At 65.4% G+C, this 54,513-nt stretch carries 61 protein-coding genes and 1 tRNA gene (2 of these 62 only partly in view); 30 read left to right on the top strand and 32 right to left on the bottom strand.

All coding sequences use genetic code 11. The annotated features are described in order from the left end of the window. A protein-coding gene (locus H1343_RS08125) for an FAD-dependent monooxygenase (RefSeq protein WP_185985366.1) crosses the window boundary here: on the bottom strand, positions 1-405 show its beginning. The gene continues 702 nt to the left of window position 1, outside the view; 405 of the gene's 1,107 nt are visible here — the first part of the coding sequence; its start codon is at positions 403-405; the stop codon falls past the left edge of the window. 52 nt (positions 406-457) lie between these two features. Beyond that, on the bottom strand, positions 458-703 hold the full coding sequence (locus tag H1343_RS08130) for a zinc-finger domain-containing protein (protein ID WP_185985367.1): 246 nt from the start codon (positions 701-703) through the stop codon (positions 458-460). Between the two features lie 135 nt (positions 704-838). Between H1343_RS08130 and H1343_RS08135 the strand changes: the two genes are divergently transcribed. The 3 genes from H1343_RS08135 to H1343_RS08145 all read left to right on the top strand — a co-directional run bounded on the left by H1343_RS08135 (position 839) and on the right by H1343_RS08145 (position 2,841). Beyond that, entirely contained in the window at positions 839-1,600 is a 762-nt protein-coding gene (locus H1343_RS08135; RefSeq protein ID WP_185985368.1) for an alpha/beta fold hydrolase, read from the top strand. Positions 1,601-1,711: 111 nt separating this feature from the next. Continuing rightward, positions 1,712-2,533 (top strand): serine O-acetyltransferase, encoded by an 822-nt coding sequence (gene cysE / locus H1343_RS08140; protein WP_185985369.1) that lies wholly within the window; start codon positions 1,712-1,714, stop codon positions 2,531-2,533. Between the two features lie 98 nt (positions 2,534-2,631). After that, on the top strand, positions 2,632-2,841 hold the full coding sequence (locus H1343_RS08145; protein ID WP_185985370.1) for a DUF3126 family protein: 210 nt from the start codon (positions 2,632-2,634) through the stop codon (positions 2,839-2,841). Positions 2,842-2,922: 81 nt separating this feature from the next. On the opposite strand, the gene H1343_RS08150 is transcribed toward H1343_RS08145, so the two are convergent. Both H1343_RS08150 and H1343_RS08155 read right to left on the bottom strand, forming a co-directional pair. Next, positions 2,923-3,519 (bottom strand): transglutaminase-like cysteine peptidase, encoded by a 597-nt coding sequence (locus H1343_RS08150; RefSeq protein WP_425484645.1) that lies wholly within the window; start codon positions 3,517-3,519, stop codon positions 2,923-2,925. Between the two features lie 447 nt (positions 3,520-3,966). Continuing rightward, positions 3,967-4,578, bottom strand: coding sequence for a PilZ domain-containing protein (locus H1343_RS08155; RefSeq protein ID WP_185985371.1), 612 nt, complete (start codon positions 4,576-4,578; stop codon positions 3,967-3,969). Positions 4,579-4,726: 148 nt separating this feature from the next. Between H1343_RS08155 and H1343_RS08160 the strand changes: the two genes are divergently transcribed. Together H1343_RS08160 and H1343_RS08165 are read left to right on the top strand one after the other, a co-directional pair. Then, positions 4,727-5,488: a rhomboid family intramembrane serine protease gene (locus H1343_RS08160; protein ID WP_185985372.1), complete on the top strand. Its 762-nt coding sequence runs from the start codon at positions 4,727-4,729 to the stop codon at positions 5,486-5,488. A gap of 77 nt (positions 5,489-5,565) precedes the next feature. Beyond that, positions 5,566-5,997 (top strand): CBS domain-containing protein, encoded by a 432-nt coding sequence (locus tag H1343_RS08165; RefSeq protein ID WP_185985373.1) that lies wholly within the window; start codon positions 5,566-5,568, stop codon positions 5,995-5,997. Here H1343_RS08165 and H1343_RS08170 read toward each other — a convergent pair whose 3' ends face one another. Genes H1343_RS08170 through folE form a run of 3 tightly spaced genes read right to left on the bottom strand, consistent with a single transcriptional unit; the run spans position 5,998 to position 8,078 of the window. Further along, on the bottom strand, positions 5,998-6,975 hold the full coding sequence (locus H1343_RS08170) for a patatin-like phospholipase family protein (RefSeq protein WP_185985374.1): 978 nt from the start codon (positions 6,973-6,975) through the stop codon (positions 5,998-6,000). 49 nt (positions 6,976-7,024) lie between these two features. Then, positions 7,025-7,471, bottom strand: a complete 447-nt coding sequence (gene hisI / locus H1343_RS08175) for a phosphoribosyl-AMP cyclohydrolase (protein WP_185985375.1) — start codon at positions 7,469-7,471, stop codon at positions 7,025-7,027. Between the two features lies 1 nt (position 7,472). Next, positions 7,473-8,078 (bottom strand): GTP cyclohydrolase I FolE, encoded by a 606-nt coding sequence (gene folE / locus H1343_RS08180; RefSeq protein WP_185985376.1) that lies wholly within the window; start codon positions 8,076-8,078, stop codon positions 7,473-7,475. A 120-nt stretch (positions 8,079-8,198) separates the two neighbouring features. Here folE and H1343_RS08185 point away from each other — a divergent pair, with 120 nt between their 5' ends. The 4 genes from H1343_RS08185 (at position 8,199) to H1343_RS08200 (ending at position 11,934) form a co-directional block, all read left to right on the top strand. After that, entirely contained in the window at positions 8,199-8,642 is a 444-nt protein-coding gene (locus H1343_RS08185; RefSeq protein ID WP_185985377.1) for an iron-sulfur cluster assembly scaffold protein, read from the top strand. Then, a complete protein-coding gene (gene yidD / locus H1343_RS08190; RefSeq protein ID WP_185985378.1) occupies positions 8,639-8,908 on the top strand; it encodes a membrane protein insertion efficiency factor YidD in 270 nt (89 codons plus the stop codon). The genes H1343_RS08185 and yidD overlap by 4 nt, the downstream gene beginning before the upstream one ends. A 131-nt stretch (positions 8,909-9,039) precedes the next feature. Beyond that, entirely contained in the window at positions 9,040-11,034 is a 1,995-nt protein-coding gene (gene thrS, locus H1343_RS08195; RefSeq protein WP_185985379.1) for a threonine--tRNA ligase, read from the top strand. A gap of 27 nt (positions 11,035-11,061) precedes the next feature. Beyond that, on the top strand, positions 11,062-11,934 hold the full coding sequence (locus H1343_RS08200; RefSeq protein ID WP_185985380.1) for a glucosamine kinase nucleotide-binding domain-containing protein: 873 nt from the start codon (positions 11,062-11,064) through the stop codon (positions 11,932-11,934). Here H1343_RS08200 and H1343_RS08205 read toward each other — a convergent pair. Then, positions 11,928-13,475 (bottom strand): undecaprenyl-phosphate glucose phosphotransferase, encoded by a 1,548-nt coding sequence (locus tag H1343_RS08205; RefSeq protein ID WP_246333473.1) that lies wholly within the window; start codon positions 13,473-13,475, stop codon positions 11,928-11,930. The two genes, H1343_RS08200 and H1343_RS08205, sit on opposite strands and share 7 nt — an antisense overlap. Positions 13,476-13,577: 102 nt before the next feature. Beyond that, positions 13,578-14,081, bottom strand: a complete 504-nt coding sequence (locus H1343_RS08210; protein WP_185985562.1) for a polysaccharide biosynthesis/export family protein — start codon at positions 14,079-14,081, stop codon at positions 13,578-13,580. Positions 14,082-14,275: 194 nt separating this feature from the next. Between H1343_RS08210 and H1343_RS08215 the strand changes: the two genes are divergently transcribed. After that, a complete protein-coding gene (locus H1343_RS08215) occupies positions 14,276-15,439 on the top strand; it encodes a YveK family protein (protein ID WP_185982461.1) in 1,164 nt (387 codons plus the stop codon). Between the two features lie 17 nt (positions 15,440-15,456). Here the strand turns inward: H1343_RS08215 and H1343_RS08220 are convergent, their stop codons facing one another. Then, positions 15,457-15,666 (bottom strand): DUF2842 domain-containing protein, encoded by a 210-nt coding sequence (locus H1343_RS08220; RefSeq protein ID WP_185982462.1) that lies wholly within the window; start codon positions 15,664-15,666, stop codon positions 15,457-15,459. 176 nt (positions 15,667-15,842) lie between these two features. Between H1343_RS08220 and H1343_RS08225 the strand changes: the two genes are divergently transcribed. Beyond that, positions 15,843-16,934 carry a COX15/CtaA family protein gene (locus H1343_RS08225; RefSeq protein ID WP_185982463.1) on the top strand — a complete coding sequence of 364 codons (1,092 nt, stop codon included), beginning with the start codon at positions 15,843-15,845 and terminating at the stop codon, positions 16,932-16,934. A gap of 52 nt (positions 16,935-16,986) precedes the next feature. Here the strand turns inward: H1343_RS08225 and argC are convergent, their stop codons facing one another. The 6 genes from argC to H1343_RS08255 form a co-directional block, all read right to left on the bottom strand. Beyond that, the gene (gene argC, locus H1343_RS08230) at positions 16,987-17,907 is read right to left on the bottom strand and encodes an N-acetyl-gamma-glutamyl-phosphate reductase (protein ID WP_185982464.1); all 921 of its coding nucleotides are present in this window, start codon (positions 17,905-17,907) and stop codon (positions 16,987-16,989) included. After that, complete coding sequence (gene speB, locus H1343_RS08235) at positions 17,904-18,938, bottom strand: agmatinase (RefSeq protein ID WP_185982465.1); 1,035 nt, start codon at positions 18,936-18,938, stop codon at positions 17,904-17,906. The genes argC and speB overlap by 4 nt, the downstream gene beginning before the upstream one ends. A gap of 37 nt (positions 18,939-18,975) precedes the next feature. Then, the gene (locus tag H1343_RS08240; RefSeq protein ID WP_185982466.1) at positions 18,976-19,959 is read right to left on the bottom strand and encodes a magnesium transporter CorA family protein; all 984 of its coding nucleotides are present in this window, start codon (positions 19,957-19,959) and stop codon (positions 18,976-18,978) included. A 138-nt stretch (positions 19,960-20,097) separates the two neighbouring features. Continuing rightward, positions 20,098-20,571, bottom strand: a complete 474-nt coding sequence (rpsI, locus tag H1343_RS08245; protein WP_185982467.1) for a 30S ribosomal protein S9 — start codon at positions 20,569-20,571, stop codon at positions 20,098-20,100. Beyond that, positions 20,571-21,035 (bottom strand): 50S ribosomal protein L13, encoded by a 465-nt coding sequence (gene rplM / locus H1343_RS08250; RefSeq protein ID WP_185982468.1) that lies wholly within the window; start codon positions 21,033-21,035, stop codon positions 20,571-20,573. The genes rpsI and rplM overlap by 1 nt, the downstream gene beginning before the upstream one ends. A 493-nt stretch (positions 21,036-21,528) precedes the next feature. Next, on the bottom strand, positions 21,529-22,554 hold the full coding sequence (locus tag H1343_RS08255) for an SOUL family heme-binding protein (protein ID WP_185982469.1): 1,026 nt from the start codon (positions 22,552-22,554) through the stop codon (positions 21,529-21,531). Between the two features lie 318 nt (positions 22,555-22,872). Between H1343_RS08255 and H1343_RS08260 the strand changes: the two genes are divergently transcribed. Continuing rightward, positions 22,873-23,664 (top strand): polyphosphate kinase 2 family protein, encoded by a 792-nt coding sequence (locus H1343_RS08260; protein ID WP_246332876.1) that lies wholly within the window; start codon positions 22,873-22,875, stop codon positions 23,662-23,664. Positions 23,665-23,673: 9 nt separating this feature from the next. Here the strand turns inward: H1343_RS08260 and H1343_RS08265 are convergent, their stop codons facing one another. From H1343_RS08265 to H1343_RS08280, 4 genes are read right to left on the bottom strand one after another with little or no spacing between them, the layout of a single operon-like run. Further along, on the bottom strand, positions 23,674-24,216 hold the full coding sequence (locus H1343_RS08265) for a winged helix DNA-binding protein (RefSeq protein ID WP_185982471.1): 543 nt from the start codon (positions 24,214-24,216) through the stop codon (positions 23,674-23,676). Continuing rightward, positions 24,186-25,490, bottom strand: coding sequence for a TRAP transporter large permease (locus H1343_RS08270; RefSeq protein ID WP_185982472.1), 1,305 nt, complete (start codon positions 25,488-25,490; stop codon positions 24,186-24,188). Before H1343_RS08270 ends, H1343_RS08265 begins: the two co-directional genes overlap by 31 nt. Beyond that, positions 25,490-26,050, bottom strand: a complete 561-nt coding sequence (locus H1343_RS08275; RefSeq protein WP_185982473.1) for a TRAP transporter small permease — start codon at positions 26,048-26,050, stop codon at positions 25,490-25,492. Before H1343_RS08275 ends, H1343_RS08270 begins: the two co-directional genes overlap by 1 nt. A 60-nt stretch (positions 26,051-26,110) precedes the next feature. Beyond that, positions 26,111-27,094 carry a TRAP transporter substrate-binding protein gene (locus H1343_RS08280; RefSeq protein WP_246332877.1) on the bottom strand — a complete coding sequence of 328 codons (984 nt, stop codon included), beginning with the start codon at positions 27,092-27,094 and terminating at the stop codon, positions 26,111-26,113. Between the two features lie 166 nt (positions 27,095-27,260). On the opposite strand from H1343_RS08280, the gene H1343_RS08285 reads away from it, so the two are divergent. Continuing rightward, entirely contained in the window at positions 27,261-30,908 is a 3,648-nt protein-coding gene (locus H1343_RS08285) for a hydantoinase B/oxoprolinase family protein (protein ID WP_185982474.1), read from the top strand. 33 nt (positions 30,909-30,941) lie between these two features. Here the strand turns inward: H1343_RS08285 and H1343_RS08290 are convergent, their stop codons facing one another. The 4 genes from H1343_RS08290 to lipB all read right to left on the bottom strand — a co-directional run bounded on the left by H1343_RS08290 (position 30,942) and on the right by lipB (position 33,832). Further along, positions 30,942-31,724: a molybdopterin-dependent oxidoreductase gene (locus H1343_RS08290; protein WP_210270015.1), complete on the bottom strand. Its 783-nt coding sequence runs from the start codon at positions 31,722-31,724 to the stop codon at positions 30,942-30,944. After that, entirely contained in the window at positions 31,721-32,548 is an 828-nt protein-coding gene (locus H1343_RS16875; RefSeq protein ID WP_210270016.1) for a cytochrome b/b6 domain-containing protein, read from the bottom strand. Before H1343_RS16875 ends, H1343_RS08290 begins: the two co-directional genes overlap by 4 nt. 103 nt (positions 32,549-32,651) lie before the next feature. Next, positions 32,652-33,098 carry a YaiI/YqxD family protein gene (locus tag H1343_RS08295; RefSeq protein WP_185982476.1) on the bottom strand — a complete coding sequence of 149 codons (447 nt, stop codon included), beginning with the start codon at positions 33,096-33,098 and terminating at the stop codon, positions 32,652-32,654. Further along, a complete protein-coding gene (gene lipB / locus H1343_RS08300; RefSeq protein ID WP_185982477.1) occupies positions 33,095-33,832 on the bottom strand; it encodes a lipoyl(octanoyl) transferase LipB in 738 nt (245 codons plus the stop codon). The genes H1343_RS08295 and lipB overlap by 4 nt, the downstream gene beginning before the upstream one ends. A 165-nt stretch (positions 33,833-33,997) precedes the next feature. Between lipB and H1343_RS08305 the strand changes: the two genes are divergently transcribed. From H1343_RS08305 to H1343_RS08315, 3 genes are all read left to right on the top strand, one after another. Continuing rightward, positions 33,998-34,082, top strand: a tRNA-Leu gene (locus H1343_RS08305). 151 nt (positions 34,083-34,233) lie between these two features. Further along, a complete protein-coding gene (gene mgtE, locus H1343_RS08310; protein WP_185982478.1) occupies positions 34,234-35,661 on the top strand; it encodes a magnesium transporter in 1,428 nt (475 codons plus the stop codon). A gap of 66 nt (positions 35,662-35,727) precedes the next feature. Next, positions 35,728-36,120: a MerR family transcriptional regulator gene (locus tag H1343_RS08315; protein ID WP_185982479.1), complete on the top strand. Its 393-nt coding sequence runs from the start codon at positions 35,728-35,730 to the stop codon at positions 36,118-36,120. Between the two features lie 12 nt (positions 36,121-36,132). Here H1343_RS08315 and H1343_RS08320 read toward each other — a convergent pair whose 3' ends face one another. After that, positions 36,133-37,116 carry a heparan-alpha-glucosaminide N-acetyltransferase gene (locus H1343_RS08320; RefSeq protein WP_185982480.1) on the bottom strand — a complete coding sequence of 328 codons (984 nt, stop codon included), beginning with the start codon at positions 37,114-37,116 and terminating at the stop codon, positions 36,133-36,135. A 113-nt stretch (positions 37,117-37,229) separates the two neighbouring features. On the opposite strand from H1343_RS08320, the gene H1343_RS08325 reads away from it, so the two are divergent. Continuing rightward, positions 37,230-38,060, top strand: a complete 831-nt coding sequence (locus H1343_RS08325; protein ID WP_185982481.1) for an aldo/keto reductase — start codon at positions 37,230-37,232, stop codon at positions 38,058-38,060. Between the two features lie 83 nt (positions 38,061-38,143). After that, a complete protein-coding gene (locus H1343_RS08330; protein ID WP_185982482.1) occupies positions 38,144-38,935 on the top strand; it encodes a YdcF family protein in 792 nt (263 codons plus the stop codon). Here H1343_RS08330 and H1343_RS08335 read toward each other — a convergent pair. Continuing rightward, positions 38,927-39,151 carry a DUF3253 domain-containing protein gene (locus H1343_RS08335; protein WP_425484576.1) on the bottom strand — a complete coding sequence of 75 codons (225 nt, stop codon included), beginning with the start codon at positions 39,149-39,151 and terminating at the stop codon, positions 38,927-38,929. The genes H1343_RS08330 and H1343_RS08335 overlap by 9 nt on opposite strands. A 35-nt stretch (positions 39,152-39,186) precedes the next feature. Beyond that, the gene (locus tag H1343_RS08340) at positions 39,187-39,891 is read right to left on the bottom strand and encodes a DUF599 domain-containing protein (protein WP_185982484.1); all 705 of its coding nucleotides are present in this window, start codon (positions 39,889-39,891) and stop codon (positions 39,187-39,189) included. A gap of 116 nt (positions 39,892-40,007) precedes the next feature. Here H1343_RS08340 and H1343_RS08345 point away from each other — a divergent pair, with 116 nt between their 5' ends. The 3 genes from H1343_RS08345 to H1343_RS08355 all read left to right on the top strand — a co-directional run bounded on the left by H1343_RS08345 (position 40,008) and on the right by H1343_RS08355 (position 41,929). Beyond that, entirely contained in the window at positions 40,008-40,445 is a 438-nt protein-coding gene (locus H1343_RS08345) for a DUF1489 family protein (protein ID WP_185982485.1), read from the top strand. A 75-nt stretch (positions 40,446-40,520) separates the two neighbouring features. Continuing rightward, positions 40,521-41,237, top strand: a complete 717-nt coding sequence (locus tag H1343_RS08350; RefSeq protein ID WP_185982486.1) for a vWA domain-containing protein — start codon at positions 40,521-40,523, stop codon at positions 41,235-41,237. Beyond that, positions 41,234-41,929, top strand: a complete 696-nt coding sequence (locus tag H1343_RS08355) for a DnaJ domain-containing protein (protein ID WP_185982487.1) — start codon at positions 41,234-41,236, stop codon at positions 41,927-41,929. The genes H1343_RS08350 and H1343_RS08355 overlap by 4 nt, the downstream gene beginning before the upstream one ends. 128 nt (positions 41,930-42,057) lie before the next feature. Here the strand turns inward: H1343_RS08355 and H1343_RS08360 are convergent, their stop codons facing one another. Then, on the bottom strand, positions 42,058-43,635 hold the full coding sequence (locus H1343_RS08360; protein ID WP_246332878.1) for a D-alanyl-D-alanine carboxypeptidase: 1,578 nt from the start codon (positions 43,633-43,635) through the stop codon (positions 42,058-42,060). 325 nt (positions 43,636-43,960) lie between these two features. Here H1343_RS08360 and H1343_RS08365 point away from each other — a divergent pair, with 325 nt between their 5' ends. The 8 genes from H1343_RS08365 to H1343_RS08400 all read left to right on the top strand — a co-directional run bounded on the left by H1343_RS08365 (position 43,961) and on the right by H1343_RS08400 (position 50,769). Beyond that, on the top strand, positions 43,961-44,317 hold the full coding sequence (locus H1343_RS08365) for a phasin family protein (protein ID WP_185982488.1): 357 nt from the start codon (positions 43,961-43,963) through the stop codon (positions 44,315-44,317). A 173-nt stretch (positions 44,318-44,490) separates the two neighbouring features. Further along, on the top strand, positions 44,491-44,862 hold the full coding sequence (gene clpS / locus H1343_RS08370; protein WP_185982489.1) for an ATP-dependent Clp protease adapter ClpS: 372 nt from the start codon (positions 44,491-44,493) through the stop codon (positions 44,860-44,862). A gap of 8 nt (positions 44,863-44,870) precedes the next feature. Further along, complete coding sequence (gene clpA / locus H1343_RS08375; protein WP_185982490.1) at positions 44,871-47,357, top strand: ATP-dependent Clp protease ATP-binding subunit ClpA; 2,487 nt, start codon at positions 44,871-44,873, stop codon at positions 47,355-47,357. A 105-nt stretch (positions 47,358-47,462) separates the two neighbouring features. After that, entirely contained in the window at positions 47,463-48,203 is a 741-nt protein-coding gene (locus H1343_RS08380; RefSeq protein WP_185982491.1) for an AzlC family ABC transporter permease, read from the top strand. After that, positions 48,200-48,565, top strand: coding sequence for an AzlD domain-containing protein (locus H1343_RS08385; RefSeq protein ID WP_343048864.1), 366 nt, complete (start codon positions 48,200-48,202; stop codon positions 48,563-48,565). The genes H1343_RS08380 and H1343_RS08385 overlap by 4 nt, the downstream gene beginning before the upstream one ends. Before the next feature lie 28 nt (positions 48,566-48,593). Then, positions 48,594-49,229, top strand: coding sequence for a CDP-alcohol phosphatidyltransferase family protein (locus H1343_RS08390; protein WP_185982492.1), 636 nt, complete (start codon positions 48,594-48,596; stop codon positions 49,227-49,229). Next, positions 49,226-49,834, top strand: coding sequence for a lysophospholipid acyltransferase family protein (locus H1343_RS08395; RefSeq protein ID WP_185982493.1), 609 nt, complete (start codon positions 49,226-49,228; stop codon positions 49,832-49,834). The genes H1343_RS08390 and H1343_RS08395 overlap by 4 nt, the downstream gene beginning before the upstream one ends. Beyond that, positions 49,831-50,769 carry a phosphatidate cytidylyltransferase gene (locus H1343_RS08400; protein WP_185982494.1) on the top strand — a complete coding sequence of 313 codons (939 nt, stop codon included), beginning with the start codon at positions 49,831-49,833 and terminating at the stop codon, positions 50,767-50,769. Before H1343_RS08395 ends, H1343_RS08400 begins: the two co-directional genes overlap by 4 nt. Positions 50,770-50,773: 4 nt before the next feature. Here H1343_RS08400 and H1343_RS08405 read toward each other — a convergent pair whose 3' ends face one another. From H1343_RS08405 to H1343_RS08420, 4 genes are all read right to left on the bottom strand, one after another. Next, positions 50,774-51,190, bottom strand: a complete 417-nt coding sequence (locus H1343_RS08405) for an HIT family protein (RefSeq protein ID WP_185982495.1) — start codon at positions 51,188-51,190, stop codon at positions 50,774-50,776. Positions 51,191-51,207: 17 nt separating this feature from the next. Continuing rightward, positions 51,208-52,374 (bottom strand): GNAT family N-acetyltransferase, encoded by a 1,167-nt coding sequence (locus tag H1343_RS08410; RefSeq protein WP_185985566.1) that lies wholly within the window; start codon positions 52,372-52,374, stop codon positions 51,208-51,210. A gap of 77 nt (positions 52,375-52,451) precedes the next feature. Next, on the bottom strand, positions 52,452-53,183 hold the full coding sequence (locus H1343_RS08415; protein WP_185982496.1) for a glycerophosphodiester phosphodiesterase family protein: 732 nt from the start codon (positions 53,181-53,183) through the stop codon (positions 52,452-52,454). Between the two features lie 11 nt (positions 53,184-53,194). Further along, entirely contained in the window at positions 53,195-53,662 is a 468-nt protein-coding gene (locus tag H1343_RS08420; RefSeq protein WP_185982497.1) for a RidA family protein, read from the bottom strand. Between the two features lie 72 nt (positions 53,663-53,734). Between H1343_RS08420 and H1343_RS08425 the strand changes: the two genes are divergently transcribed. Continuing rightward, positions 53,735-54,513: the 5' portion of an EipB family protein gene (locus tag H1343_RS08425; RefSeq protein ID WP_185982498.1), read on the top strand. It continues 19 nt past the right edge of the window; only the first 779 of its 798 coding nucleotides appear in the window; the start codon lies at positions 53,735-53,737; its stop codon lies off the right edge, out of view.

The raw sequence follows: 54,513 nt of genomic DNA on the forward strand, positions 1-54,513 counted from the left end.
GGAAAGACAGGCCACCACTTCGTTCGTACCCGGCGTCAGGCCCTCCAGCGCCACGTCAAGGCGCAGCGCGATGAGAGGCTCTGCCTCGACGGCTTTCATCAGCGCGCCCTGCAGGGCGGCCCGGTGCAGAACGAGGTAGCCCATGCCGTCATCGGCCGTGACGGGTACTTCGGCAATCTGCCTGCCTGTTCGCCCGTCGCGCAGCGTCACGCGGTCGGCCGCGACGGCCTGCTCGCGCAGCGCCGCCAGGACACCGACCCGATCAAGGACACGCAGCGCATTGGGGGACAACTGAATACCCGCGCCGGTCTCTTCGAGCTTCGATGCGCGCTCGACGATCTCGACCTCGAAACCGGCACGCACAAGGCTGAGCGCGGCACAGAGCCCGGCGATGCCGGCCCCCACGACGAGGATGGGGCCGCGTTTGCTTGTCATCGCACCTGGTCCGCCGCGGCCCTCAAGCCGCTCGATCGAGGAAGATGCAGCCGGCCGGGATCGTCTCGTCGGCGGCGAGAGAGCGGTTCAGGCGGTACAGCGTGGAACAGTAGGGGCAGACCTTCTCCGCATCGTCGCCGAGGTCCAGGAACACGTGCGGGTGGTCGAACGGCGGATTGGCTCCGACGCACATGAACTCGGTGACGCCGATCTCGATCAGCGGATGACCGGCGTCGTTCTGGAAATGGGGGGTGCTCGTAGCGGCCATGCGGACCGTCTCCATCGCAGTGTTCTCGAAAGGCCGCGGCACGATAGAGGCGCGCGGCACGGAAGAACAGGGTGGTTCCTATGCCGCCATTTGCGCTAAAGCACGGCCGACGACAAGGACCGAGATCACGCGACAATGCCGACTTTCGAGACAGAGGGCTTCGAACTCTTCTATATGGACGAAGGGCCACGCGATGGCCCGCCGATCCTTCTCGTTCATGGTTTCGCGTCCAATATCATGGTCAACTGGGTCGATCCGGGCTGGTTTTCGACGCTGACCGGCGCCGGCTACCGCGTTCTCGCCTTCGATCATCGCGGCCACGGCCGCTCCGATAAGCCCCATGATAGCGCGCTCTATACCCCGCAAGCGATGGCGCGCGACGCCTTCGCGCTTCTCGACCATGCCGGCGTTCAGCAGGCCGTGTTCTTCGGCTACTCGATGGGCGCGCGTGTCAGCGCCTTCGCTGCGCTGGCAAGGCCCGAGCGCGTGCCGGCGCTCATTTTAGGCGGCCTCGGCATGGGGCTGGTCGAGGGCGTCGGCGATTGGGACCCGATCGCCGAGGCTCTTCTGGCATCCTCGATCGATGATGTGAGCGACGAGCGGGGACGCATGTTCCGGAACTTCGCCGATCGCACCAACAGCGATCGCGAGGCGCTGGCCGCCTGCATCAAGCATTCGCGGGACGAACTGAGCGAGGAGGAGATCGCGCAGATCGACCAGCCGGTTCTCGTCGGCGTTGGCACCAAAGACGAGATCGCCGGCTCGGCCGAGGGGCTGGCGGCGCTTCTGCCGCACGGCAGGGCCTTTGCCATCGATCGCCGCGATCATATGCTGGCGGTCGGCGACCGGTCCTTCAAGGCCGCGGTTCTGGCATTCCTCGCCGAGGTTGACGGCTGAACTTGCGGCAGAGCGGGTTTCGCCCCGCCTGACGCGCATTATCTGAGAACTTATCCGCCACCGGGCAACGAGGCCCGCGTCGGCGAGTACGCAGGAACGAGGAACTTCTCCATGACCGTTCTCGGGCGGACCAACAGCGAGCGGCTCGAAAGCGTCGATCCGATCTGGCAATCGCTGCGCGAAGAAGCGCAGGCCGCTGCCGACAGGGAGCCGGCGCTCAGTGGCTTCCTCTATTCCACGATCCTGCATCATCCGTCGCTGGAGGACGCGGTGATCCACAGGATCGCTCAGCGTCTCGACCATGGAGACATCCCGGCCGCGCTGATCGAACAGAGTTTCTCGCAGATGCAGGAAGCGACCGACGATTGGGGTGCGATCCTGCGCACCGATCTCCAGGCCGTCTTCGACCGCGACCCGGCCTGCGAGCGATTCATCGAGCCTCTGCTCTACTTCAAGGGCTTCCACGCCATTCAGACGCACCGGCTGGCGCATTGGCTCTGGAGCGCGGGGCGTCGCGATTTCGCGCTGTACCTTCAGTCGCGCTCGTCCTCGGTCTTTCAGACGGACATTCACCCCGCCGCCCGCATGGGCCGTGGCATCTTTCTGGATCACGCGACGGGGCTTGTCGTCGGCGTGACGGCGACGATCGGCGACAACGTATCCATCCTGCAGGACGTGACGCTCGGCGGCACCGGCAAGGAATTCGGCGACCGGCATCCGAAGATCTCGGATGGCGTCCTCATCGGGGCCGGCGCGAAGATTCTCGGCAACATCCGTGTGGGACGTTGCTCAAAGGTGGCATCCGGCTCCGTCGTCCTGCACGAGGTTCCGGCCAACTCGACCGTCGCGGGCATCCCGGCCAAGATCATCGGGTCTTCCGGCTGCGAGGAGCCGGCTCGTGCGATGGACCAGTGTTTCGGGCGCGACGACTGACCGCGACGTCTTTTTCGGCGCGGCCTCCTGCGTCTCGGCGCTTCCATAATGGCGCTGGGCGCTCTAGCTACGCCCCCACGACCAACCAGGAGATTCCCGTGAAGGGCGACGAAATCCGCAAGCTCGAGACCTATCTCAAGACGACCCTGAAGAGCGCCGATGTCGAGGTGCGTGCAATGCCGCGCAAGAACGACACGGCGGAGGTCTACCTGTCTGGAGATTTCGCCGGGCTGATCTCGAAGGACACCGACGAGGGCGAACTGTCCTACCACTTCACGATGACGATCCTCGACATCGACCTCGAATAGCTGGTTCCACTTTCGATCATGCAACGAGAAAGGCCGGCGCTTTGGCGCCGGCCTTTCTCGTTTCAGCTAGACTAGCGTCTCTCAGCGCACGCTACCCACCAGGACATCCCGATCGTCGGCGATCCCGACCCACTGACCCCAATGGGCCTCGGCCTGGCGCTTCAGGAAGCGATACGGCGTGTCCTGCCAATCGAGGACGCGGTCCTCCAGGTTGTCGAGCACGAAGTCCCCACGATCGGTGCGCACGGTCAGGACGGCATGGCCGTCACCGTTCGGCTGACGGACGACGGTGATCAGGAGCGCGGAGCGCGGCAGGCCCGAGCGCTCCAGCATATACTGCTTGAGTAGCGCGTAGTCCTCGCAGTCGCCTTCGGTGGTGGGATAGGACCAGAGCTCGGGGACGCCATGCATTTCCATGTCGGTGCGCGGGAAGATGGCGACGTTCACGGCGTTGTTGATCTCGACGATCGTCTGCCAGGTGGCATCACTCATGCGCACAACGCCGACGGCGTCGTTCGACGTGCACTGGTCGGCGTAGGTCTTGCAGAACTCGTAGTGGCCGATCGGCTGCGAGGTCGCGCCGAGCGTCGGCATCTGCGCCTGGGCCGCGACGGCGGAAAAGCCCATCGCCGCTACCACTGCTGCTGCCCGCACCGCCTGAAAGATCATGTCGCGCATTGCCGTGTCCCCTTTGACGGGATCGACAATGGCAGGCGCGTTTTACCTCAAATCCAAGTCGGGAAGCGCAATTTTCATCGAATAATCTCCGGCCTGTTCACGCTCTATCCTTGCAATCATACGGCCGTGATCGGTTGAATTCGAACGGCTGCATTAGCATATCGTCAACCATGCGAGGGCTGCGATTCACGTTGCTTTCCGGGCATCACGCCGAGGTTGCTAGGGCTCGGGGCCATTCGTTAACGCGAGAGGGTATGTCGGAGCCCGGCGCGTTAACCAAGAGGCGCTCTCTTGGATTCGGGCGGATCCGAGCGACCGCCACACAGGTTAACGAGGCGCGAGAATCGGGTTAACGCGACGCTGGGAAAGTGCCCTTCGCTGCCGTCGACCTCGTGAAATTTTTTCGAGAATTTTTTCATGCGGCGCCGAGAATGGGCGCCGAACGGGTCAGTCTGTCCGGCTGGCGAGGGCTTCCCCGTCGCCGACGCGGGCGAATTCGACCGCAATCCCGTCTTCGAGATGGCGCACCACGCGGCCGAGCGTCGTGCCGAGCATGATGCGCGTGCCGATGGCCGGCCGAACCTGGCACGAAACCGCCGCGCCCGAGAGCGAGAGATCGATGATCGTCGCACGGTAGCGGCGCTCGTCCTCGAGGGCGAGTTCCACGACCGGGTTGCGCGGCGCCATGCGCTCGTGTCGGCGATCCTCGGGCAGATTCAACTCGTGGCGGTTGGCGAGCCAGGTCAGCTGGGCGGCGAGCTTCTCGCGCTTGCGGTCGGAGGCTCTTACCGTGGCGGCAAAGCCGCCGGCGAAGAGACGCGATACGGCCGCCTCGATCCGCCCAACGTGATCGACGTAGAGTATCACCCGCTCCCCGACGCGCGGCGAGACGGGCGAGAGGGCTGCCAGATCGCCCGGAGACATGTTTTCAATGCGGCAAGGGTACTCGGCGCGGTTCTCCAGCATGAAGCGACCGAGGAGATCGACGTTCACGCGCTGGAAATGGCGACGTTCGTCGAAGGCTGCCGGTCGGTCGAGGAGCGTTTCGCTGGCCTGCATGGGTGTCGTCTGGTCGCCCGCAAGGCCAGGATGGCCGGTGGACAAATCGTAACCGGGGAAGATTAACGTTCGGTGTGCGGTGCGAGAGCATGGTGGTACGGCGGGCTTCCTGCGATACATCCCCAGAATTGCCGAGGACTGCTGCCGCATGGAAAACCGCGCCGAAACCTACCGACAGCCGCCGCGCGCCCAGCAGCCCGCCTTCAACGCGCCGACCGTCATCGTCGTCTCGATCGCGGTTCTCGCGGCATTGCATCTGTTGCGAACGCAGTTTCTCGGGCGCGAGGCGAACATAGACGTCCTTCTCAATTTCTCTTTCATCTCGGAGTGCTACAGCGCGCCGCCTGTCGACGTGTGCGCACTTCGCATACCCGGCACGGGGTTCTGGTCGCCGCTGTCGCACGCCTTTCTCCACGCGGACTGGATGCATCTGGCTGCCAACTGCCTGTGGCTTCTGGCCTTCGGTACGCCCGTCGCGCGGCGGCTCGGGCTCGCGCCGTTCCTGATCTTCATGGCGATCGGAGCCATCGCCGGGGCGGGCCTCTTCTACCTCTTCAACCCGACGCTTCTTGCGCCGATGATCGGGGCGTCCGGTGTCGTGTCGGCATTGATGGGGGGCGCTGCGCGCTTCGCGCTCGGCGCTCCGGGGCGCATCGGACGCAGGGACGTCGCCTACGCGCCGCGCCTGTCTATCGCAGAAGCGCTCGCGGATCGCACGGTCATCATCTTCGTCGCCGTGTTCTTCCTCACCAATATCGCGCTCGGCTCGGGCTTCGGCGGCATCGCGATCGCCTGGGAGGCGCATCTGGGCGGCTTCGCCTTCGGCTTCCTCTGCTTCGGGGCGTTCGATCGCGGGGCACCGCGTCGTCCGCGCTTCGAGGATGGGGGCTTGCCGCCGCGCGCCGCCTGACACACCATCACTCACGGCGTCGTCAGCGATTGACCGCACTGCGGGGCCGGACAGGGAAAAGGACGGGAGGCAGGTCGATGACGATCCGGCACATATTGGAGGCGAAGGGCAGGGACGTCTTCACAACGACCGCGGACACGCCGATGGAGACGGTGGCCGCGCTTCTGGTGCAGCAGAAAATCGGTGCGATCGTGGTCACCGACGATCAGGGCGGCGTTGCAGGCATCGTGTCGGAGCGAGACGTGGTGCGGCTGGTCGTTTCCGAAGGCGCGGCCGGGCTTTCGATGCCCGTCTTCGAGCGCATGACGCGCGAAGTCGTCAAAGGCGAAGAGGACATGAGCCTCGACGAGGCGATGGAACTCATGACGCGCGGGCGGTTTCGCCACCTCCCGATTTGCCAGGGCAAACACCTCGTTGGCATCATCTCGATCGGCGATGCGGTGAAGCGGCGGCTGGAGCAGGTCCAGCAGGAGGCCGAGGAGATGCGCACCTATATCCACACCGCCTGATCAGCGGCGCATGGCCGCTTCCTGAAGGCGGTTGATTTCCTCGATCCGGTGCATCGTCTCCGCGTAGCCGAGTGCGATCGTTTCCTCGGCGCGGAAGAATTCCGACAAGCCGATTTCACGTACGCGCGGCTGAAGCGTCATGTCCGGGGGATCGCCTGCCAGACGTGAGCGGGAAATCCGCTCCTGAACGATATTGAAGGCGTCGACCATCGAGCGGCCGATGCCGACCTTCTCGTGCCGGACGCGCGGATCGCGCGTCGCGCCGTCATCCTCCTCGTCTTCATCGTGGTGGACGGGCCCGTCCTCGGCTGCCTTGAGGCGCAGGACGGCGGCGCGGCCGAAGAGATCGTAGTTCAGATTGACCGCGACGACGAGTGGCGCCTCGTAGGCTCGGCACACGGAGACGGGCACCGGGTTGACCAACGCCCCGTCGATGAGCCGTCGCCCGTTGCACTGGACGGGGAGGAACACGCCGGGCAGTGCGTAGGAAGCGCGCATGGCCAGCACCATCGATCCGCTGTCGATCCAGACTTCGTGGCCTTTGCGCGCCTCGGTGGCGATGCAGACGAAAGGCCGGTCGAGACCCTCGATCGTCTTGTCCTTCAAGACGTTGAGCAACCGCCGGTTCAGCCGCATCCCCCCGATGAGGCCCGCACCCGTCATGGAGAAGTCGAGAAGCCGCAGGATGCCGCGGCGCGTCAGCGAGCGGGCGAAATCCTCCAGTTCGTCGAGCCGCCCCGCGAGGTAGCAGCCGCCGACGAGCGCCCCGATCGACGTTCCGGCGATCATGGAGACGGGCACGCCGGCCTCGTCGAGAGCGCGCAGGACTCCGATATGGGCCCAGCCACGCGCGGCCCCGCCTCCGAGCGCCAACGCGATACCGGGGCGATGATGAACGTTCCGCCTTGTCGCGGACGCGGACGCGGCTTCGGCCTGCCTGACGGTGGGCCTGGAAAGGCGATGAACCAGATCCAGCATGTCGTTCAACTCCTACGCGACCCTTTTGCGTCGAAGTCCGACAATACAATTAGGACGTTGCGGAGGAGGTATCGCATGTGTGGCCGCTGTCCATATCGACCACGAGCCGCGCGCTCCCATTTTCCCCGACGATACGCCGATAGAAGCAACTGCCGCGCCCGGTGTGGCAGGTGTCCTCGGGCTTGGCGACATCCACCTTCAGCCAGATCGCGTCCTGATCGCAATCGATGCGCATCTCCACCACGCTCTGCAGCGCTCCGGAGGTTTCTCCCTTCTTCCAGAGCGTCTTGCGCGAACGACTCCAGTAGTGGGCAATCCCGCTTTCGATGGTGAGGCGCAGCGCCTCGTCATTCATGTGCGCGACCATCAGGAGCCCGCCGGCGCGCGCATCGGTGACGACGGCCGTCACCAGGCCCTGCGCATCGAAGCGCGGGGACAGGGTCGAGCCTTCCTCCAGCGCGGCTTTCGCAGCGGAAGGATTTGGAAAGCCGGACACCTCAGGGCCGTCCCAACAGCGCGTGGAAGCGCATGCGCTCGCTCGCATCGTCACCGAAGACGCCGCGATAGGCGGTTGTGATGGTCATCGCACCCTTCTTATGAACGCCGCGCATCGACATGCATAGATGCTCAGCCTCGATCAGCACGGCGACGCCCCGGGCGTCGAGCGCGCCGGCCATCGCGTCGGCGATCTCCTGTGTCATCGCTTCCTGCGTGCGCAGGCGCCTTGCGAAGACATCGACGAGACGGCCGATCTTCGAGAGCCCCACGACATGCCCGTTCGGCAGATACGCGATATGGGCGCGACCGATCACAGGCACCATGTGGTGTTCGCAGTGGGAGCTGAACTCGATGTCGCGCACCAGCACGATATCGTCGTAACCGGCCACCTCCTCGAAGGTGCGCGACAGGATCTGCTCGGCATTCTGGCCATAGCCGGAGAACATCTCGTCATAGGCCCGCACGACGCGCGCGGGCGTCTCGCGCAGGCCCTCGCGATGCGGATCCTCGCCGATATAGCGAAGCAACGTCTCGACGGCGGCTTCGGCTTCGGTGCGGGTCGGACGCCGCGTGGCATCCGCGAGACGAGCAATGGTCGTGGCCATGGGGGACCTTTCGCAACAGGGCGCCGGGCGACTTTCGCGCGCGCTCCGGCGTGCCTATATATCGCGTTCGGACGAGGGGCTGTTTAGAGGGCCGCCCGTCGAATTGGAAGCGACACCGCCATGATCGACGACGTCTACAACACGCGCATCCTCGACCTTGCAGGCAATATCCCGCGTATCGGACGACTGGAAGCGCCGGATGCGACGGCCACGGCCCACTCCAAGCTGTGCGGCTCGACCGTTACGATCGACCTGAAGGTAAAAGACTGCAAGGTGGTCGATTTCGCCCATGACGTGCGCGCCTGCGCGCTCGGGCAGGCGTCGTCTTCGATCATGGCGGCCAACATCATCGGTGCGGACGCGCAGGAGCTTCGCACGGTGCGCGCGCAGATGCTGGCGATGCTAAAGGAGAACGGCCCGCCGCCGCAGGGCCGCTTCGCGGACCTGAAGTTCCTCGAGCCGGTGCGCGACTACAAGGCGCGCCATGCGTCCACCATGCTGACCTTCGACGCCGTGGTGGATGCGCTCGACCAGATCGAGCGCCGGCAGAGCGTGGCCGCTTGAGAAGGGCGGGCCGCAACTATGTGGGTCTGTGGCCGAAGACGCCCGGCCGTCTTCTCGGCATCGGCGCCGTCCGGCTCTACCAGTTGACGCTGTCGCCGCTCGTCGGCGGCCATTGTCGGCATGTGCCGACCTGCTCGGAATACGCCTACGAGGCCGTCGCGGTCCACGGCCTGCTCAAGGGCGCCGTGCTCGCGGGCCGGCGGGTGGCGCGTTGCGGGCCCTTCGGCAAGGCCGGACACGACCCGGTTCCCCCACGTACGCCCTGAGCGCGAGCGCCACTTGCGCTGACGTTCGGCAATGGTAGAACGCGCCCCTGCGCGGGCCGAAGGCTGCCTTGCGCCCTCGATCGAAAAAGCTTCCCCGCATGGTAGGCGGGAGTGAGCGGAAAGGACAAACGATGATCGACCTTCGCTTCCCCGACGAATCCGTCCGCTCCTACGAGGCCGAGGCCACCGGCGCCGAGATTGCCGCTGGCATCTCTAAGTCGCTCGCCAAGAAGGCGGTCGCCTACGCGCTCGACGGCGAGCTGCGCGATCTGTCCGATCCGGTCGGGCGCTCCGGCTCGATCGAGATCGTCACGCGCGACGATCCGCGCGCCCTGGAGCTGATCCGCCACGACGCCGCGCACGTCATGGCAGAGGCCGTGCAGGAGCTCTGGCCGGGAACGCAGGTGACGATCGGCCCGGTCATCGAGAACGGCTTCTACTACGACTTCGCTCGCGACACGCCCTTCACGCCCGACGACCTGCCGGTCATCGAGAAAAAGATGGCGGAGATCGTGCGCCGCAACGCGCCCTTCCGGAAAGAAGTCTGGACGCGTGACAAGGCCCGCTCGGTCTTCGAGGCGAAGGGCGAGGCCTACAAGGTCGAGCTTCTGGACGCGATCCCCGAGGGCGACGATGTCAAGATCTACAGCCAGGGTGACTGGTTCGACCTGTGCCGCGGGCCGCACATGGCCTCCACGGGGCAGGTGGGCGAAGCCTTCAAGCTGATGAAGGTGGCCGGCGCCTACTGGCGCGGCGATTCCAACAATCCGATGCTGACGCGCATCTACGGGACGGCCTGGCAGACGCCGGAGCAGCTCAAGGCCTATGTCCACATGCTGGAAGAGGCCGAGAAGCGCGACCATCGCCGCCTCGGCCGCGAGATGGACCTGTTCCATTTCCAGGAGGAAGGACCGGGTGTCGTATTCTGGCACGCCGGTGGCTGGCGCATGTTCCAGCAGCTCGTCTCCTACATGCGTCGACGGCTCGACGGAGTCTACGACGAGGTGAACGCGCCGCAGATCCTGGACAAGAGCCTGTGGGAGACCTCCGGGCACTGGGGCTGGTATCAGGAGAACATGTTCGCGGTGAAGTCGGCGCACGCCTTCACGCATCCCGACGACGAGGAAGCCGATCACCGCGTCTTCGCCATCAAGCCGATGAACTGCCCCGGGCATGTGCAGATCTTCAAGCACGGTCTGAAGAGTTATCGCGATCTTCCTATTCGGTATGCAGAATTCGGTACGGTCCATCGCTACGAGCCGTCCGGCGCCCTGCACGGTCTGATGCGCGTGCGCGGCTTCACCCAGGACGACGCTCACGTCTTCTGCACTGAAGACCAGATGGCCGCGGAGTGCCTGCGCATCAACGAGCTTATCCTCTCGACATACGCCGATTTCGGTTTCGAGGAGATCACAATCAAGCTCTCTACGCGCCCCGACAAGCGCGTCGGCTCCGACGAGAGCTGGGACCATGCGGAAGAGATCATGCGCGGGGTGCTGGAGGAGATCGAACGCCGGTCGAACGGCAAGATCAAGACGGGCACCCTGCCGGGCGAAGGTGCGTTCTACGGCCCAAAGTTCGAATACACGCTGCGTGACGCTATCGGACGCGAATGGCAGTGCGGCACGACGCAGGTGGACTTCAACCTGCCAGAGCGCTTCGGCGCCTTCTATATCGACAAGGAGTCCGACAAGAAGACGCCCGTCATGATCCACCGCGCCATCTGCGGCTCGATGGAGCGGTTTCTCGGCATACTGATCGAGAATTTCGCCGGCCACATGCCCCTGTGGTTCGCGCCGGTGCAGGTCGTGGTCGCGACGATCACCTCCGATGCCGACGACTACGCCACCGAAGTCGCCGCTTCGCTGAAGCGCGCGGGGCTGCAGGTCGAGACCGATCTTCGCAACGAGAAGATCAACTACAAGGTTCGCGAGCATTCGCTGGCCAAGGTCCCCGTTATCCTCGTTTGCGGCAAGCGCGAGGGGGAAGAGCGCACGGTCAACATGCGCCGCCTCGGCTCGCGCGACGGGCAGTCGCTCGGTCTGGAGGAGGCCGTGGCGCTTCTGGCCGAAGAGGCCGTGCCGCCGGACCTTCGCCGTGCGCGAGCGGACCAGGCCTCGGCCTGAGGTGGCTCGGCGTCCGGGAGAAGCGACATGACCGTGGACCCTCTGCTCGTCGGCGTCGATGGCGGCGGGACGAATTGCCGGGCGCGGATCGTCACCATCGGTGGCGATCCCGTGGGTGAGGCCAAGGGCGGCAGCGCCAATATCTTCACCGATCTCGAAGGCGCGTGCGCGACGATCGTCGCCACCGTGCGCGAAGCGTTGGAGGCGGGCGGCCTGAATGAAGGCGATCTTGCGCGGTGCCATGCCGGGCTCGGTCTGGCCGGCGCCAACATCCCCGATGTCGGGCGGCGGTTTGCCGAAATCGCCATGCCCTTCGCGGCCTGCCGTTTGGCGAGCGATGCCATCACCGGGTGCCTCGGGGCCCATGACGGCGCCGATGGCGGTATCGCGATCCTGGGCACCGGGGCGGCTTATGTCTCGCAAGTGGGCGGGACGTTCTCTGTCTTCGGCGGATGGGGCACTACGGTTTCCGATCAGGGCAGCGGGGCCGATGTCGGACGCGCGGCGCTTCGCGCGACCTTGCTTGCCCATGACGGCGTCTTCGAGGGTAGCGAGTTCACGGAGGCGGTTCTCGCTCGCTTCGATGGCGATCCCTCGCGGCTGGCGGGCTATGCCGGCACCGCTCGTGCTCGTGACTTCGGCATCTTCGCGCCGCTCGTCTTCGATGCGGCCGAGGCTGGCGACGTTGTGGCGGGGCGAATCGTCACCGAAGCCTTCGTGGTGGTGGAGGCCTCTCTCCGCAGGCTTGAGGCGCTGGGTGCCGGGCGCATCGCGCTTCTCGGCGGCGCGGCGGAGCGCTATCGCCGGCTGATGCCAAGAGACCTTGCGGCCCTCCTCGTTCAGCCGAAGGGCAGCGCGCTCGACGGCGCGCTGATCCTCGCCCGACAGACGGTTCAGTAGGCGCCTTCTCTTTTGAAGAGGCTGATGGGAGTGATCGCGAGGATATAGAGGTCGAGGAAGATCGACCAGTTCTCGATGTAGTGCAGATCGTATTCGAAGCGCTTCTTCAGCTTTGCCGGATCGTCGATCTCGCCGCGCCATCCGTTGACCTGCGCCCAGCCCGTGATTCCGGGCTTCACCTTATGGCGACCGAAATATCCGTCCACGATCTCGACGAAGGCCTCGTTCATGCTGGACTTGGCATAGACGGCATGTGGCCGGGGGCCTACGAGCGAGAGTTCCCCGCGCACCACGTTGATGAGCTGCGGAAGTTCGTCGATGGAGGTTCGGCGAATGAACTTTCCGACGCGCGTGACGCGCTTGTCGCCCTTCGTCACGATCCGGCTGGCCGTCGGATCGGCCATCGCGTGATGCAGCGAGCGAAACTTGATGACGTCGATTTCCTGATTATTGAAGCCGTGCCGCTTCTGGCGGAAGAAGATGGGGCCCGGGCTGTCCAGCTTGATGGCGATGGCCGTCGCGATCATCAGCGGCGATAGCGCCACGAGCGCCAGGATTGCGATCAGGACGTCGAAGCCGCGCTTGGCGATCCAGTCCCATTCCGCCAGCGGCTTGTCGACGACGTCAATGAACGGGACGGTACCAACATAGGAATAAGTACGCGGGCGGAAGGCGAGGTCGGAGGACTGCGTCGAGAGGCGAATATCAAGCGGCAGCACCCATAGATCCTTCAGCATCTTCTGGATGCGTTGCTCGGCCGATAGCGGCAGCGTCACGATCAGCATGTCGATGCGGGCGATGCGGGCGAACTGGACGAGCTGGCGCACGCTGCCGAGCTTGGGGTAGCCGGCGACGAGCGGCGGCGAGCGTGCATCGTCGCGGTCGTCGAAGATGCCGCAGATTCGGATGTCGCTGTCGCGCTGCGCTTCGAGGGCACGGATCAGCTTTTCGGCCGCGGTGCCGCCGCCCACGAGCACGGCGCGGCGCTCCATGAAGCCGTTGCGCGCCCAGTGCCGAAGCCGGGCGCCGAGGATCACCCGGCATACGAAGAGGACGGAGAAGCCTATTGCGAACCAGGCGGCCAGCCAGATCCGCGAATAATCGTCCTGAAGTCGCGCGAAGAAGAGGACCAGTGCGAGCGCGCCGACGGCGCCGACCATGCCGCCTGTCAGCGCGCCTGTCTGGCGCAGGCGCGAGCGAAGGTTGAGGAGATTGTAGCCGCCGAATACCGAGATCAGGAAGGTGGCGCTCGCCGCCGCCACGAGGCTGGAAAAGAAATAGCGTACAAAGAAGGGCCACGAGTGCCCGACATAGAGGAAGTAGAGCGTCATCCCGACGGCGAAGAGGATGCAGAACTCGCTGGCCCGGTAGATGCCGACGAGGAGGCGAGGGGAGATGATGCTACGCTTCAGCTGCTCGGCAACGCGCAGGGCGGCGGGGTCAAGGCCGCCGTTCCCGCTGTCCCGCTTCTGGAAGATCGGGACGACGGCGGCCGTCTCGTCCTGCCCGCCTTGCGGACCCTTCGGGCCGTTCGTGGTCATCGCCTGTCCCGTCTCACTCCACCGCCCGGCATAATCGAGGCGGTTCGTTGCGTTTCACTTAGCGCGACGGGGAGGGGCGGTCAGACCGAACAGCCCGCAGGCTCAGAAAAGGCGCTCGCGCACATAGATCGTATCGCCGGGCACGATCGGATCGGAAGTCAGGACGCGGCCGGTAATCACCTGGCCGGCGACCTGGCGGGTGATGTCGACGCTCTTCTGGTTGGCGCGCGAGGAGAAGCCGCCCGCGACCGCAATGGCGTTCTGTACAGTCATGCCCGGCACATAGGAATACTGGCCGCCCGTCTGCACCTCGCCCATGATGAAGAAGGGGCGATACTGCTCGACTTCGACCGAGACGTCCGGATCCCGTAGGAAGCCTTGCCGCAACTGACCGGCGACGGCGGCCTGGAGCTCACGCGTCGTCTTGCCACGGGCGGGCACGGTGCCGACGAGCGGCAGCGAAAGATAGCCCGCCTGGTCCACCGAATAGCTGTTGGTGATGCCTTCCTCCTCGAAGACTGTCACGCGCACGCGATCGCCGGTGTCGAGATGGTAAGGCCCGCTCAGTCCCTCGTGGAAGGCCTGCGGTACCGGCTCGTAACTCATGCAGCCCGAAACGACGCAGGAAGCGAGCAAGGCCACGATGGAAAATCGTAAAGTCTTTGCTGTCACGTTCTTGGCCGATCGTCTTGCGAGGGACACGCTGTGGTATACCGTCGTTAAGGTTAAGCGGCGGTAAAGCACGCCCGATTCTGTCGCTCAGACGGAGGCGGGAATGGAAGGCACAGAACTGTGAGCAGGTGGACATGACGCGGCGGGCGGGAGGCGAGAGGGCGCGCAGGCGCGGTGGTGCTGCGTGGTTCATCGTCGCCAGCGGCCTGACCTTCGCAGTCGCCGCCGGGTTGGCGGCTTCGCTCATTGAGCCCCGGTACGAGGCGAAAGCGGTGGTTGAGTTCGTGGAGACCGCGGACGCGCAGGCCGCAGCCGAGCGCCTCGGTGCGGACGGCCCGGCGCAGGCGGCGTGGCGCCGGCTCGAGGGTGCCATCGAGAACCCGTCGATCCTGGCCGAGGGCAGCGGGGCAGCGCCTTTCGAGGCGCTGAACGCGAGCGTTTCCGGTTCGCGGCTCGAAATCTCAGTTCGAGCGGAAGATCCGCAGGTCGCGCAGCGCGTGGCGGACGAGGCGGCGCTGGCCGCACGGAACGCGGGTGGTGCCGTCCGCGCACTGACCGTTGCAGGCGAGGGACGGCGCCTGGCCTCGCCCATCCCGGCCGCCGCCTTCTTCGCCGGAATCCTCGGTCTTGTGGTCGGTGCGCTCGCCGTGATGCTGTCGCGTCTTGTAGCCCGCCGCCTCGAGCGCTTCTCTTCGCCCAAGCCGAAAGCGCGCCCGCAGCGCACGGTCGCGCGCGCCGCCTCGCCGCGCGAGAGCATCTCACCGCATACGCGCCGGATGCCCGCCACCGCGCCCGCTGCAGTCCGGCCCGCCGACGCCCCGGTCGATCGCGCCCAGACGGAGATGACGATTGCCGAGCCGGAACGGGTAACGCTCGCCGATCTTGCAGCCGTTCTTCGCTCGACGCCCGTCTCGCGGCTTCTCGTCGCGGCCGTCGTCGGACGAGATGGAGCGGAAGGCGCCAGCAGCCGGCTCGCACGGATGCTGGCCGCAGAGGGCGCGCCGGTGCTGCTCGTCGCGCCGCACGCGCCGGCCGCCGCGCAGGAGGTCCGCATCACCCATGCCGCGCCCGACACCTTTCCGGACGGTGCCTCTCTTGAGGCCGTGCGGCAGACGTTCGAGCACATCATCGTGGACTGCACGACCCATAGCGCGGAGGAAATCGTGGCGCTGGCCGACGAGGAGTGCGCTGTGGTGTTGAGCTGCGCGGACGCAAATGAGCAGGCAGTTTCCGCCCGGATGCGTGAACTCGGCGATGCCGGGCTCGAAAGCGTCATTCTCGTGCGCGACTGAACGCCGCGCGAGCGGCTTCAACGCTTGGGTTCGCGCTCCATCCAGCGGATCAGCATCATCGCCGGCAGCACCCATAGGAGGCCGCTCAGCGCGAAATAGAGAAGGTGGACGAGGCCTCCCGCATCCGCGAGATAGGTCGTCGCGATGGCTGTCGCCAGAACCGCGTAGATCACGACGATCAGGACGAGGACGACCGTTCCCACGAGCTTCTTGATCCTGACCGGCATCACCCGCAAACCTCTCGTATTCGTTTGCCCGCACCGCTCCCATGCGGCGAGCGGCGCCTTGCAGTCGGCGCCATTTGCGTTCACATGACGCGCGAGAAGCGCCTGCGCAAGCCTTTGGTGCCAGACCTTTTTGCCGAAGAACGGGGCGGGGCGCTGCCCGCCCGAGGACGAGAGCCATGACGACCCTGCCGCTGATCGGCATCGAGCGCGAGCCCGCGCTGAGCGCCAACGACATTGAAAACAGGCGCCTGATCCGCCGCTGGCTTTATGTAGTCGCCGCGATGATCTTCGCGATAGTGCTCGTGGGCGGAGCGACGCGGCTTGTCGAGGCTGGTCTTTCGATCACCGAGTGGAAGCCGATCCACGGCATCATCCCGCCGCTCTCGGCGCAGGAATGGCAGGAGGAGTTCGACCTCTACCGCCAGATTCCGCAGTACCAGCTCATCAATCGCGGCATGAGCCTGGACGAGTTCAAGGTCATCTTCTGGTGGGAGTGGGCGCACCGCTTCCTGGCGCGCGCCGTCGGCTTCGTCTTCGCGATCCCCCTCGCTTTCTTCTGGCTGACGGGCCGCGTGGAAAGCCGGCTGAAGCCGCGCCTTCTGGCGCTTCTGGCGCTTGGCGGCCTGCAGGGCGCCGTCGGCTGGTGGATGGTCGCCTCGGGGCTCGTCGAACGCACCGACGTCAGCCAGTACCGGCTTGCCATCCACCTGACGCTCGCTTGCATCATCTTCGCGGCCGTCGTCTGGGTGGCGCGCGGTCTGGTCACCCGGCCGCGCGAAGCACCGCCGACACGCTGGTCGGCGATGGCGGGCGGGGCCATCGTCCTGCTGGCGCTCGTACAGATCTATCTCGGCGGTCTCGTTGCCGGCCTCAATGCCGGGCTCACCTTCAACACTTGGCCGCTGATGGACGGGCAATGGGTGCCGGACAACCTCCTGCGCATGTCGCCAGTGTGGGTGAACTTCTTCGAAAACGTTATGACCGTTCAGTTCGTCCACCGCACCGGCGCCTACGTGCTTCTAGCTGTGGTGGCCCTGCATGCCGCGATGGCCTACGCGATCGCGCCGGGCACGAAGCATGCGAAGGGCGCAGGAATCCTTTTGATCCTCGTGCTGGTGCAGGCGGTGATCGGCATCGCGACGCTTCTGATGGCGGTGCCGATCGATCTGGCCCTCATGCATCAGGGCGGAGCGATCGTCGTGCTGGCGGCAGCCGTTGCCCACGCACGCGCGCTCGTCGGCTCCTACGCGCCGCCTTCGAACGCCTGACGCCGAAAGATTTGCGGCCTCCCGAAAACCACTGAAGGATTTCGGGGTCGCCTCAGGCTGCGAGCATCAAGTCCATGTTCTGGACGGCAGCGCCGGAGGCACCCTTGCCGAGATTGTCGAGCAGGGCAACGAGGTTGATCCGCCCACCGACCTTGGACCCGAAGACGAAGAGCTTCATCCGGTCGGTGCCGGCGAGCTGCGTCGGGTCGAGGCGCTTGAGGGCAGTGGTCTCGTCCGACGACGCCACCTCGACCACATCCTGCCCCGCATAGTGGGCCTGAAGGGCGGCCCGCAGGTCGTCGGCCGAAACGTCATCGAGTTGCAGCGGCACCTGCACGATCATGCCTTGCGCGAAACGCCCGACCGACGGAGCAAAGATCGGCTCACGCGTGAGAAGGCCGTGAACCTGCATTTCGGGGAGATGCTTGTGCGAGAGGTCGAGCCCGTAAAGGAAATGCGGCGCGGCGATGTGATCCTCGCGGCCTGCGTCCTCCATTTGCGCAATCATCTGCTTGCCGCCGCCCGAATAACCGGACACTGCGTTGACCGAGACCGGGTAGCTTTCCGGCAGCAGCCCAGCGGCGCGTAGCGGGCGCAGGAGGCCGATCGCGCCCGTCGGATAGCAGCCCGGATTGGCGACGTGGCGTGCATCGCGGATGCGCTCGCTCTGAGCCAGGTCCATCTCGGCGAAGCCGTAGACCCAGGAAGCGTCGGTCCGATAGGCGGTGGACGTATCTACGATGCGCGTCGAATTGTTGCCGCCGAGCATCGCGACGGCCTCTCGCGAGGCCTCGTCGGGCAGGCACAGGATCGCGATGTCCGCCTCGTTCAGAAGGTCCTCGCGCATTGCCGCGTTGCGCCGCTCGGCCTCCGGGATGGACAGAAGCTCCAGATCGCTTCGATCGCCGACGCGGCTGCGGATCTGCAGGCCCGTCGTGCCGTGTTCGCCATCGATGAAGATCCTGGGTTTCATGATCGTCTTTCCCGCTGAAAGGTCAGGTGCTTACGCGCCGCGCCTTGCAGAATGATTCCGCCTCGGCGCGTGCCGGTCGTGCGCTCGATATGGTTGCCGAGGAGATACATCGCCACGCTGGCTCCGGCGATGGCCGTCATATCAGCGTGGTCGTAAGGCGGCGATACCTCCACGACATCCGCGCCGACGACCTGAAGGTTCTTCAGGTGTCGCAGCACGGCCAGCATCTTCGCGCTGGACGGACCGCCCGCGACCGGCGTTCCCGTGCCCGGCGCAAAGGCAACGTCGAGGCAGTCGATGTCGAAGGTGAGGTACACATTGGCGCCGCCGGTGCGCGCGTAGATGCGTTCCGCGATGGCGGTTGAACTCATGTCCTCCACCGCGTCGCCGTGGATGATCTCGACGCCGCAGGTCTCCGGCGCGTGAGTGCGGATGCCGATCTGGATGGAGCGGCCTGCGTCGATCAGTCCGTCATTGGCGGCGGCCAGCAGGAAGGAGCCGTGATCGACGCGGCGCTCGCCGCTCGGACTCTCGGCCAGCGGCCATGTGTCCTGATGGGCGTCGAAATGGACGAGCGCCGTCGGCCCGTGGCGCTCCGCATGGGCGGCGAGGAGCGGGAAGGTGATCGAATGGTCGCCGCCAAGCGTCAGGAGAAAGGCCCCTTGTGCGAGAATCTGGGCCGCCTGCGCTTTGATCGCTTCATGCGCCGTCTCCGGCAGACGGTAGTCGAGCAGGCAATCGCCGTAGTCGACGACCTTCGCGGTTTCGAAGAGATCGAAGCCGAACGGGTATTGCGGATCGTTGTCGAAGATCGCCGAGGCGCGGCGGATGGCTTGCGGCCCGAAGCGCGTGCCCGGGCGGTTGGAGACGGAGGCGTCGAAGGGGACGCCCCAGACGACCGCATCCGCGCCCGACACATCCTTCGAGAACGCGCGGCGCATGAAGGAGAGTGCACCCGCATAGGTCGGATCGCTTGCCGCGCCGGCGAGGGAGGTTGCGGTGAAGGCGTTGTCGATGCTCTTTCCGGCCATCTGCTCTCTCAGTGTTTTCGAGGCGAAACAGGGCCTATCACAGCCATCCCTTCGCTTTGAAGAAGGCAAAGGGGAGGATCGCGAAGAGAAGCATCAGGATCAGCGCGTAGGGGTAGCCGAAGGCCCATGACAGCTCGGGCATACGCTCGAAGTTCATCCCGTAGGTGGAAGCGACGAGGGTCGGCATGAACACCACGGCGACGATCGAGAAGATCTTCATGATCTTGTTCTGCTCGATCGAGATCAGGCCAAGGGTCGCGTCGAGCAGGAATGTGACCTTGTCGACAAGGGACATCGCATATTCGCTGAGTGAATCGAGATCGCGCTGGATCATCTTCAGCCGCTTTCGTCCGTCGCGCGGACCCTTGCCCTGCTCGGGCTCAATGGCAGAGAGGAAGCTGGCCGCGCGCGACAGCGAAACCATGCTCTCCTGGATCAGTGCCACGAGTTCGCCGTTGCGTCCGATGACGCCGATCAGCGATTCGAGGTCACGCCCCTGCGCCTTTTCCCGGCCACGTCTTTTCCGGAAGACCTCACGGGAAAGCGTATCAACGCTGTTGGCGGCCGATTCGAGCCCGTCGGCGAGGCGGTCGACGATGGTCTCGAACAGGCCAAGCATCACTTGCACGCCCGTCTCGCAGTGAGTGGCTCGGGGCTTGGCAGCGCGCGTCAGGAACGTATCGAAGGGTCGCGGGCGCGCGCGGCGAACGGTGACGAGGAGCCGGTCCTTGAGCACGAACGTCACGAGCGTCTTCTGAGGTGGGTCCTCGTCGAGTCGGAACAGCGACATGATGGTCATGAAGAGGGCGCCGTCCTCCTCGTAAAGGCGCGAGGACAGTTCGATCTCCTGCATCTCGGCCTCGGTCGGCACCTCGATGCCGAACCGGCTCTCGACCGCCAGTTCCTCCTCGCGCGTCGGGTCGAGCAGGTCGATCCACACCGTCGCAGCGCTTTCCTCGGGAAGCGTCCCTTGCGGCGCGGCGATCAGGCGGCTGTCGGCGTAATGGTAGGCTGTCAGCATCAGGCATGTTCCACGCGGGCCGCAAAGCGCGCCCTTTGGGAAGCAAGCATGGGGAATGGTGCAAAAAAGAAAAGCCGGAAACGAAAAAGGCCCCGGCATTGCCGGGGCCTTTGAATGGAACGCGAAGCGTCCGAACGATCAGCGCTTGGAGAACTGGAACGAACGACGGGCCTTCGCCTTGCCGTACTTCTTGCGCTCGACGGTGCGCGAGTCGCGCGTCAGGAAGCCACCCTTCTTCAGAACGGGGCGCAGGCCCGGCTCGTAGTAGGTAAGGGCGCGAGAAATGCCGTGACGAACCGCACCGGCCTGGCCGGAGAGGCCGCCGCCGGCGACGGTGGCGATGATGTCGAACTGACCGTCACGCGCAGCGGCGACGATGGGCTGACGAAGCACCATCTGGAGCACCGGACGCGCGAAATACTCGGCAAAGTCCTTGTTGTTGATCACGATCTTGCCGGAGCCGGGCTTGACCCAGACGCGCGCGACCGCGTCCTTGCGCTTGCCTGTGGCGTAGGCACGGCCGTAGGCATCGAGCTTCTGGACGTGAACCGGCGCGCTGACGGTCTCGACGTCGGCCGAGCCCAGATCCTGGAGGGAGTTCAGTTCGGCCATTATGCAGCCCTCGCGTTCTTGGAGTTGAGCGCCTTGACGTCGAGCGTCTCGGGCGACTGCGCCTCGTGCGGATGCTCGGCTCCGGCGTAGACGCGAAGGTTCTTCAACTGGCGACGGCCGAGCGGTCCACGCGGGAGCATACGCTCGACGGCCTTCTCGAGCACGCGCTCGGGGAACCGGCCTTCGAGGATCTCGCGCGCCTTGCGCTCCTTGATGCCGCCGGCATAGCCGGTGTGCCAGTAATAGGTCTTGTCCTGGTATTTCTTGCCCGTGAACACGACTTTGTCGGCGTTGACGATGATGATGTTGTCACCGTCGTCGACATGAGGGGTGAAAGTAGGCTTGTGCTTGCCGCGAAGGCGAAGCGCGACGAGGGAGGCGAGGCGGCCGACGACGAGCCCTTCGGCGTCGATCAGCACCCACTTCTTCTCCACCGTCTCGGTCTTCTGCGAGAAGGTTTTCATGGTCGAACCCTTGGGTAATGCGGTTGCCGGAAAACCGGCCTTCGGCCGCAATCAACCCGGGACCGCGACGTCGAAGCGGCCTTCTAGATGCACGCCGTGCCAATTGCAAGCATTTCGGCAATGCTCTCTTCGATAAAAGTCAAGCAAAAACAATGATATGGAAAATATGGTATCATGATACCGTAAAATAGCACGCGTCATTGGACGAAAAACGACCGGGCAGAGCTTCGCAAACACAAAGGGCTCCCTCGAAGGACGGGGCGTCCCATGTTCGTGCCCCTCATTCAGTTGAGAGATGCGGCCTCCATGAGATGGAAGCGATTGACGAGATGGCGCTCGTAACCGTCGGATCACTTCACGCTGCTCTACCGGACTTCAGCTTTTGTCGTTTTCAATGAACGAAGGAATTGATGCGTCTTTCGAAAGTGTTCAGAAAGACACAAAGGGCACCCCGTTCCAGGATGCCCTTTCAACCGTCTCAACAGACAGAAAATCAGCCCTCGATCTCGATCAAGATTTCGTTGCGGCGCATGAAACCCGGCGTCCAGGGCGGGTTGTAGAACGCGTAAATCGGGTCACCCTTCTGCTTGAGACCCTCGTCGGAAAGGTAGTTGTAGAGGGCCATGAGCTTGCGGCTGGCGAGCGAGGCGCTGAACGTTCCGCTGAAGCGGATAGCGGCCATGCGCCGGGCGGGCACTTCCTCGATTTTCACGTCGCCCCCGTTCGGCGTCGGCAGGCTGGCTTTGGTGTACTTCTTCGGCATCACGAACCGGATCGCCCAGCCCTTGCGGCCCTCAGCTTCCGAGAGCTGTTGGAGCACGGGGACGGTCATCGCGATCTTCTTGCCCGAGCGATTATTCGCGCGGATATAGTCGTAGAGCGTCTCGAAACCGCGGCTGCGCGCCTTCTCGTGGTAGCCGCTCTTGACCGTCTCGGCGATGAGCATCGCGTCGTAATCGCGAATCTCGACTTCGCCGCCGCTGCGCACCGTCTCGTAGTCCGGCTCCTCCGCATGGTCGGCGATCTTTTTGGTCACGTAGAAGGCCGCGCCGAGTGCGAGGATCGCGCCGCCAGCAACCAGTGCAGTCGTCAACTCGGGTCGCTCGCGCAGGTAATCGATGCCGCGCTGCGTATCCATACCGCGCTTGAAGCTCTTAGCGCGCGGCGCACGAAGCTCAGGCCAGTGAAAATTGCTCAATTTCGGCAGATGGTCGCGCGCGTCGGACGCGGTCTCGCGGAGGGAGCGCTGCGCGCGGTCCAGGGAGGCGCGCGCATCGGAGGCCGAGGGAACCGACCAGCCCGTCGCGAACGAGGGAAGATAGCGCGACGCCGTGCTATGATGCGTGAGGCCGGGAAGGCGCGCAATCTGATGCTCGACCGAGCGTCCAAGGCGTTCGAACGCCGAGGGCTTGGGGTTCACCCGCTCCGCAATCTGGCTCTCGAGGTCGCCGATCCTATCGCCGATATCACCGATGGCGTCGCTGAGGCGCTCGTAGGCCGTTGGCTTGTCGCGGAACATCATTGTCTCCTGCTGGTCGTGCGGAACGGACCGGCCGGTCGGCAGGCCCTCGCGTGCGGAAAGTCCAACCGCCTAACGTATCAGCAGCGGCTTGGTTGCGGCGCAAGGACGCGGCTTCCCATCCTGTTGACATAGGTGCAACCGAATGCGCCCGAGCGCTCTTATGTGGGCATCAGGTGCTTCATGACCTGATACTCCAGCCAAACTGGGCGGCCTAGCGCCGCCCCTTTTTGCGTTCGGCGACCGGTCCGGTCCATCATCGTCGTTTTAGGAAGGTTTTGTATCGACATGGGCCAAGACGGGACGAAGGACGGCGCGGTGCACTTGGCGAAGCTCGATTACGATGCGACGCTTGCGAAGAAGGAGTACGAGGAGCGTCTGGACGCTGTTCAGACACGGTTCCGGCGTATCCAGCAGGCCTATCTCCACACCGGAAACAGCGCAGCGATCGTGTTCGAGGGCTCGGACGCGGCCGGGAAGGGCGGCACCATCCGAAGGCTGTCCGCCGTCCTCGATCCACGCGGCTTCAAGGTCTGGCCAATCGCCGCTCCCGAGCCGCGCGATCTGCGACGGCACTATCTGGCGCGTTTCTGGGAGAAGCTCCCGATAACCGGCGAGATCGCCGTCTTCGACCGATCATGGTATGGTCGCGTCCTCGTCGAGCGGATCGAGGGGTTCGCCAAGGACGAGCAATGGCGGCGCGCCTACCGCGAGATCTGCGGTTTCGAGAAGACACTTGTGGATGCGGGAACGCGCATCGTGAAAGTGTATCTTGCGATCACCGCCGAGGCGCAGTTCCAGCGTTTCGAAAAACGCATGAACGATCCGCTGAAACGCTGGAAGCTCTCCTATGAGGACTTCCGCAACCGCGACCGATGGGACGACTACCGCGTCGCGGCAGAGGAAATGTTCGCGCGAACGAACTCCGAGGAGGCTCCGTGGCATGTCGTCCCGGCCAACGACAAGCGCTATGCCCGCGTGACCGCGCTGGAGGCCATCGCCGAGCATTTGGCGCGTGGCGTGGACCTCGCTCCACGCCCGATCGACGATGCGATCGAGGAGCAGTACCGCAAGATGATCGAGGCGCATGGCGCGGCCCACAAGCGCTGAGCCTTCGGGTCAGAGCGATGCGGCTGCTCGCGCTGCCTGATCGTAAGTACCGGAGAGTGAGCGCAGGAGCGCCGCCAGCCGCGACAACTCGGAGGGATCGTAGCCGAGACTCTGTGCGGTGCGAACGAGCAGTGCCTCGCGGACCTCGCCGTAGCGTCGGCAGAGCTTCGCGCCCGTCTCGCTGACGGCGATGGTCTTTTCCTTTCCGGTGCGCCCGACCGTGACGAGCCCGTGTTCGGCGAGCTTCTTGATCGCGTAGTTGGCCAGATGGGTATCCTCGATGTTGAGGACGAGGCAGATGTCGGCGAGCGTCTTGGGCCGCCCGCGATGGTTGACCAGATGGATGATCAGCACTTCAAGCGGCGACATAGTCGGGCCGCCGGCCGCGGTCATGCATCGAACCGTCCACCGCTGGAAGGCGTGCGTGCCCATCGTCAGCGCGAACTCGACCTCCGAAAGCGGCGGCAGGGCGGAGCGGGCCAGATGGTCGGAGGAGACGACCGGCCCGATCAGCGCCGCCGTCAGTTGCTCATCATCGTTCCGGGAAGCCATAGCGCGATCTGGGGAAAGACGGTGAGAAGGGCCGTCGCGAGGACGAGGATGAGGAAGAAGGGCAGCGCATACAGTGCGACCCGGAAGATGCTCTGGCCGGTGATGGACTGGATTACGAACAGGTTGAACCCGACGGGCGGCGTGATCTGGCTCATTTCCACCACCAGCACGAGGAAGACGCCGAACCAGATCGGGTCTATGCCCGCGGCCAGCACCATCGGCAGGATCACCGAGGTCGTCAGCACCACGATCGATATCCCGTCGAGGAAGCAGCCCAAGACGACGAAGAAGACGAGGAGGACTGCGATCAGCGCGTATTGCGAGAAGCCCTGTTCTCCGATCCAGGCCGCCAAGGTGCGCGGTATGCCGGTGAAGCCCATCGCGATCGTCAGGAAGGACGCGCCGGCCAGGATCAGCGCGATCATGCAGCTTGTGATAGCCGAGCCCTTAAGAGAGGCGACGAAGCCCTCGCGGTCGAGCCCGCCGGTGAAGCCGGCGATCGCCAGCGCGCCGACGACGCCGACGACGGCTGCTTCGGTCGGCGAGGCGAGGCCGCCGTAGATCGAGCCGATGACGGCGACGATCAGGAGCACGGTCGGCAGGAGGAGGCCGAGCGCGCGGAAGCGCTCGCCCCAGCCCGGCGCCGGCTCTGGCTCGGGCATCTTCTCCCTGTTCAGCAATGCCCAGACCATGATGAAAGCCGAAAACATCACCGCCAGCATCACGCCGGGCACGACGCCGGCGAGGAACAGACGCGCGATGCTCTGTTCGGTCGCCGCGCCGTAGACGATCATGATGATGGAGGGCGGGATCAGGAAGCCGAAGGTGCCGGCGCCGGCGAGCGTACCGATCGCCATGCGCGGATCGTAACCGCGCCGCCCGAGTTCGGGCAGCGACATGCGTCCGACGGTCGCCGTCGTCGCGGCGGAAGAGCCCGAGACGGCGGCGAAGAGGGCGCAGCCGAAAACGTTGACGTGCAGGAGCCGGCCGGGCAGGCGCCGCGTGAAGGGGGCGAGGCCCTCGAACATGTCGGAGGAGAGGCGGGAGCGGAACAGGATTTCGCCCATCCAGATGAACATGGGCAGGGCGGTGAGGTCCCAACTGTTCATTGCGCCCCATACACGCCGGGCGAAGACGGCGTCGACAGGAGCGGAAGAGGCGATTCCCATCGCAACGAGTCCGACGGCCATGAGGGCGAAGCCGACCCACAGGCCCGCGAGAAGGAGCCCGAAAAGGACTGCGACCAGAAGAAGCGCAATGAGGCCGACGTCCATCAGTGGGCTCCCTCGCCGGCGCCACGCGCGCGCTCGGCTTGCCGGAAGGCGGGATCGCCGCCCCGAAGAAGGGTGACGAGTTCGTCGAGAAGCGCGACGGCGAGGATCACGATGCCGGCCGTCATCACGAATTGCGGGATCCAGAGCGAGATCGGGACGAGGCCGTAGGACAGGGAGCCCCGGTCGTAGGATGCCAGGGTCTGCGCCCCGACCGCCCAGGCGGCGAAGACGGCAAGGCCGAGGGCGACGAGAATGACGAACGCCGTCAGGACCTTGTCAGCCACCGGGCCGAGGAAGCCCACGAGGAGCGTGACGCGAACGTGACCCGCCGCGCGCAGGGCGGCCGGTATCGCGAGGAACGCGGAGGCAACGAACAGGAAGCCGCCGATCTCGGTAATCGAAGGGATGGCAAAGCCATAGCGCCCGAAGCCGAGGAGAACGGCGACCCGATCGACGATCCGGCCGAGGACCTGAACCGTGACGAGCGCCGCGATCAGCATCATGGAGAGGCAGGCGCCGAAAAGGGCCGTGCCGTAGAGGGCATCGAGTGCCTTGCGCATTCAGGTCATCCCCGGAAGATGAAGTCCAGGCAGGGTCTTGGGCCTGCCCGGAGCTGTCGCTTAGCGGCTCGCGCGGTAGTTCTCGACGATCGTGCGCCCGGTCTCGCCGGCCTGCTCCTCCCATTCGGCCGTCATCGTTTCGCCAACCTCGCGCAGCTTGGCCGAGAGCGCTTCGGAAGGCTGCGAGACGATCATGCCGCCGGCCTCGAGCTCGGCGATCTTCGCGTCCGTCTCCTCGCGCGACATCTGCCAGCCACGCTCCTCGGCGCGCCCTGCCGCCTCGATGAGCGCGGACTGCTCCTCATCCGACAGAGCCTCGAAGGCATCTGTGTTGACCACGACGATGTTCTTGGGGAGCCAGGCCTGCACGTCGATGTAGTAGCGCGTGAAGTCCCAGGCCTTGGCGTTCGCACCGGTGGAGGGCGAGGTCATCATCGCCTCAACGCGGCCCGTGGAGAAGGCGGTGGGGATGTCGGTTTCCTCGACCTGCGTCGGCGTCGCGCCGATCAGGGCCGCAAGGCGCTCGGTCGCGACGTTGTAGGCGCGGAAGTTGAGGCCGGCGAGCTGAGCGGGATCGGTGACGTCCTCGCGCAGATACAGGCTCTGTCCCGGCCAGGGTACCGCGTAGAGGACGGTCAGGCCCTCATCGGCCAGCCTCTGGGAAACGGCCTCGCGAGATGCCGCCCAGAGAGCCTGTGCATCGTCGTAGGACGAGGCGAGGAACGGGATCGAGTCGAGCGCGAAGACCGGATCCTCGTTGGCTAGGCGCGACAGCAGGAACTCGCCGATCGGCACCAGGCCGTCGCGCACCGCGTCACGAATCTCGGCATGGCCGAAAAGGGAATTCGCGGAGTGGATGGTGATATCCAGCGATCCGCCCGTCGTGTCCTCGACGTCCTGCGCGAACTCGATGATGTTGGCGGTGTGGAAAATGCCATCCGCATAGGGGGTCGGCATGTCCCAGTTCGTCTGCGCCGCGACAGGAGCGCTGGCGAAGGCAAGAACAGCACCGGCGAGCAGCGTGGAAGTCAGGGAAGGCATCATGCGGAAGGCTCTCCTTCGAGTGATGTTGACGAACCGGCAGCATAGGTGGCGCACAAGCGTTGTGCACGCCTAAAATCAGAGCTTGACGTTTAGTCCGACATTTTGTCAACAAATTATCGAAATGGCCCGACCTGAGCTGAAGCAGCGTCACGCGAAGGAGAGATCGATGTCGAACGCAGTGGCCGCGAGCCCGAAATGGGACTTCTGGATCGACCGCGGCGGGACGTTCACCGACGTCATCGGCCGTGATCCGCGCGGCGCCCTGCACCCGTTGAAACTCCTCTCCGAGAACCCCGAAGCCTACGAGGACGCAGCCATTGAGGGCATCCGCCGCCTCCTCGGCGCCGAGGCCGGGGCGCCGATGCCGACCGGCACGATCGGCACCGTGCGCATGGGCACGACGGTCGCGACCAACGCGCTTCTGGAGCGCAAGGGCGAGCGCACGCTGCTCCTTATCACCGCCGGCTTCCGCGACCAGTTGCGCATCGCCTATCAGGCCCGACCGGACATCTTCGCCAAGGAGATCATCCTGCCTGAGCAGCTCTATGAGCGCGTCGTCGAAGTGGACGAAAGGGTTCTTGCTGACGGCATGGTCGAGCGCGCGCTTGATGCCGAGACGCTGCGCCCGGCGCTGGAGGCGGCGCGGGCCGACGGGATCGGCGCGGTCGCCATCGCTCTGATGCATGCGTGGCAGAGCCCGGCGCATGAGATGGCGCTGGCGGAACTCGTGCGCTCGATGGGCTTCGCGCAGGTCTCCGTCAGTCACGAGGTCTCGCCGCTGGTGAAGCTCGTCGGGCGGGGCGACACGACGGTCGTCGACGCCTACCTCTCGCCGATCCTGTCACGCTACGTTTCGCGCGTCTCCCGAACGCTCGGCGCAACGCCGGCCGGCGAGGCGGGACCGACGCTCCAGTTCATGATGTCGTCGGGCGGCCTCACCGCGGCCGACCGCTTCCGAGGCAAGGACGCGATCCTTTCCGGCCCGGCGGGCGGGGTCGTCGGAATGGTCCGCACGGCGGCCGAGGCCGGCTTCGAGCGCGTCATCGGCTTCGACATGGGCGGCACCTCGACCGACGTCGCCCACTCGGCGGGTGAGTACGAGCGCGCCTTCGACACGGAGGTCGCGGGCGTGCGCATCCGCGCGCCGATGATGCGCATCCACACCGTTGCGGCGGGGGGCGGGTCGATCCTGCACGCCGAGGAAGGTCGTTTCAGGGTCGGCCCCGATTCGGCGGGCGCCGATCCCGGTCCGGCCGCGTATCGGCGCGGCGGGCCGCTGACGGTGACGGACGCCAACGTCATGCTCGGCAAGCTGAACCCCGAGTTCTTTCCCGCGATCTTCGGTCCCGGGCAGGACCAGCCGCTCGACCGTGAGACGGTCGCGGCGCGCTTTGCCGAAATCGCGTCGCGTGCCGGCGAGGGGCGCTCGCCGGAAGAGGTCGCCGAGGGCTTCCTCAAGATCGCCGTCGAGAACATGGCCAACGCCATCAAGAAGATCAGCGTCCAGCGCGGCTACGACGTGACGCGTTACCTCCTGAATTCCTTCGGGGGGGCGGGCGGCCAGCACGCCTGTCTCGTCGCGGATGCGCTCGGCATGGAGCACGTCCTGATGCATCCGATGTCCGGGCTTCTGTCGGCCTACGGGATCGGGCTCGCCACCGTCACGGCCAGCCGCCAGCAGGGCCTCGTGCAGCCGCTCGGAGAGGAGGGCCGAGCGTCCGTCGAGGCGACGGCGGACGAACTGCGCGCGCTGGTGACAGCCGAGCTCGTGGAGCAGGGCCTTGAGGCACGGGCCATCGAAGCGCGTATCAAGCTGCATCTGCGCTACGACGGCACCGATTCGACGCTCGACGTCGCCTTCGACGGCGACCTCGCCGCTGCCCGGTCCGCCTTCGAGGCGATGCACAAGGCGCAGTTCGGCTTCGTCATGCCGGACAAGCCGATCACGGTCGAGGCTGTCGAGGTCGAGGGCTGGGAAGCCGGCAAGGACGCGGAGGACAAGGCTCCGACCGAGCCCGACGAGCGCGAGGCTTCGAGCGTTGTCGCGACGCGCATCTTCAGCGGCGGCACGTGGCGCGAGGCGCGTGTCTTCCGCCGCGAGGGTCTGGAGCCGGGCGACCTCCTGCGCGGTCCGGCGCTTCTCATCGAGCCCAACCAGACCATCGTCATCGAGCCGGGCTGGTCGGCGCGCCTGACCGGCACGGGGTCGATCAAGCTCTCCAGGCACGAGGCATTAGCGCGTGGGCAGGCCGTTGGCACCGCGCAGGCCGATCCGGTGCTCCTGGAGGTGTTCAACAACCTCTTCATGAACATCGCCGAGCAGATGGGCGTCGCCCTGCAGAACACCGCTCATTCGGTGAATATCAAGGAGCGGCTGGATTTCTCCTGCGCCGTCTTCGACGCGAAAGGCGCACTCGTCGCGAACGCGCCGCACATGCCTGTCCACCTCGGTTCTATGGACCGCTCCGTGGAGACGGTGATCCGCCTTAACGAGGGGCGCGTGCGGCCGGGCGACGTCTTTGCGCTGAACGCGCCGTACAATGGCGGGACGCATCTGCCGGACATCACCGTCGTCAGTCCGGTGTTCGATGACCACGGCGCGCGCATCCTGTTCTGGGTCGCCTCGCGCGGTCACCATGCCGATGTCGGCGGGACGGCGCCCGGCTCCATGACGCCGCTCGCAACGACGGTGGACGAAGAAGGCGTCCTCATCGACAATTTCTGTCTGGTGGAGGAGGGCGTCTTTCAGGAGACCGCGCTCCACACTCTCCTGACGGATCATGCCTACCCGGCGCGCAACCCGACCCAGAACATCGCCGACCTTAAGGCACAGATCGCCGCCAACGAGCGCGGCGCGGCCGAGTTGCGGCGCATGGTCTCCGAGTTCGGGCTGGAGGGCGTCGAGGCCTATATGGGCCACGTCCAGGACAATGCCGCGGAGGAGGTGGCGCGCCTCGTCGGGCGCCTCGAAGATTGCGAGTATTCCTACCCGACCGACACCGGTCAGGTCATTCGCGTGAAGATCACCGTCGATCGAGAAGCGCGCACGGCGACGGTCGATTTCACAGGCACCTCCGAGGCGATGGCGAACAACTTCAACGCTCCGGAGCCGGTGACGCGTGCCGCCGTCCTCTACTGTTTCCGCGTCATGGTGGAGGCGCCGATCCCGATGAACGCGGGGTGCCTGCGGCCAATTCGAATCGTGATCCCCGATGGTTGCATGCTGAAGCCGGCCTATCCGCGCGCGGTCGTCGCCGGCAATGTCGAGACTTCGCAGCACGTCACCAACGCCATCTTCGGTGCGCTGGGGGCCATCGCCAACAGCCAGGGCACGATGAACAACCTGACCTTCGGCAACGAGGCGTACCAGTATTACGAGACGATCTGTTCGGGCTCGCCGGCCGGGCACACCAATGACGGGCGCGGTTTCGCGGGCACGTCCGGTGTCCACGTCCACATGACCAATTCGCGCCTGACAGACCCGGAAGTCCTGGAGATGCGTTTTCCGGTGGTGCTCGAGAATTTCGGGCTGCGCGAGGGATCGGGCGGAAATGGCGCCTTCGCGGCCGGTGACGGCACCACGCGCACGATCCGTTTCCGCGAGGCGATGGACTGCGCGATCCTCTCATCCCACCGCACGCTTGCGCCCAAGGGCGTTGCCGGGGGCGGCGACGGCGAGCGCGGACGAACGGAAGTGCGCCGTCTCGACGGGCGTGTGGAGGTGCTGGCCGCCTGCGCCCAGACGCGCCTGGAAGCCGGCGAGGCTGTGACGGTGGTGACGCCCACCGCCGGCGGCTACGGCGTGAAGGTCTGAGAGCAAAAAGGCGGCGGGTCCGAAAGGGCCCGCTCAGATGCCCGCGAACCATTCGTAGCCGCGATCCTCCCAGTAGCCGCCGCTCCCTTCGCCGAAGGTGGAGAAGTCGTCGGTGAGAGTGATCCCGCGCACGTATTTCGCCATCTTGTAGCCGAGTTGGCGCTCGACCCGCACGCGCAGCGGCGCGCCGTTGGCTACGGGCAAGGCCATGTCGTTCATCCCGTAGGCGAGGATCGTCTGCGGATGGCGCGCGTCGAGAAGATCGATCGACTCGTAGTAGTGGATCGGGCCGGTGAAGCCGTTCTCCATCACGTCGAAGCACGAGAAGACGCAGTAACGCGCACCTGCCTGCACACCGGCCTGATCCAAGACCGTGGCCAGCGGAGCGCCCGTCCATTTTGCGATGCAGCTCCAGCCCTCCACGCAGTCGTGGCGGGTGATCTGGGTGCGCGACGGCATGTTGCGCAACTGACCGAGCGACAGCGAAAGCGGACGGTCGACGAGCCCATCCACCGTCAGCCGGTAGTCGGCGAAATTGCCGCTGGATAGCGCGAGATAGTCGCGGGCCTGCGGGTTTGTGACTCCGTTCGGGCGCATCGGCTGCCGGATCTCGCTCTCTGCGAACTCCCGCGCCAGATTGTCGGAACCGAGCAGGAACCGCTGGACCCGGTAGGTGAGGTCGTTGGCCTTGAGGAGTACGTCGCGGACATTGCCGTTGCGATCGACCATCGGATCGAAACAGCCGGAGAGTGGCAAGGTGGCGGCGGCGACGCCCGCTCCCGTCAGAAAGCGGCGCCGGCTGAGTTTCGGCTTCACGAGCGCGTCTCCTTGTCGTCCATCCGGAACCAGCCTGTGATCATGGAGCGCAGTTCGTTGATCGGTCCGGCCAGCACCACCATCACCACGTGGACGACGAAGAAGGCGACGAGCAGGAGCATCACGACGAAATGCGCGGTGCGCGCGCTTTGCCGCCCGCCGAAGAGGTCCACCAGCCAAGGCGCGAAACTGTTCATGCCAGGCGACATGGTCAGGCCGGTCATCACCATCAACGGCAGCAGGATGAAGAGCACCACGAGATAGGAAAGCTTCTGCAAGGGTCCGTATTGGCGTCCATTGTGAAGCCGAAGGCGGGCATGGTCGAGAATGTCACGTCCAAGCCCACGTGCGTCCTTGCCGGTCGGCAGGAGATCCCGAGAGATGTGTCGGTTGAAGAGGCTGGTGACCAACCAGACGGCCAGCGTGACGACGAGGATCCAGGCGAAGAAGAAATGGACGACGCGCCCGCTCGCGAGATCGCGATAGGTCGGGATGGTCATGAAGCCGGGAAAGCTCTTGGCCTGTAGCGTGCCGTTCGAGCCGGGCACAGCCCCCAGCCAGCCGGTCGTGTCGAAGCGATGGCTGAAAACCGTCGTGACGCCGCGAAGCGTCTGCCCATCCTGCACAGCGCCGATCGACAGGATGGAATTGTCGAACTGGAAGCCGGACTGCTGGCCGATGTAGAGTGCGGGATGCGCCATGAAGATCTGCAGCCCGGAAAGCAGCAGGAAGAACAGGCAGCCAGCCCAGATCCAGTGGGTTATTCGCGTCGTCAGCTTCTGGCGATAGACGAGCGGACCGCGAGGACGCCTCCACAATGCCATCTGACCATTCCTTCGCTCGCTGCCATTCACCACAGTATCTACGAAAATTCGCGCGAGCGGATGCCGTCGGGAGGCCCCGCACCCGGTCAGCTTCGCGTGATGATCACGCGTTCCTCGGCCGTAGTGCGAGATCGAGTGCCTGTCGGAAGCGCGAGCGGTCGGCTGCGTCGAACGCCTTGTTGAAGCCTCGGCTTTCGCCCGTCTCCCGAAGATGCTGGTTGAAGGCGCGAAAGGAGAGGGCGGCGCCGATGCCCGCTTCGGTCAGCGGGCGGCCATCCGGGTTGAGCACGGCGACGCCCTTCTCTAGGGCGCGGGCTGCGAGCGGGATGTCGGCCGTTACGACGACGTCGCCGGATGAAGCGTTCTCCACGATCCAGTCATCGGCGGCGTCGGCACCGGCCGAGACCGTGACGATCCGCGCACCTTCGTAGCGCGAGGGACGCAGGCCTCCGTTCGACACGAGAACGATATCCGCGCGGTGACGTAGGGCAATCTCCAGCGCCTCGTCCTTCACCGGGCAGGCGTCGGCGTCGATATAGAGCGTCGTCATGCCGTCGGGCCGAAGACGTGCTCGAACTCGGAGCGCAGCACCGAATCGACCTCGGTCATCGAAATGGGAAGGCCAAGATCGACGAGGCTCGTGACCCCGTGATCGCTGACGCCGCACGGCACGATCCCCTCGAAATGCGAAAGATCCGGATCAACGTTCAAGCTGATTCCATGAAAGCTCACCCAACGACGAAGACGGATGCCGATGGCTGCGATCTTGTCTTCGGCCGGCGATCCGTCCGGCCCGGGCGCCCGCTCCGGCCTGCGCACCCATACGCCGACGCGATCCTCGCGCCGTTCGCCGCGCACATGAAAGGAACCGAGCGTCGCGATGATCCACGTCTCCAAGGCGGAAACGAACGCGCGAACGTCGGCGCGGCGACGCTTCAGGTCCAGCATCACATAGGCAACGCGCTGGCCCGGCCCGTGATAGGTGTACTGACCGCCGCGACCGGCCTCGAAGACGGGAAACCGCGCCGGGTCCTTCAAATCGGCCCCGGAAGCGCTGGTGCCGGCCGTGTAAAGGGGGGGGTGCTCGAGGAGGATGACGGCCTCGCGCGCGATGCCGGCCGCGATACCCGCGACGCGCTCCTCCATCATCGCAAGAGCCTCTTGGTAAGGCGTTACGCGGTCGAGGATGATCCACTCCACCGGGGGGCTCCCCTCACGCGGCCGGAAACCTTCGGCGAGGACGTCGAGGCGGGGCGAGGCAGCTTTGGAAGTGAGGGCATCCATCGCTTCTATCTATCCCTCCGGGGGACGGTTCGGAAGGGCGCGCGTCAGCGCGTGTGAAGCTTGTTGCCGGTGCGGCGCAAAAGGGCTTGTGTCCGCGCAGGGGCTTTGTTACATGCCCGCCACCGGTCGACGAGGCCGGGCCGGCCCAGCGCCGGAACACGGCGTGCGGTCGTGGCGGAATTGGTAGACGCGCAGCGTTGAGGTCGCTGTGGGGCAACCCGTGGAAGTTCGAGTCTTCTCGACCGCACCAGCCTTTCTCCTCCACCTCCTCATCCTATATCGCGGCCTTCGGTCGGCAGGTCTACGTGTGCTCTCGGGAGAGGGTCAGAAGACTGTCGCGACGGGGGATTATGAGATGATCGCGCAGCTTCGTGCGCGCGGGAAACGGTGCGAGGGGCGAGATGGTCGACGAGCGACGCGACGACGAAAGCCTTTCGGCCGAGAAGCCGGCTGCCGTGGAGCCGGCCGAGTTCTACGATGACAATGGCGATGTCGCTCGGCCCTTCCTCGACGATGTGCGCGCCGTTCTCGAGGCCGAGGACGCGCCGGCGTTGCTCGAGCGCGTCGAGCCCCTGCATGAAACCGAGCTCGGCGATCTCATCGAGCATCTGGAGACGGACGAGCGTCAGCATCTAGTGCGACTGCTCGGCGAGGATTTCGACTACACCGCGCTGACCGAGATCGACGAGGCCGTGCGCCTCGAGATCGTCGATGCCATGCCGAACGAGCAGATCGCCGAGGCGCTGCTCGAGCTCGATTCGGACGATGCGGTCTACATTCTGGAGGATCTGGAGGAGGAGGACCGCAAGGAAATCCTCGAGCGGCTGCCGTTTCGCGAGCGTCTGCGGCTGCGACGTGCGCTGGAATACCCGGAAGAGACGGCCGGCCGCCGCATGCAGACGGAGTTCGTGGCCGTACCGCCGTTCTGGACCGTCGGCCAGACGATCGACTACATGCGCGAGGATGACGATCTGCCGGATCGTTTCGCGCAGATCTTTGTCGTCGATCCCACCTTCAAGCTTCTCGGCTCCGTCGATCTTCATGCGATCCTGCGCACGAAGCGCCCGGAGACGATCGAATCGATCATGCATCCGACCCGTCACGCAATTCCTGCGGAGATGGATCAGGAGGAGGCCGCTCAGGTCTTCGAGCAGTACGACCTTCTCTCGGCCGCCGTCGTCGACGAGAACGAGCGCCTCGTCGGGGTCCTGACCATCGACGATATCGTCGATGTCATCCAGGCTGAGGCGGAGGAGGACTTTCGTCTCCTGGGCGGCGTCGGCGACGAGGAGATTTCCGATTCAGTGCGCGTTTCCGCGCGCTCGCGTTTCCCGTGGCTGTTCGTCAATCTCGGCACGGCCTTCCTGGCCGCGCTCGTGATTGGGCTCTTCGACGCGACGATCCAGCAAATGGTCGCGCTGGCCGCCCTGATGCCGATCGTTGCCTCCATGGGTGGCAACGCTGCGGCTCAGACGATGACGGTAACGGTGCGCGCCATCGCCACGCGCGACATCCACATCCACAATTCCGGCCGCATCATCCGCCGCGAGCTTCTCGTCGGCCTTCTCAATGGCAGCGCCATCGCCGTCCTGATCGGCTGCATCGCATGGGCATGGATCGGAAGTTCCGACATTGGCCTCGTGATCGGAACGGCCATGCTCATCAACATGGTGACGGCTGCCCTCGCAGGAATTCTGATCCCGCTTGTGCTCAACAAGTTCGGTGCGGATCCCGCCATCGCCTCCGCCGTTTTCGTGACCGCCGTCACCGACGTCGTCGGCTTCTTCGGCTTTCTCGGCCTGGCGACATGGTGGTTCGGCCTCGCCTGACGGCGCATTGACTTTTACGTAAATCTGGCATGAGACAGGCGCTTCGATCGGAAGGCCCGTTGTTCCATGCGTGAATACTACACGATCACCGAACTCACGCGCGAGTTCGACATCTCCACGCGTACCATCCGCTTCTACGAGGACGAGGGACTGATTGCCCCGATTCGCCGGGGGCGCACGCGGCTCTTCCGCCATTCCGACCGGCAGCTCCTCAAGATCATCCTGCGCGGCAAGCGTCTTGGTTTCTCGATCGCGGAGATTCGCGAGATCATGGGCATGTATCGCGCGCCTCCAGGCGAGGCGGGGCAGCTGCGCGCCATCGTGCGCAAGGTCAGCGAGAAGCGCGCGGAGCTCGAGCAAAAGCGCCGGGATATCGAGGATCTTCTCTCCGAACTCGACAACGCCGAGGAGGCGTGCCTGACAAGAATGGCGGAACTCGGCATCGCGCCCGCCGCGTAAAGCGAGCGGTCGTCAGCGGGCTGCATTGGCCGAGCAGGTCAGGATCGTTTCGCGCAATGTGGACTGACCGGCTTCGTCGAGCCTGCCTTCGAGCAGATCGGAGAGGAGGTTGCGCTCGGTGAGTTCGCTCTGCACGCAGCCGCAGTAGTTCGTGCAGTAGGCCTCATCCGCGACCTCGGCGACACAGGAACGCTGGCAGTCTGCCGGAAAATGCGCGACGCGGTCGGCGGGCCAGGCCCAGGCATAGGCTGCGACGAGCGCCAGCGAGGCTGGCTGGTGGATCAGGTAGAAGGCCAGCGAATGCCGGCCGAGCTTCGTCATGACGCGCATCGGGACGGCGTTGGAATTGTAGGTCCGCAGGCGCGCCCAGAGATTGAGGTTCGTGGCCAGACGCCCGGCCGCCATGCCAAAAAGGACCACGCCGGTCCACGGAAAGACCGGCACGAGATCGTTGGACAGCGGTTCGGAGGTGGAAAGGCCGATCCAGGCGAGCCAGCGCGTGTTCGTGACATCGGTCTGGTAGATGATGGGCAGGGCTATGACGGCGAGGCCGGCGAGCGCCGTGACGGCGGCGGGTGCCCGCAGGAAGACGAGGCCGACGACGCTGGCGAAGGCGATCTGGTGCAGGATGCCGAAGAACACGAAGCTTTGTGGGGTAAACGCATAGGTTGCCGCGCTCACCGCAGTGGCGCCGGCGACCACTTGAGCGAGCCGAATCAAGTACGGTCGGCGGCGAATGACGCCGCCGGGATGAGCGAGGACGAGGCTGATGCCCACGAGGACGAGAAAGCTCGTCGCAATAGTCCGGGCGAAGATGCGCCATCCGCCCTCGAACACTGTTCCGGCAGGTAGATAGCCGAAGAACTCCAAGTCCCACGTGAAGTGATAGACCAGCATTGCGAGCAGTGCGACGGCCCGCGCGACGTCCAGAAGATCGATCCGGCCGCGGCTCTGAGCGGGCCGCTCTTTCAGGACCGTCGCCGAATCGCTGGACATGTCTGCGCTCCGCCTATCTTCGCACGCACCCGTTCACAGCGCGCGCCGCTTTGTGCAGGTTGGACGGCAGGTCTTGCAAGGACCGTATCGGGGAAACGACGACAGGAAGCTCCATGAAGATCATCGAACGCTCGGGCGCGCGCATCCCGGCCATCGGATTAGGCACGTTCCGGCTGGATGACGAGACGAGCCCGGGCATCGTGCGCAAGGCGATCGAGTGCGGCTACCGGCACATCGACACCGCCCGCATGTACGGCAACGAGAAGGGCGTCGGGCAGGGCATCCGCGACAGCGGGATCGACCGCGACGAGCTCTTCGTCACCACCAAGATCTGGTGGTCAGACATCGGCCGCAGCTCGCTCGTGCCCACGGCGGTGAAGGCGCTGGTCGATCTGCAGATGGAGCAGGTGGACCTTCTTCTCATTCACTGGCCGAATCCGGACATCCCGCTGGAGGAATCCATCGCGGCGCTCAACGAAGCGCGTACCAAGGGGCTGACCAAGCATATCGGCGTTGCCAACTTCACCTCGACGATGATGGACGAGGCGCAGAAGATGTCGGAGGCGCCGCTCGTCTGCAATCAGGTCGAGTATCACCCAACGCTCTCGCAGGATGCGATCCTTGCCGCCTGCAAGCGCAACGACATGGCGCTCGTCGCCTACTCGCCGATCGGTCAGGGCGGCGACCTTCTCCAGAATCCCGAGATCGTGCGGATTGCCGAGGCGCATAGCAAAACGCCGGCGCAGGTGGTCCTGCGCTGGGAGATCGAGCAGGATGGCGTGGCGGCGATTCCGCGTACATCCAACCCGGACCGGCTGGCCGAGAATATCGACGTCTTCGACTTCGAACTGACGGACGACGATCGCAACCTGATGGAGCGCATGACACGGCTGCGCAAGCGTCTCGTCAATCCCGGCTTCGCTCCGAAATGGGACCGCGCCTGACGGCTTCGGTCCATGCTCGCGACAGAATGAGGCGGTAGCGGTTTCGGGCGCGGCGCACCGGTCGCGCCCGTATGGAGTCGCGATTGTTCTTCGTCCTTTCCAAGGTCGGCTGGTATCTCGTACAGCCGCTCGTCGTCGTGCTCCTGCTTCTGGCGCTCGGGCTTTTCGCGGTCGCCGTGCGGCGGCTGCGTACGGGGTTGGCCCTCGGGGGCCTCTCCTTCGCGATCCTCGCGGTCGTCGCTCTCTCGCCGCTCGGCCTTCTGATGATGAGCGCGCTGGAGGAACGTATCCCGCGGCCGGATCTGCCGGCAGAGATCGCCGGCATCGTGGTGCTGGGCGGTTCCTTCGACACCCGTATCGCGCGCACGCGCGGCGAGCCTGAGCTGAACGATGCCGCCGACCGCGTCACCGCCGCGCTCGCGTTGGCGCGTCGCTATCCCGAAGCGCGGATCATCTTCTCGGGCGGCTCGGCGGCGCTCCTCGCCGACGACATCGCGGAGAGCATTCCCGCCCGGCAGCTCTTTCTCGAACTTGGCCTCGATCCAGAACGCCTCGTTCTCGAAGAGGCCGCCCGCAACACCGCCGAGAACGCGGTCCTGTCGCGCAAGATTGCAGATCCGCAGCCGGGTGAAACCTGGCTGCTCGTCACCTCGGCCTTCCACATGCCGCGCGCCGTCGGCTGCTTTCGCGTCGCGGGCTTCGACGTGCTGCCTTACCCCGTAGACTATCGCACGCCTTCGGGCTCGGCGGTCTGGCAACCTTCGAGCGCGTCGATCCGCAACGTGGAGAAGGTGCATTTCTCGGTGCGCGAGTATCTTGGCCTCGCCGTCTACTGGATGACCGGCCGCACGGACGCGCTGTTTCCTTCAGCCTGAGCGGGGAAGCCCGATCCGGTAGATGCCCTTGAAGTCGTGCGGATCGACCGTGCGGCCCTTGCGTCGGATCTCGATCGCGCCGTCGTCCGCAAGCCGCACTGTCTCGGCGCGGATCGGCGCCATCAAGAGGCGCCAGGCCTTCTCGTCCGATCCCGCGAGAGCGCGAGCGACCTCGGAGGGGCAGACCGTCTTCTCTGCGCCGCGTTCCGCTGCCATGCGCAGAATTGCTCCCGTGATATCGCCCCGCGCCGTCATCTGTCGTTCTCGCCGAAGGACAGGGCGTCGTGCGCGTCCGACCAGAACTGACGGTGCGCAAGCACGTAGAGCACGGCTAGTGTCGTCATCATCAGCACCCACGGCCCGAGGAACCAGCCGAGATAGGCGATGCCGAAGAAGATCGCCCTGAAGCCGCCGTTGAAGTGGCGCGCGGCGATGCGGTTCATCGTCAGGGCGCGCTGGACGGCGGCCTCGGCGGCGGCGGGCTCGCGCTCGGCATCCGTGCGCATCGGAATCGCGCCGATGAGGATCGTGCAGTAGTTGAAGAGGCGATAGGACCAGCCGAACTTGAAGAAGGCGTGCGCGAAGATCAGCGCCAGACCCAGAAGCTTAGCTTCCACCAAGGCTCGGTCAAAGACGCCGAAAAGGGGCAGATCGGCTGCTACCGCCGCGATCTGCTCGGCCGATCCGATCAGCGCGAAGCAGCCGCCGATGACGAAGATGCAGGTTGAGGCGAAGAAGCCGGTTCCCTGCTGGAGCCCCATCATGATGCTAGTGTCGATCATGCGCAGCTCCCGCTTGAGCAGCGTATCCATCCACAGCGCGCGCTGGCGGTCCATGCGCCGCGAAAGGCTCCCTTCGGACATCCGTCCGACGATGAAGGAATAGCCGAGCCAACCCAGAACGAAGAGCGAGAGGGCGAAGACGTTGGGCAGGTCGAGAAAACTGTCGAGTGCCATCAGGCCTCCATATGCGGCGCGAGGGTTGCACACTACCTCTCGCCGACCGGCGCGTGGCTGTCGAGCCCTTCTCGAACCGCTTGACGGCGGGCGGCCGCAGGAGCGATGACGCCGATATGGCGCTCCATCTCATCAAGCTGTGCGTCGGCGCCGACAGCGTCGAGGATCTCCAGTCGTTCGTCGACGAGAGGCTGCGGTCGGCGCAACTGGCTGGCCAGGTGGCCGAAAGCGGCCATGTCACGCGCGTCAGCCCCAAGCGGGCAGAGGAGGTCCTCGCCGGCGGGTCCCTCTACTGGGTCATCCGAGGCCATGTGCAGGTCCGCCAGACGATTCTCCGGTTCGATCCGGTGGAGGGGGCGGACGGCATCCAACGCTGCCGTATCGTGCTCGACCCGACCCTTCGCCTGACGAACTGGCTGCCGCGTCGCCCCTTCCAGGGTTGGCGCTATCTCAAGCCTGACGATGCTCCGGCCGACCTCGGGGCTTCCGGTGCAGAGGTCGACGAGATTCCCGTGCATCTGCGCAGGGAACTGGTGGAACTCGGGCTTTTGTGATGGCGCTCTGCCGTGCGGAGCATTGTGCCGAGCTTGCACGATCCCAAATCTGATGAAGGGTTCACGGGAGGAAGAATGGCGCGCGAGATCAATGCGAAGGCGCAGACGTCGCCGGCCGAGGTCTCGACCCGCGGCGAGATCGACCGGTTCCTTGAACGCGCCGCGTCGAGCGCGGCCGGAAACAACCGTTTGATCTTCGCTCTCGACGCGACGATGAGCCGCCAGCCGACATGGGACCGCGCCTGCCGCCTCCAGGCAGAGATGTTTGACGTCGTCGGCGAGGGCGACCTCGCCGTCCAGCTTGTCTATTTCCGCGGCTATCGCGAATGCCGCTCTTCGCCCTTCGTTACCGAGGGCGCCCGGCTGCGCGACCTGATGACGCGGATCGACTGCCGCGGCGGACGCACGCAGATCGGCCGTGTCCTAGCCCATGCCGCCTCCGAGGCGCGTCGCAGCCGGTTGGGCGCACTCATCTATATCGGCGATGCCATGGAGGAGGATGCGGACGCGCTGTGCGCGCTGGCTGGAGAACTCGGCGTCGCGGGGGTCCCGATCTTCGTCTTCCAGGATAGCGGCGACCGCGCCACCGAAACGGTCTTTCGTGAGATCGCACGGCTTTCGCGCGGGGCGTATTTCAAGCTCGAGGAGGGGGCGGCCGATGCACTGCGGCGTCTCCTGCGCGCCGTCGCGACCTTCGTCACGCAAGGCCCCGTGGCGCTAGAAAAGGACTCGTCCCCGGAAGGGCGCCTTCTACTGGCGCAGTTGCGCGGGCCCGGGGGAACAGGCCGTTGACGTTTCTGCTCGTCGTCGCCGGCGTCGTATTCCTCGTCGCGACGCTGCGGCTGCTCCTCGTTACGCCACCCGAAAAACTCGCGACGTTCCTTCGAACTGCCGGACCGGCGGCTGTCATCGCGGCCGGTGCCGGGCTGACGCTGACGGGACGTGGTGCGATAGGACTGCCGCTCGCCGCCTTCGGCATGGCGGCGCTCCGTCGAGGCTGGAATGCGCGTCCGGTCCCCATCGGCGGTGGCCGTCCACCGACGACGGTCAGGAGCCGGTTCCTCGAGATGACCCTCGACCACGACAGTGGCGACCTGGACGGCGTGGTTCTCGGAGGGCAGATGGAGGGCGCCCGCCTTTCGGCCTTGCGCGAGACAGACCTGCGGACGCTCCAGCGCGAGCTCGCGGCCGATACGGAGAGCCTACGCCTTCTGGAAGCGTATCTTGACCGCCGCCTGCCCGGATGGCGCGACGACGCGAAGGCGCGTGCGGGCGACGGGCTGGGACGCACGCCAGGCTCTGGCTCCATGACACAGCAGGAGGCTCACGAGATCCTTGGCCTTGAGCCGGGAGCGACCCTCGCGGAAATCCGCGAGGCGCATCGACGCCTGATGAAGGGGGTGCATCCCGACCGTGGCGGCAGCGCTCTGCTGGCGGCCCGTATCAACGAGGCGAAGGCTTTCCTGGTCGAGCGTCATCGCTGATCTGTCCCTGAACACGCATACTCATCGAGGGTTCGTCCAGCCGGCCGACCGCAAGGCTCGGGCGATGCGAGCGGCCGTCTGTCGTGGCGGAAAGTCTCGTCGCGCCCGGCTTTCCGGGCGAAGACAGCTCAGTTGGCGGCGATCGTGTAGCAGGCGTAGGCGCTGCGCTTGAGCGCATCGCACGCCGCGTTGGCGTCGTCCTTGGTGGCGAAGCCGGAAAAGCGGGCGCGGTAGAGCGTCTGCGAGCCGGCCTCCACGGTTTCGGTGAACGGCTCGGCCGAAGCGAGAGCATCGCCGCCGCGCATCTTGGCCTCGCCGAGCATATCCATCGCGGTCGCCTCGGCGGGCGTGGCCGCAATCTGGACAACCCAGGGCGAGAGCGATGTGGCAGGAGCGACGGCCAGGCTCGCCGCGATCGGAGACTCAAGCATGGCCTGCGGCTCGATGGAGCCCGTGGTCCCGCGGTCGATGCCGACAGACGGGATGGGCGCACGGGGTACCGGGCCGCCATTGCTGTAGCTTGGGGCACGGGGCGCGGAATTCATTGGAGCGAGCGCGTTGGCCGTCGGGATCTCCATGCGCGGCATCTCGACCTGCGAGTTGAGCGCCTGACGAAGCGCGTCCCGGCCGAGGAGGGGGCGCCCGCCGGGGCTCCGAAGAGCTTCGTCGACCGCGCTGGCAGCCGTCGAGCCGTAGGCGCTCGCGACGCGCGCGTCGATAGAGGTGGCATCGACGTTGGCGGCGCGAAGAGTCGGAACCGGGACGCTCGTCGGCAACGCCGCAGCCACCTGCGAATGGGCGGTGACGGCGCCACCGCGCGAGGAGGGTGACCAGGAGGCGATGAGCGGGCCGCCGCGTCCTTCGCTCGCCTGCGGGATATAGCGGTTGAGGAGCTCGACCATGTGGTCGTCGCGCGTGCGCGACGTACGCCCGCCCATGACCACAGCGACGAGCTTCTTGTTGCCCCGCACGACCGAGGAGGCGAGGTTGAAGCCGGACGCGTTGATGTAGCCGGTCTTCAGGCCGTCAGCGCCTTGCACGCGGCCGAGGACGCGGTTGTGATTGCCGATGGTCTGGCCGCGATAGGTGAAGGAGCGCGTGTTGAAGATCTCGTAATACTGCGGAAAATGCTCGCGCAGCGCGATGCCGAGGGTCGCCATGTCGCGCGCCGTCGTACGCTGCTCCGGGTTCGGTAGGCCGTGCGCGTTGCGGAAGGTGGTGCGCGCCATGCCCAGGCTGCGGGCCTTGGCGGTCATCATCTCCGCAAAGCGCGTTTCCGTGCCGCCAAGGAATTCTGCGATGACGACCGCAGCGTCATTGGCCGAGCGGGTGACGAGGGCGTGCATTGCATCGTCGAGCGAGATCGTCGAGCCGGCCTTCAGGCCGAGTTTGGACGGCGGGCGCCCGGCGGCGTAGGCTGAGACCTTCATTTGCGTCGTGCGACGGGCGCGACCGGTCTCGAGCGCCTCAAAGGCCAGATAGAGCGTCATCATCTTCGTGAGCGACGCAGGATAGCGCGGCTCGTCGGCGTAGCGATCGAAAAGAACCTTGCCGTTGTTGGCGTCGATGACGATGGCCGCGTAACGAGGATTGGCCTCCGCGGCCGCGGGCGCCTGAACGACGATGCCCGTGCCTATCGCGGCGACTGCCAGCATGCGACCGATTTGGCGGGTGAGAAGCGTCATGAAGGGGGTCGTCGTGGGCACGAGGCGGCTCTCTCGGTTCGCATGTGGAGACGTCGGGCACGGATCGTCTTCGCGGCAAAAGCCGAAGACGATCAACGACCTCCCGGGTCTCTCCGTCCTGGAAACAGTAAGGCCCGCGGTCTTACCAATCCGTTTATGGTTGAAGCTTCCTTTTCATCGCGATGTGGCGGAAGCGTAGCATCGGCCCTGCCGGTGAACCGCTCCCGAACATTTGACTGGATGACGGCAGGCTGGAGCGCAACCTTGAAGACTTTTGTGCAGTGCAATATATCGGGAGGTGCAATCAACGGGCAAGCTCGCCCATCATCAAATCCGGGAGCAGCGCATGACCTTCTTCGATGAAGCCAATACCGCAGGTAAGGAAGCGATGGATAACGGGTTGAAGTCGTTCTCTGCGATGACGAAGGGCTTCCAGCAGATCGCCGCGCAGTCGACCGACTTTGCCAAGCAGTCCTACGAGCACTCCGCACAGATGTTCGATCAGCTCTCGCGGGCCCGTTCGCTGGACAAGGCGATGGAGGTGCACGGCACGTTCGCCAAGGATGCCTACGAGCGCTGGGTGAGCCAGACGACGCGCGTCTCCGAGCTCTGCGCCGAAGCGATGCGCGAGGCCTATCAGCCGTTCGAACAGACGGTGGCGGCGACGGCCGCCAGGGCCCAGACGACCGCCCGCGCAGCTTGAGCCGATGTCGGCGCGACAAGCGCCCTCCAGAAACCGAACAGCGAAAAGGCCCGGCATGCCCGCCGGGCCTTTTCGCATTCCGGCTCCGCAGATATGCCGCAATCGACGCATGGCTTAAAATGCGTCCGGCGATCCTTACATAGACGACGATGACGAGGGTGGTGGCATTGGAAATGAACGATCCGCAAGGGCTCGCGGCCGCACAGGCGGCGCGGGCGCAGGCCGGGAAGAACGACGACGACGGCGCCGATCGCGGCACGTCGGTCATCACGCGCACGCGCACCAAGACAAAGAGGCCGAGCCTTTACAGGGTGCTGCTTCTGAACGACGATTACACTCCGATGGAGTTCGTTATTCACGTGCTTGAGCGCTTCTTCCAGAAGGATCGTGAGGCGGCCACCCGGATCATGTTGCACGTGCATCAGCACGGCGTGGGCGAGTGCGGTGTCTATACATACGAGGTAGCGGAGACCAAGGTCACGCAGGTCATGGATTTCGCCCGCCAGCATCAACATCCGCTTCAATGCGTGATGGAAAAGAATTGAGGTGAAGCTTGCCGACATTTTCCCAAAGCCTGGAGAAGTCTCTCCATCAGGCGCTGACGCTGGCCAATGAGCGTCATCAGGAGTTCGCGACGCTCGAGCACCTCCTCCTCGCCCTCCTCGAGGACAAGGATGCGGCGGCGGTGATGAAAGGGTGCAGCGTCGATCTCGACATGCTGCGCGCTGCACTGACCGAGTACATCGACACGGAACTCGCCAATCTCGTCACCGGGCATGACGAGGATTCCAAGCCGACAGCCGGCTTCCACCGCGTGATCCAGCGTGCGGTCATTCACGTGCAATCGTCGGGCCGGGAGGAGGTGACGGGAGCCAACGTGCTCGTCGCCATCTTCGCCGAGCGCGAGAGCCACGCGGCCTTCTTCCTGCAGGAGCAGGAGATGACCCGCTACGACGCCGTCAACTTCATCTCCCACGGGATTTCCAAGCGCCCCGGCGGCGCCGAGAGCCGGCCCGTGCGCGGGGCAGAGGAAGAGCAGTCGACCATGGGGCAGGACGAGGAAGGACGACGCAAGGAGAAGCAGGACGCCCTCTCGGCCTACTGCGTGAATCTCAACGAGAAGGCCAAGACCGGCCGCATCGACCCGCTGATCGGGCGGGCGAGCGAGATCAATCGCACGATCCAGGTCCTGTGCCGCCGCTCGAAGAACAACCCGCTCTACGTGGGCGATCCGGGCGTCGGCAAGACCGCCATCGCGGAAGGGCTCGCCAAGCGCATCGTCGAGGGTGACGTTCCGGACGTGCTCGCCGACGCGACGATCTTCTCGCTGGACATGGGCACGCTTCTTGCCGGCACGCGCTACCGCGGCGACTTCGAGGAGCGGCTGAAGCAGGTCGTCAAGGAGCTCGAGGAGTATCCGGGCGCCGTCCTGTTCATCGACGAGATCCACACGGTGATTGGCGCCGGCGCAACGTCCGGTGGCGCGATGGACGCCTCGAACCTTCTGAAGCCGGCGCTGTCCTCCGGGGCGATCCGCTGCATCGGCTCGACGACCTACAAGGAGTACCGCCAGTTCTTCGAGAAGGACCGCGCCCTGGTGCGGCGCTTCCAGAAGATCGATGTCGCCGAGCCGTCCGTCGACGATGCGGTCTCGATCCTGAAGGGGCTGAAGCCCTATTTCGAGGACTTCCATCGCGTGAAGTTCACGAACGAGGCGATCCGCTCGGCAGTGGAGCTTTCCGCGCGCTACATCAACGACCGCAAGCTGCCGGACAAGGCGATCGACGTGATCGACGAGACCGGCGCGTCGCAGATGCTGTTGCCCGAATCGCGTCGCAAGAAGCAGATCGGCATCAAGGAGATCGAGGCGACCGTCGCGACGATGGCGCGGATCCCGCCCAAGACCGTCTCGAAGGACGACGAGGAGGTGCTGGTCAACCTCAACGCCCAGCTCAAGCGCGTGGTCTACGGCCAGGATTCGGCGATCGAGGCTTTGTCGTCCGCCATCAAGCTGGCGCGGGCCGGCCTGCGCGAGCCCGAGAAGCCAATCGGCTCCTACCTCTTCTCCGGCCCCACCGGCGTCGGCAAGACGGAGGTGGCCAAGCAGTTGGCTTCCTCGCTCGGCGTCGAACTCCTGCGCTTCGACATGTCGGAGTACATGGAGAGGCACACGGTCTCGCGCCTCATTGGAGCGCCTCCGGGCTATGTCGGCTTCGACCAGGGGGGCCTCCTGACCGATGGCGTCGACCAGCACCCGCACTGCGTGCTCCTGCTCGACGAAATCGAGAAGGCGCATCCGGATCTGTTCAACATCCTCCTGCAGGTGATGGACCACGGGAAGCTGACCGACCACAACGGCAAGCGCATCGACTTCCGCAACGTCATCCTCATCATGACGACGAATGCGGGTGCGTCCGAAGCCTCGAAGGCTGCGATCGGCTTCGGCTCGTCGCGCCGCACGGGGGACGACATCGAGGCGATCAATCGGCTCTTCACGCCGGAATTCCGGAACCGTCTCGACGCGATCATCCCGTTCGGGCCGCTGCCGACGCCGGTCATCCACGAGGTGGTGCAGAAGTTCGTCATGCAACTCGAGGCTCAGCTTTCCGAGCGGGGCGTCACTTTCGAACTGGAGCCGGAGGCGATCGCCTGGCTGGCAGACAAGGGCTACGACGAACAGATGGGCGCGCGGCCGCTCGGCCGGGTGATCCAGGAGTATGTGAAGAAGCCGCTGGCGGACGAGGTGCTCTTCGGCAAGCTGAAGCGCGGCGGCATTGTGAAGGTGTCGGTCCTGGACGGCGAGGATGGGCGCAAGCTGCATCTGGAGTCGATCGCGGACGAGTCGCCAGCACGTCCGCGAAAAGGCGATGGCGCGCGCCGCCGCTCGAAGGCGCAGGAGAACGAGGCTGACGGTGACGAGGATGCGGAAGGCGCGGGCGCGCCGGCCGCGGGTGAGGGCGACCTTGCGCTGATGGAGCCCAAGACGAAGGGCTCGAAGCGCTCGGGTACGGTGCCGAAAATCCCTCGTAAGTCGTCCTGATCGTCGTTATGACGGGGCTGCCCGTGGGCAGCTTCTGGAAGGGCCGCCCATTCGGGTGGCCCTTTCGTTTGAGGGCTTGGGACGCAGCGAGGGAATGCCGATCCGATGGATGCCCGCGTGGATGAGCGCCAGCTTTCGAGCGCAGAATGGTTTCGCGTCGGGGCGCGGGGCATCCTCAGTGCGCCAGCGATGATCCTGACGCTATCGATGGTCGGTTTCGCCGGTTTGGCTCGCGACGCCGGCGTCACTTGGCTCCACGCTTCCTTCATGACGGCGACGATCTGGGCGCTGCCGGCGAAGATCATCGTGCTCGGCGCGATAGCCGCCGGTGCTTCGCTTCCGGCCGCGGCGCTGGCCGTCGCGCTATCGTCGGTGCGGCTGATGCCGATGGTCGTCGCGCTGTTCCCGGAGATACGTGGGCCCAAGACACGCACTGGCACGCTTCTCTTTCTCTCGCACTTCGTCGCGGTCACCTGCTGGGTCTTCGCAATGGAGCGGATCGGCAACGTTCCGCGCGAGCATCGCACGGCGTTCTTTGCCGGCTTCTCGGTCACGCTGACGAGCCTCAACGTCATCGTCGTCGCCGTTACCTTCAACCTGATGGGGCAACTCCCGGCGCTGGCGACAGGGGCGCTCGCGTTTCTGACGCCGATCTACTTCCTGCTCTCGCTCTTCGGCACGGCCAGGGAGACCTCCGGCAAGCTCGGTCTTCTGACCGGCATGGTGCTGATTCCCCCTGCGAACTACTTCTTCCCCTCCTTCGACATCCTCATCGCCGGCATCCTCGGCGGTATCCTCGCCTTCCTCGGCGGGCGGATCGTCGATGCGCGGAGGGCAGGCCGGTGAGCGAAATCACCTTCGACTGGCTCCCCTACTGGTGGTGGCCCTTCTTGTTCATACTGCTTGCCGGCTGGTTGCCGACGGATCTGTGGCGCTACCTCGGCGTCATCTCATCGGGGACGATTTCCGACAAGTCTGTCGCGATCCAGCTCGTGCGTGCCATCGCCACCGCGCTCGTCGCCGCCGTCATTGCGCGCCTCGTCCTGTATCCGACGGGCTCGCTCGCCTTGATCCCGGACGCCGCGCGGATCGGCGCGATGGTCGGCGGCTTCCTCGCCTACTTCTTGATCGCGCGGTCGATCGTGCTGGGCATCGTTGTTGCCGAGATCATCCTGCTTGCGGGCGCGTGGTGGGTCGGGCTCTTGTAGCGGATCGCGATTCGGAGAGTGGGGGAAGATGGGCGAGGGGGACGCATCGGCGCGCCGGCCGCTGGCATCGCGCGGAACGCGCTGGGCGCAGGGCCTCGCCCGTGCGCTGCTGAGGACGTCGATCACGCCCAATGCGATCTCGGCGTCGGGCGTTGTCTTCGCAGCGATCGGTGGGCTCGCATTCGCCTTCGCGCCGGCGACACCGATGCTCTTCCTTCTGGCGGCGCTTATGGTGCAGCTTCGGCTGCTCTGCAATCTCCTCGACGGTATGGTCGCCGTCGAAGGGGGGCGCGGCTCGCCGACGGGCGCTCTCTTCAACGAGGTGCCGGACCGGTTCGAGGACGCCTTCCTCCTTATCGGCTTCGGCTACGCCAGTCCTTGGCCAGAACTCGGCTATGTCGCCGCGCTCTTTGCGGTCCTGACCGCCTACCTGCGCGCTTTCGGTGCGTCGCTCGGCTTTGGCCAAGACTATCGTGGCCCGATGGCCAAGCCGCAACGGATGGCCGCGCTGACGCTCGGCGGTGTGCTTGCCTTCGTCGAAGCATTGGCCCTTGGATCGTCCCACATAACCACGATCGTGCTCGCCGTCGTCATCCTTGGTGCGATCTGGACAGTCTGGCGCCGTATGTCGCGCATCGCCGCGCGCCTCGAGGATGACGCATGATCGACCATCTCCTGATCGGCCTGACGCGTTTCCTCGTCGGCGGCCGGCCCGAGTGGATCGGCACGAAGCCCTCGATCCGCCAGCGCATCTACTTCGCCAATCACGGCAGCCATCTCGACACGGTGCTTCTCTGGGCTGCCCTGCCGAAACCGCTGCGCGCGACCACACATCCCGTCGCCGCGGCCGACTACTGGGGCAAGGACCGCATACGCCGTGCGATCTCGATCGGGCTCCTCAACTCGGTTCTCGTCGACCGCGCAGGCAGCGCAGCCGGAAGCGATCCGCTCGCCCCGCTCGAGGCGGAACTACAACGCGGGCATTCGCTGGTGATCTTTCCGGAAGGAACGCGCGGCGCGGAGCGGTTGCCGGGCCCGTTCAAGTCCGGCCTCTACAGGCTCGCGACACGCTTTCCTGACGCCGAACTCGTGCCGGTCTACCTTGGTAATCTGTCCCGCGCCTTCCCGCGCGGGGCCTATCTGCCCGTCCCCATCTCCTGCCATGTGCGCTTCGGCGCTCCCATGCAACTCGAGGAGGCGGAGGGGAAGGAAGCATTTCTCGAACGAGCACGCGGTGCGATCGTCGCACTGGCGGAGGCTCAGGCATGACCCAGACCCTGCTCACGCTCTTCCTCGGCCTCGTTGTCATACTCGGCACGGCCTCGATCGTCGGCCGCATTCTCGGGCGGCGCGCGCAGAGCCCGGAGAGCTCTGCGACGATCGACAATCTCAATGCGCGCATCCGCTCATGGTGGCTGATGGTCGCCGTCTTCGCGGTCGCGTTCGCTTTCGGAAAGGGCGTGACGCTCGTCCTCTTCGCGCTGACGTCCTTCTACTGCCTGCGCGAATTCATCTCGCTAACGCCGACGCGCCCGGCCGACCATGCGGCGCTGGCCGTCGCCTTCTACGTGTTCCTCCCGCTGCAATACGTGCTGATCGGCATTGACTGGCAGTCGCTTTTCTCGATCGCAATCCCGGTCTACGCCTTCCTGCTCTTGCCGGTGCTCGCTGTTCTCAAGCACGAGACCGGCGAATTCCTGATGCGCACCGCCAAGGTTCAGTGGGCCCTGATGCTGACGGTCTATTGCATCAGCCACGCGCCGGCGCTGCTGCTCCTGCGCATTCCCGGCTTCGAGGGCGGCGGCTTCCTGCTGCTGTTCTTCCTCGTCGCGATCGTGCAGGCGAGCGACGTCCTGCAATACATCTTCGGCAAGCTCTTCGGACGCCACAAAATCGCGCCCGTCGTCAGCCCCAACAAGACGTGGGAAGGCTTCGTCGGTGGCGGCGCGACGGCGACGCTTCTCGGCGCCGCGCTCTACTGGATCACGCCGTTCTCGCCGCTGCAGGCGGCGGGGATGGCGCTGGCGATCGTCCTGGCCGGCTTCTGCGGCGGGCTCGTCCTGTCGGCCGTCAAGCGTTCGCTCGGTGCCAAGGACTGGGGTCGGATGATCGAGGGGCATGGAGGCGCCCTTGATCGCATGGATTCAGTGACTTATGCCGCCCCGCTCTTCTTCCACCTCACCAATTACTACTTCGTGCCCTGAAGTCTCAGAGCTTTTCGCGGATGAGGGCCGCGTGCTCGGCGAGAATGGCGGGGTCGGCCATGTCGCGCGCGTGGATGGCCGGCTCCTCGCCCTCGTAACGCGGGATGACGTGGAAGTGCAGGTGGAAGATGGTCTGCCCGGCGGGTGCCTCGTTGAACTGCGCGATCACGACACCGTCGGCCGAGAACGCGGCCTTCGCCGCGCGGGCGAGCTTGGCGACCTGCGGCATCACGCGCGAAAGGGTCTCGTCGCTCGCGTCCAGGAGGTTGCGAGAGGGCGCTTTCGGAATGACGAGGCAGTGACCTTTCGTCTGCGGCATCGCATCCATGATCGCCAGCACATCGTCCGTCTCGAAGAGCTTCGCGCTCGGAATTTCGCCCTTCAGGATCTTGGCGAAGATATTGGCGTCGTCGTAGGTCATCAGGTCTCGGCTTTCGTTCAAGAGCAGTCGGGCCCGCCGTCCTTGCGGAAGGGCGTGTGCTCGGCGAGAATCTCGCGGGTGCTTTCCACATCGCGCCGCTCGCGCGCAAGATAGTCCGCGATCGCACGTCGCAAACCGGGATGCGAGATGAAGTGCGCCGAATGCGTGATGACGGGTTCGTAGCCTCTTGCCAACTTGTGCTCGCCTTGGGCGCCCGCTTCGACCACTTCGAGCTTGTGAGCGATCGCGTAGTCCACCGCCTGATGGTAACAGAGCTCGAAGTGAAGGAAGGGGTGGTCCTCGACGCAGCCCCAGTAGCGGCCGTAGATGCGCCCCGAACCTGCGAAATTCAGCGCACCGGCGATGTAGCGCCCGTTCCGCCGCGCCATCACGAGAAGGATGTCTTCGCCCATCCTCTCGCCGATCAGGCTGAAGAAGGCGCGGTTGAGATAGGGGCGGCCCCATTTGCGGCTGCCCGTGTCCATGTAGAAGGAGAAGAAGGCGTCCCAGGCCTCCTCCGTCAGGTCGCGCCCGGTCAGCCATTCCACCGTGATGCCGTTCGCCAGGGCCTGCTGGCGCTCCTTGCGCAGGCCCTTGCGTTTGCGCGAGGCGAGGGTGGCGAGGAAGTCATCGTAGCTCGAATAGCCGCGATTGACGAAATGGAACTGCTGGTCGGTCCGATGCAGGAAGCCGGACTCCTCCATCGCCGTCAGGTCTGAAGGCTCCAGGAAGGTCGCGTGCGCTGAGGATATTCCCGTCTGGCGCACATAGCCTTCAATCCCTTCGCATAGAATCTCCCGGCGCGCGTCCGCGCCTTCGCCGCGACCGACGAGGAGCCGCGGACCCGTCGCGGGGGTGAAGGGCACAGAGAGCTGGAGCTTGGGATAGTAGCTGCCGCCCGCGCGCTCGAAGGCATCGGCCCAACCGTGATCGAAGACATATTCGCCCTGGCTGTGGGCCTTGAGATAGGCGGGCGCGGCCGCGAGCACCCGCCCCGTCTCGTCTTCCAGCACGAGATGCTGCGGAAGCCAGCCCGCACGCTGGCCGACGGCTCCCGAATCCTCCAGAGATCGCAGGAAGGCGTGGGACAGGAAAGGGTTGAGGCCCGCTTCGCCCGTTTGCGCCAGCGCATCCCAGACCGCGGGCTCGATCTCGGCCACGCGCTCGCAGACGCGGATCGCCATCGTGTGGGAGGGAAGGGTCTCTTCGGCCATGCGATACCCTATCTCGGCACGATGGCCGTGAGTGCAAGAGGACCCCGTCAGACCTGCGGCAGAAAGCCCTCGAAGGTGATCTGGTCCGCGTGCAAGGTGCTGCGCTCGGCATCCGCCGGCGTGCGCACCGTCCACGAGATCACCGGAGCGCCGTTCTCCTCGCGCACCCAGTCGACAAAGGGATTCGGCAGGTGATGGACGTTGTAGGACACGAAGGAACAGCCGCCGTCGAAGGTGCGCCGGTGCTGCTCGAGGTTCTCCGCGCGCGTGCCCTCAGCCGTCAGCCCGATCGGCACGCGGCCCGCGAAGTGCGCGGCCGCCTGCGCGATCAGCCAGGCATCGAAGGACATCAGCGCTAGCGGGCCATGATAGCTCTCCACGAGCGGGCGCAAGGCATCGGCGAAGGATGCGTCCGCCTTGGGGTCGCGTCCCTTCAGTTCGACGACGAGCGGCACCCTGCCGTCCACGAGGGCGAAGAGGTCGGCAAGGCGCGGCACGCCGTCCTGCGTGCCGCCAAGGGATAGCGCGCCGAGTTCGTCGGCCGCGCGTTCGGCCAGTGGCCCGGCGACGCCCGTCATCCGCTCCAGGTCCTCGTCGTGGAAGATCATGGGCACGCCGTCCGCCGAGAGGTGGACGTCGCACTCGATGGCGAAGTCGCGGTCCAGTGCCGCGCGGAAGGCGGACATCGAATTCTCTGCTATGCCGTTCTTGGCGTCGTGCAGGCCGCGATGAGCGATCGGGCGGCGCGTCAGCCAGTGCAGGTCGCTATGCGTGCTCATGGTCTTTCGTCTCAGGCGATCTCGAAGAGGGCTTCAACCTCGACCGCCGCGTCCATCGGCAGAGCCGGAACGCCGACAGCCGAACGGGCATGGCGGCCCTTATCGCCGAGAATCTCGACGAGGAAGTCCGAAGCACCGTTCGCGACCTTGTGCTGATCGGTGAAGCCGGGCTCGCTCGCCACGAAGACGGTGAGCTTGAGGAGGCGGCCGAAGCGCGAGAAGTCGCCACCGAGCGCGGCCTTGGCCTGAGCAAGCACGTTGATGGCACACTGGCGCGCGGCCTTCTGGCCGTCTTCCAGCGAGACGCCGGCGCCAAGCTTTCCCGTCACGGTCAGTTTGCCGCCATCGAGCGGAAGCTGGCCCGAGGTCTGGCAAAGGTTGCCGAAGACGGAGTAGGGCACGTAGTTCGCCGCAGGTGCGGCGGCGTCGGGCAGGGTGATGCCGGCATTCTGGAGGCGCGCTTCGATGGTGTCGGTCATGAATTCTCCTGTATTTGCGGGCAGGCGGGCATCGGGGAAGGCCCGAGCGGCCGAATGAGGGGAATGCGAACGATGCGACTGTCTCGCCTGTGCTGTATCCTTGCCGCGGCAGGTGCCGCCGCTCCGGCGGGCGCCGCGACGCTTGGCCCGCACAGAGCCGTTTACGATCTTTCGCTGGCCTCGCAAACCCAGGATATCGTCTCGGCCGAGGGGCGCATCGCCTTCGACCTGACCATGCCCGAATGCGGCGTCTACGCTCTGGATTATCGCTTCGTGGCCAGGTTCGGGCAGGAGAGCGAGACGACGCTGACGGACCAGCGTGTCGTGACGCGCGAGGGGACGGACGGCCGCTCCTTCGAATTCGAGGCATGGACCTATGTCGACGGCATGCAGCAGGCGCATGTGAAGGGCTCGGCCAGCAGCGAGGGCGAGGTGACGACCGTCGAGACCGAACTTCCGGGCGAACGCAGCTTCGACCTGCCGCTCTCGCAGTTTCCGCTTGGCCATACAGCCGCGCTGATCGAAGCGGCGCAGGGCGGCGAGCGCATCGCGCAGCTGGCGCTCTTCGACGGGGACGAAGACGCGGAGAAGCTTTTGACGACGACTTCCATCCTATTGCCCGTGGGAAGCGGGACGCAGAAGAACGGGCCGGTGGGCGAAGGGCTCGCGGGCATGGATTCCTGGAAGGTCGACGAATCCTATTTCAATTCCGACAGCGACGCGGACGGCCTTCCGATCTTCCACACCCGCTATACGCTTTTCGAGAACGGCGTCTCGGACGACATCTTCATGGATTTCGGCGACTATGCGCTGCAGGGCTCGCTCTCTGAGCTGACGTTGGGGTCCGCGCC

It is taken from the genome of Aureimonas mangrovi (assembly GCF_014058705.1).
Classification (GTDB): Bacteria; Pseudomonadota; Alphaproteobacteria; order Rhizobiales; family Rhizobiaceae; genus Aureimonas; species Aureimonas mangrovi.

Bases quoted from the DNA above. Each gene is read 5' to 3' on its own strand.
- H1343_RS08130 (WP_185985367.1), bottom strand. From the start codon at position 703: ATGGCCGCTACGAGCACCCCCCATTTCCAGAACGACGCCGGTCATCCG.
- H1343_RS08135 (WP_185985368.1), top strand. From the start codon at position 839: ATGCCGACTTTCGAGACAGAGGGCTTCGAACTCTTCTATATGGACGAA.
- cysE (WP_185985369.1), top strand. From the start codon at position 1,712: ATGACCGTTCTCGGGCGGACCAACAGCGAGCGGCTCGAAAGCGTCGAT.
- H1343_RS08150 (WP_425484645.1), bottom strand. From the start codon at position 3,519: ATGCGCGACATGATCTTTCAGGCGGTGCGGGCAGCAGCAGTGGTAGCG.
- H1343_RS08155 (WP_185985371.1), bottom strand. From the start codon at position 4,578: ATGCAGGCCAGCGAAACGCTCCTCGACCGACCGGCAGCCTTCGACGAA.
- H1343_RS08160 (WP_185985372.1), top strand. From the start codon at position 4,727: ATGGAAAACCGCGCCGAAACCTACCGACAGCCGCCGCGCGCCCAGCAG.
- H1343_RS08165 (WP_185985373.1), top strand. From the start codon at position 5,566: ATGACGATCCGGCACATATTGGAGGCGAAGGGCAGGGACGTCTTCACA.
- H1343_RS08170 (WP_185985374.1), bottom strand. From the start codon at position 6,975: ATGCTGGATCTGGTTCATCGCCTTTCCAGGCCCACCGTCAGGCAGGCC.
- folE (WP_185985376.1), bottom strand. From the start codon at position 8,078: ATGGCCACGACCATTGCTCGTCTCGCGGATGCCACGCGGCGTCCGACC.
- H1343_RS08185 (WP_185985377.1), top strand. From the start codon at position 8,199: ATGATCGACGACGTCTACAACACGCGCATCCTCGACCTTGCAGGCAAT.
- thrS (WP_185985379.1), top strand. From the start codon at position 9,040: ATGATCGACCTTCGCTTCCCCGACGAATCCGTCCGCTCCTACGAGGCC.
- H1343_RS08200 (WP_185985380.1), top strand. From the start codon at position 11,062: ATGACCGTGGACCCTCTGCTCGTCGGCGTCGATGGCGGCGGGACGAAT.
- H1343_RS08205 (WP_246333473.1), bottom strand. From the start codon at position 13,475: ATGACCACGAACGGCCCGAAGGGTCCGCAAGGCGGGCAGGACGAGACG.
- H1343_RS08210 (WP_185985562.1), bottom strand. From the start codon at position 14,081: ATGAGTTACGAGCCGGTACCGCAGGCCTTCCACGAGGGACTGAGCGGG.
- H1343_RS08220 (WP_185982462.1), bottom strand. From the start codon at position 15,666: ATGCCGGTCAGGATCAAGAAGCTCGTGGGAACGGTCGTCCTCGTCCTG.
- H1343_RS08225 (WP_185982463.1), top strand. From the start codon at position 15,843: ATGACGACCCTGCCGCTGATCGGCATCGAGCGCGAGCCCGCGCTGAGC.
- argC (WP_185982464.1), bottom strand. From the start codon at position 17,907: ATGAAACCCAGGATCTTCATCGATGGCGAACACGGCACGACGGGCCTG.
- speB (WP_185982465.1), bottom strand. From the start codon at position 18,938: ATGGCCGGAAAGAGCATCGACAACGCCTTCACCGCAACCTCCCTCGCC.
- H1343_RS08240 (WP_185982466.1), bottom strand. From the start codon at position 19,959: ATGCTGACAGCCTACCATTACGCCGACAGCCGCCTGATCGCCGCGCCG.
- rpsI (WP_185982467.1), bottom strand. From the start codon at position 20,571: ATGGCCGAACTGAACTCCCTCCAGGATCTGGGCTCGGCCGACGTCGAG.
- rplM (WP_185982468.1), bottom strand. From the start codon at position 21,035: ATGAAAACCTTCTCGCAGAAGACCGAGACGGTGGAGAAGAAGTGGGTG.
- H1343_RS08255 (WP_185982469.1), bottom strand. From the start codon at position 22,554: ATGTTCCGCGACAAGCCAACGGCCTACGAGCGCCTCAGCGACGCCATC.
- H1343_RS08265 (WP_185982471.1), bottom strand. From the start codon at position 24,216: ATGGCTTCCCGGAACGATGATGAGCAACTGACGGCGGCGCTGATCGGG.
- H1343_RS08270 (WP_185982472.1), bottom strand. From the start codon at position 25,490: ATGGACGTCGGCCTCATTGCGCTTCTTCTGGTCGCAGTCCTTTTCGGG.
- H1343_RS08275 (WP_185982473.1), bottom strand. From the start codon at position 26,050: ATGCGCAAGGCACTCGATGCCCTCTACGGCACGGCCCTTTTCGGCGCC.
- H1343_RS08280 (WP_246332877.1), bottom strand. From the start codon at position 27,094: ATGATGCCTTCCCTGACTTCCACGCTGCTCGCCGGTGCTGTTCTTGCC.
- H1343_RS08285 (WP_185982474.1), top strand. From the start codon at position 27,261: ATGTCGAACGCAGTGGCCGCGAGCCCGAAATGGGACTTCTGGATCGAC.
- H1343_RS16875 (WP_210270016.1), bottom strand. From the start codon at position 32,548: ATGGCATTGTGGAGGCGTCCTCGCGGTCCGCTCGTCTATCGCCAGAAG.
- H1343_RS08295 (WP_185982476.1), bottom strand. From the start codon at position 33,098: ATGACGACGCTCTATATCGACGCCGACGCCTGCCCGGTGAAGGACGAG.
- lipB (WP_185982477.1), bottom strand. From the start codon at position 33,832: ATGGATGCCCTCACTTCCAAAGCTGCCTCGCCCCGCCTCGACGTCCTC.
- mgtE (WP_185982478.1), top strand. From the start codon at position 34,234: ATGGTCGACGAGCGACGCGACGACGAAAGCCTTTCGGCCGAGAAGCCG.
- H1343_RS08315 (WP_185982479.1), top strand. From the start codon at position 35,728: ATGCGTGAATACTACACGATCACCGAACTCACGCGCGAGTTCGACATC.
- H1343_RS08320 (WP_185982480.1), bottom strand. From the start codon at position 37,116: ATGTCCAGCGATTCGGCGACGGTCCTGAAAGAGCGGCCCGCTCAGAGC.
- H1343_RS08325 (WP_185982481.1), top strand. From the start codon at position 37,230: ATGAAGATCATCGAACGCTCGGGCGCGCGCATCCCGGCCATCGGATTA.
- H1343_RS08335 (WP_425484576.1), bottom strand. From the start codon at position 39,151: ATGGCAGCGGAACGCGGCGCAGAGAAGACGGTCTGCCCCTCCGAGGTC.
- H1343_RS08340 (WP_185982484.1), bottom strand. From the start codon at position 39,891: ATGGCACTCGACAGTTTTCTCGACCTGCCCAACGTCTTCGCCCTCTCG.
- H1343_RS08345 (WP_185982485.1), top strand. From the start codon at position 40,008: ATGGCGCTCCATCTCATCAAGCTGTGCGTCGGCGCCGACAGCGTCGAG.
- H1343_RS08350 (WP_185982486.1), top strand. From the start codon at position 40,521: ATGGCGCGCGAGATCAATGCGAAGGCGCAGACGTCGCCGGCCGAGGTC.
- H1343_RS08365 (WP_185982488.1), top strand. From the start codon at position 43,961: ATGACCTTCTTCGATGAAGCCAATACCGCAGGTAAGGAAGCGATGGAT.
- clpS (WP_185982489.1), top strand. From the start codon at position 44,491: ATGAACGATCCGCAAGGGCTCGCGGCCGCACAGGCGGCGCGGGCGCAG.
- H1343_RS08380 (WP_185982491.1), top strand. From the start codon at position 47,463: ATGGATGCCCGCGTGGATGAGCGCCAGCTTTCGAGCGCAGAATGGTTT.
- H1343_RS08390 (WP_185982492.1), top strand. From the start codon at position 48,594: ATGGGCGAGGGGGACGCATCGGCGCGCCGGCCGCTGGCATCGCGCGGA.
- H1343_RS08395 (WP_185982493.1), top strand. From the start codon at position 49,226: ATGATCGACCATCTCCTGATCGGCCTGACGCGTTTCCTCGTCGGCGGC.
- H1343_RS08400 (WP_185982494.1), top strand. From the start codon at position 49,831: ATGACCCAGACCCTGCTCACGCTCTTCCTCGGCCTCGTTGTCATACTC.
- H1343_RS08405 (WP_185982495.1), bottom strand. From the start codon at position 51,190: ATGACCTACGACGACGCCAATATCTTCGCCAAGATCCTGAAGGGCGAA.
- H1343_RS08410 (WP_185985566.1), bottom strand. From the start codon at position 52,374: ATGGCGATCCGCGTCTGCGAGCGCGTGGCCGAGATCGAGCCCGCGGTC.
- H1343_RS08415 (WP_185982496.1), bottom strand. From the start codon at position 53,183: ATGAGCACGCATAGCGACCTGCACTGGCTGACGCGCCGCCCGATCGCT.
- H1343_RS08420 (WP_185982497.1), bottom strand. From the start codon at position 53,662: ATGACCGACACCATCGAAGCGCGCCTCCAGAATGCCGGCATCACCCTG.